The sequence below is a fragment of the Vibrio sp. B1-2 genome (genome assembly GCF_963888445.1).
Lineage (GTDB): Bacteria > Pseudomonadota > Gammaproteobacteria > Enterobacterales > Vibrionaceae > Vibrio > Vibrio anguillarum.
Window position 1 is genome coordinate 1 of the sequence record NZ_CAWPJH010000002.1, and the last position, 57,671, is coordinate 57,671.

A 57,671-nucleotide genomic window follows, 5' to 3' on the forward strand; every position below is an offset into this window, starting at 1 on the left:
GGAAGACAGCTTTATTTTGGTCGTTGCAGTCCTTGGACAATCTCAATTGCCACAAAACCATCTGCGATAATTATCACACCCTAGCGTATTGAGTTAGGGTGCAATCTTGATTGGTAAACTAACGCCCGGCTAAGGGGTTGACAACGCACTGCCAGACTCAAAAAACACACTATAAACACTGAACTTCAATTTTGCACTAAAGTCGCCACGCGTTGGCAATCCCTCTTGAGCCGCTTGTTAGCTGCTGCACTTTAGCTGGAGATTTACTACCCAACGGCCTAATTCAAAACACATTATTGCTTTCAAGCGACAAAGTAAAACGGACAACTGAGAAACTAAAACCTAATCCACGAAAAGCACTTGGCAAAGAAGAAATAACAGGAAAACTGACGAGCCTCTAAGACTTAAATTTACAAAGAATTCTTTCGAAGAAGCCAGCAACCAAGTGCGCAAAATCCATTTAAGCGCGAAAGAGCCTCAAAACCAAAGAAGCCACACCAAAGAAATAAACAAACACACCACTTCCCGTAAGAAGGCTTCGGTTAGTTCAAACACTTCACGAACAGTGCCACTGGCGAGATACATGGAAAAGTGCTGACTTTCAGGTGTAAAGCTAGAGCCTCAGACTAAGAAAAATAAGCGCTTCATTTTATGGCTTTTCTTAACCTCAGCTAACGCCCACATAGTGTGGACTGCGAGGATTACCAGCAAGGTGATCCGGCAAAGCGGGTTTAGCTGTAGTGTCGTTCATATTCATAACCTAAAATATGTAAAAAAGTGCGCTATTGTAGACAATACAAGCCGACCGCTCAACATGGTAAAGATGCTATTTCATATGCGGTATAGAACGCAGAACTAGATGACATATAACGCCCAATTAAGGGGTGAGCAACGCTACCACCCAACCTAACGCATTGTGCCATAAACACTAAATTTGAAGTAGACGCAAAAATGCCAAGCGTTGAGAATCCCTCTTAAATTGATTGTTATGAGGCAACTTGAAGCGACAAAGAAAGGAAATTTTCATCGCATTCAGTCACCTTATAGCCGAGAGATTTGTAAAACCTTACCGCTGACTCATTTCTAGTGAAGCTTGATAAGGTTACGTGACTACGCCCTTGATCTCGCGCTATTTTGTGAATCATATTCATGACGCTTTCACCCAATTTTTGATTTTGAAATTCTGGGAACACAATGAGTAAATGTACATGAATTGCATTATCGTAAGGCTTGAAGCATAGCATTCCAACTCGCGTCTCATGCAGGTAAACCCAGTGAAACCAATGCGGCTCATAGTCACTTTGTAAACGATTGACCTGAAACTCATCACACCAACCAAAGACGGCATCAACATGCGAATAAAGTCCCTGTTTCACAATAGAAAACAGACTTTCAAATTCATCACTTTCTATTTGTATTAGCTGAATATCCATATGCCTCATAACGCCCGCTTAAGGAGCAGCCAACGCTACTACTCACTTTCCGCATACCGCCTTAAACACCAAACACAACGCATAGTAAAAATGCCACGCGTTGCGAATCACTCTTAAACAGTTTGTTATGCGCCACTTGCGATTACCTCAAGTTAATACCATAATTAGGTACTATTTGGTATTAGGAGATTACAATGGCTAAAAATACTAGCATCACTCTCGGCGACCACTTTGATGGTTTCATTAGTAGCCAAATCCAAAGTGGACGCTATGGCTCAGCAAGTGAAGTAATTCGTTCCGCTCTACGTTTACTCGAAACACAAGAAACGAAAATGAACACTTTACGACAACTGCTCGTTGAAGGTGAAGAAAGTGGTATGGCTGATTATGACCTCGATTCGTTTATCAGTGAACTAGATAGCGAAGAAAGAAAATGAAACCATTCCAACTAACCAACAAGGCAAAATCCGATTTAAAAGATATTGCCTTATTTACCTCTCGCAGGTGGGGCCGCGAGCAACGAAATATTTATCTCAAACAATTCGATGAATCATTTTGGCTACTCGCTGAAAATCCTGATATCGGTAAAACTTGTGATGAAATCAGAGATGGCTACCGAAAATTCCCACAAGGAAGCCATGTTATTTTTTATCAACAAATTGGTAGCCAAAACATCCAGATCATAAGAATCTTGCATAAGAGTATGGATGTAAATCCAATCTTTGGCGCATAACGCCCGCTTAAGGGGCAGCCAACGCTACTACCAACTTTCCGCATAACACCGTAACCACAAAAACCAACGCATAGTAAAAATGCCACGCGTTGGCTGTCCCTCTTGAAGCGTTTGTTATGAGCAGCTAGCTAAAGGTTACTCGATTGCTTTTAACACTCGTGCTGGGTTGCCACCAATGACAACATCGCTACCAAAGCTTTTTGTCACAACGGCTCCCGAGGCAACAACAACATTGTCACCTAACGTCACTCCAGGGTTGATCGTTGCATGACCACCAATCCAACAGTTGTTACCTATTCTGATTGGCTTTGCAAACTCTAACCCACTATTTCTCTGAATCGGATCGATTGGATGAGTTGCCGTATAGATTCCGACCTGTGGTGCTATAAAACAGTTTTCACCAATACGAACTTCCGCTACGTCCAAAATGACACAGCCAAAATTGGCATAGAAATTCTCACCAACGTGTATATTCAGCCCGTAATCGCAGTTGAAAGTCGATTCAATGTGAATGCTATTTCCTGTAGAACCCAACAAGGATTTGACTATCTCTGTTCTTTTATCTGGGCAACTTACACTAGTTTGATTTAGCTTCTCTGTGAGTAAACGAGCCTCAAGACGCAACTTGACGAGCTCAGCGTCACTCGGATCGTAATACTCACCAGAGAGCATTTTTTCTCTTTCTGTCATATATAACTCAGTTCTAAATTTTAATGCTGCTCATAACGCCCGCTTAAGGGGCTGACAACGCTGCTACCAAGTTTCCGCATAATACCGTAACCACAAAAACCAACGCACAGTAAAAATGCCACGCGTTGGAAGTCCCTCTTGAAGCGTTTGTTATGCATGTGCCAAAACGCGAGCCATATGGTAAACGTCAACGTAGCTACCATTTCTGAACGCATAAGCTTTCGACTCACCTTCAATTTCAAAACCGAACTTCTTGTACAAATTGATCGCTCGTTCGTTGTCCACATAGACCGTCAATTCGATTCGTTTCAAATTCAGCCAGTTATCCGCTAAATCGATAACCGTTTTCAGTAAAGCACTACCAACACCTAAACCTTGAGCATCGTCTTTAACGCCCATACCGAATGTACCTACGTGACGTCGTCTCGGATTGGTACATAGCTCAAAGCCCAAATTACCTACTACTTCACCGTCCACTAGTGCCACATATGCATAAACATGATCTGGAATAGTCTGGAAACGTTTTTCCCACATATCGGAGGATGGAAGCGGAATTTGTAATGTGCCAGTGTACGCATTTGGGCACTCATAAATTCCTTTTATCGCTTTAGCATCTGATGGCTCTGCTCGCCTGACTTCAACAACCATAGTTCCTCTTCTCCTAAAAAATGCATAACGCCCAATTAAGGGGTGAGCAACGCTACCACCCAACCTAAAGCATTGTACCGTAACCACTAAAATTGAAGTAGATGCAAAAATGCCAGGCGTTGGGAATCCCTCTTAAATTGTTTGTTAGGTGCGTTTTTGACATCACCGCCCAAAATCCCCACCAAAGCCTGATTTTCATTAGTTTTAAAATAATTTATTTTTTTAAGCCAGTAAATGCCAGCAAATTTGCCAAGTAATCCAGCAATTTACCAGCAAACGCCAGGCGAAAATCATAACCCGTTGATTTTAAATAAATTTATGTCAATTTAACAAATAAAGGCTTAGTTCATAATATCGAACCAAAGCCAAAGAAGGAGAAGCCAAATGCGTGAATATACCGAACTATTTTTGTTAGCTTTAGTTACCTTTGAAAAGGTAATACGAGCAATAAAACTACTAAAAACTGGTGGAAAGTAGCAAAACCAGCGCTAAAGCTCTGTTAAAAACAAAATACCGATCAGAAGCCTTTTGAGCGGTATAGTTTATTCGTGAGCACCTAACGCCCGGCTAAAGGGTTGACAACGCACTGCCGAACTAAAAAAACACACCTTAAACACTGAACTTCAATTTTGCACTAAAGCCGCCACGCGTTGGCAATCCCTCTTGAGCCGTTTGTTATGATTCATCTTGCTACCTTCGTAGCGCCACGCTACAATTATTAAAACTTTAAATGAAGGAGCACATTATGTCTACCGCTAGCATACGCCTTGATCAAGATCTCGTAGATAAAGCCGCTATCATGGCCAAAGCATTGAATCGCACTACACCAAAACAAATTGAACACTGGGCTAAAATTGGGGAAATGATGGAAGATAACCCAGATTTACCTTATGAATTTGTTCGACAAGCAATTATAGCTAAAGCTGAAAAAGAAGCCGGAAAACTTGAGGCATACAACTTTGGCTAATATTACACAGGTTCTTCAAACGCCATCATTCAAGAAAACCGTTAAAAAACTCCACCAAAATCAGAAAGTGGATCTGGACAATGCGGTCAAAGCACTTATCGAAGATCCGCTTTTAGGCGAGCAGAAAAAAGGAGATTTGTCCTTTCTCCGTGTTTATAAATTCAAAATGGTTAAGCAACTCACTCTTCTTGGCTATAGCTATCAAGATGGGACGGTAACTCTTGAACTCATCGCCCTAGGCGCGCATGAAAATTTTTACCGAGATATCAAGATGTTTTACTGAATCCGGGTGAATCATAACGCCCGGCTAAGGGGTTGACAACGCACCGCAGAACTCAAAAAACATACTTTAAACACTGAACTTCAATTTTGCACCAAAGTCGCCATGCGTTGGCAATCCCTCTTGAGCCGTTTGTTAGGCCAACCAATTGGCACCAACACTGTTAAAACCAAATAACCGATTCATTTATAAACCAAAACCCTAAATCAGCAAAGAAACAAGAAAACTCAAATTGAGCGATTTGGAAGAAAAGTGACGAGCGTAGCATTCTCGGCGGACGTTTGGATGCTGAAGGTTATTTTGCCGCTGAATTCACAACGCTAAACAACCCAACGCGATCAAGAAACAACAAATATGTGATGACGATTTATTGCTTAAGTCCAGGCGTGAGAACATGGAATTTACCGTTCAATTTCAACTCGATTTAGCCGATAAAAACTCACTTTGCCTAACGCCCGGCTAAGGGGTTGACAACGCACCGCCAGACTCAAAAAACACACAGTAAACACTGAACTGCAATTTTGCACTAAAACCGCCACGCGTTGGCAATCCCTCTTGAGCCGTTTGTTATGCAAATTCAATGAGATAAACTGACTTTACACGACCAAAAGCCACAATTGCAATGGTTGAGTGATTCAAGAACCAACCCAAGTAGGAGCCGAGATAAATAAGCCACCAAAACAAAGTCCACTGTTCAACAACAAACCAAGCTTTTGAATGAGACAAACTCAACAAGCAAGACTTTCAGCAACTGTAAAACGCTCGATAAACTTGCCCTTTCCACACTTTGCGCCCGCAAGATTCACAACACGCCAGCGCTAAAACTGATTGAGGCAAACAAAGAACCTTGCCTGTTTTAGGGTTTGAGTGAACCACGAATCTGAGGGTAAAAGTGCTCATTTGCCGGCAACACAAAACGAATGGCCGGAGAAATCCCAAAAGATTGAGCCCCTAAATTTACCTGAGTTGCATAACGCCCGGTTAAGGGGCTGACAACGCAAACCACTGAACCTAAAATAACCACCGTAATCACACATGCCGATTTGGACAAAAACCGCCACGCGTTGGCAGTCCCTCTTGAACCGTTTGTTATAAGCGTGGTTGAGTATCCCTATGCACCCAAACAACATTTTCATTTGAAGCTGGGATTTCAAACCAAGACCAGAACAACGCTAACATTTCAGGTGTCATTTCGTACGACTTGCCACTTAAATCTGAATTGCGATCAAACGCCCTCTGTTTGCAAGTTTCAAATGAAACATCGAGATAATGAACTTCACTATCAACACCCACTTTCGATGCCCAATCAGTAAAAGCATCTCGGTCTGCTCTTCGCCAAAAGCCAAAGTCGAAAATAACTGGTACACCGAGAGAAAAGAGTTGAAGAGCAGAATCTTTAAACAACTCTTGAAGTGTAGCCAAACGACTATCAAAGACTTCACGCTCCATATGCTCGCCATATATCCATTCATCAATGGAGAAACGAAAAGCGCCATGTTTATCTGCAAGCTCTTTGGAATAGGTCGTTTTACCAGAACCAATAAACCCACACACGAAATAGATCTTGGTCATAATTCCTCTTTAGCTTATAACGCCCAATTAAGGGGTGAGCCACGCTACCACTGCACTCAACTTGGACGCCGTAAACACTAAACTAAACCCAAACCAAAAATGCCAAGCGTGGGGAATCACTCTTAAATTGTTTGTTATATGCCTTTCGTGCACCTATACTTAATGCGCACTAAAAATACGCATAGGTAATTATCATGAGAAACTCATATAGTACGCAAGCACCCAAAAAGGCTGCAAACTTAAGCTTAAACAGCGAACTACTCGCTGAAGCTAAGCGATTAAACATAAACCTCTCTGCAACAATGGAAAAAGCTCTTGAAAAAGAAGTTAAACAACGCCGTAAAACTGAGTGGTTAGAGCAAAATGCAGATGCTATTAGCGCTTGCAATGAACTAACAGAAAATCACGGCCTGTTTTCCGATTCTTACCGAGTATTCTAATGTCACAATTTTCACTATACCAAAATAACGATAAAAGCACTGCTACCGCTTACCCATACTTTGTTGATGTTCAAAGTGAAATGCTTGATACGCTGAATACCCGACTGGTGATTCCATTAACACCGGTTGAAATGTTAGAGAAGAAAGCCCCTACCCACCTGTGCCCAGTGATCCACATTGATGAAGGCGACTTCATAATCCTAACTCATCAAATGGCGAGTGTTCCAACTAAAATCCTGCGTGATCCTGTGAATGAGTTGAGCACTTTTAGAAATGAGATTATTGCTGCTATCGACTTTCTGATTACTGGCATATAACGCCCGGCTAAGGGGTTGACAACGCACCACCGAACTCAAAAAACACACCGTAAACACTGAACTTTAATTTTGTACTAAAGCCGCCACGCGTTGACAATCCCTCTTGAGCCGTTTGTTATGCAAATTCAATAAGATAAACTGACTTTACTCGATCAAAAGCCACGATTGCAATGGTTGAGTGATTCAAGAACCAGCCCAAGCAAGAGCCGTGATAAATAAGCCGCCAAAACAAAGCCCACCTTTCAACAACAACCCAAGCTTTTGAACCAGACAAACTCAACCGGCAAGACTTTCAACAAATGCGAAATGATCGAATAACTTGCCCTTTCCACACTTTGCGCACGCTAAATTGACAACAAGCCAAAGCTAAAACTGATTGAGGCAAATAAAGAACTTTGCCTGTTTTACGGTTTAAGTTAACCACGAATTTGAGGGTAAAAAAGCTCATTTGCCGACAATACCAAACGAATGGCCGGAGAAATCCTAAAAGATTGAAACCCTAAATTTACCTGAGTTGCACAACGCCCAATTAAGGTGTGAGGCACGCAATACCAATGCTCCCGCATACCACCTAAATCACTAAAACCAACGCATAGTAAAAATGCCACGCGTGCCGAATCACTCTTAAATTGTTTGTTAAGCCTTATTTCCCCCGATTTAAGATAGTTTGAAAGTTAATTTCATCTCTTAATTTTTCAATCGAAGGAGCGTCTTTCCGGTGCAACATTGCATGACAATTAGGACATACAGGAACTAAATGCTTCTCTGGATCAACCTCATACTCTTCATTTATTTCATGAAGTGGCACCAAATGATGAACGTGAATAAACCCTTCAGCTTTTTCCCCATAGAATTTTCCAAAGTTAAATCCACATACAATACAACTATCGCCTTTAAGTCTAATACATTCATTTCTTGCAAATGTTGAACGCTCGTATGCATTGACAGTTATAGTTTTTTTGCTTCCTTCGACGACTGATGTAGGTTCAGTAATTTCATCTGCATAAGAAAATTCATTGTCAATATCAATATTTCTTCGATTCAACTCATCAACCCAATTACAATCGCAAGCTATTTGTATTTGTTGCTTATGCCAAGCAAAATCCATGTCTTCACGCCCATGAAAAGTAAAATATGTCTCCGCTGGCATACCAGGTCTTTGTGTACTCTTCAAACTGTAAATAATTAAACCTGTAATTGCTGGTAAGTCCTCCTTTGCTAGCCAATGAGCTAGCCCTCCCATTGCATGTTTATTTAAGCTGTCTCCAACAGTTCTACCGTCATTAGGAAAGCCCATTTTTTCTAGTACTTCCCCGTATGAAACGTAAGTGCGAGGATCACCGGCAATAACTTTACCTCGCTGGCAGATTTCAATGAGATATTTTAAGAGCTTTAGTTCATTATCATTAATTTCTTTCACAAAGTACTCCTATTCTCATTATGAGGCTTAACGCCCGGTTAAGGGGCAGCCAACGCCATTACCAAGCTTCCGCATAACACCGTAACCAAAAAAACCAACGCATAGTAAAAATGCCGCGCGTTGGCTGTCCCTCTTGAAGCGTTTGTTATGTGCTATTTTTCAACATCGTAAGCTGCTGCTGCGCTCTTTAGTTGTTGAATGTCTGATGCACATAGATATCGCTTTAAGGCTTCAAACTTCTCTGTGGGCCAACCATAGATTTGCATTTTCAACAGTTCGGCAATTACCGATTCGTCAAAGCGATATTTGACTAATTTGGCAGGCGTGCCACCAACAACACTATAAGGGGCAACATCTTTAGTTACCACGCTATTTGCAGCAACTATGGCTCCTTCTCCGATTGTCACACCAGGCATAACCATTGACCTCATCCCAAGCCATGCACCATCATGGATAAAGGTATCACCTTTGCCTCTATACGCTTCATCAATGTAGTCCATAAATGGATATAAACAGAACCAATCCACCCTATGGGTATGATTACCACCCATTAAGATAACTGCCTCTGCGCCGATGCAAACGTAATCACCAATATGGAGTTTATCGATTTCCCACCTAGGTTCCCATTCACGACTCACTTCATCACCATGAAGATACCGAACAACAGATTCCTCAAATCCATTGTCCCAGCAGTCACTGTAATAACTATGTGTGCCTTTGATAGAAATATTAGGGTTAGTTACTACCTCATGGAGTAACTGAAATTTTGACCAATGCTTTTTGTGCATACTAAACCTCAAGCTAATGTTAAATAATAAGAATTATTGAAATAACACTATGCCGTCAGTGAATGCGTGGCTGCTTTAAAAGAGGAATAAGTTTCATAAAAAACACCGTTAATTGAAAGGCGCGAATGATAGCACATAACGCCCGCTTAAGGGGCAGACAACGCTACTACTAACTTTCCGCATAGCACCTTAACCACTGAAAACCAACGCATAATAAAAATGCCGCGCGTTGTCTGTCCATCTTGAAGCGTTTGTTAGGGCTTTCTTATCAATATCCCATATTGTTAAATACCATATTGCTCTTTAAGGAAATGCCCCCAAGCAAACCATGCTTGTTCACCTGATTCAAACTCCGAAGGTTTAAAAACATTATTTTTATTGCCCAGTACTTCACTTACCAACTCCTTGAGAAAGTCTAAACTATCATCAAAATACAAGCTATTTCCTTGTAAATCAGAACTTAAAATCATGTTTTCCAGCCAAGAAGAAAAGGAGTATTCGCCCTCAGTCAATGACTCTGGTGAAGAATGGAAGCAAACTTCACTCCCACTCTCGGTAAAACTGTATTTATGTTTTGCATCGGTGACTAGCTTATGTGGAGGTATAGATATATGCTCAGCTAGCACTGGGATAGTTTCACTAATTGGTGCACATGATTTACTGTTAATTTGAACCAAGTTACTCCTAAAAGGATAAGCTGGCCAGTTTCGCAACCAACTCTTAATCCCAGACATATGTGATGCATAAAAATACGTCTGACGATCCAAAAAAAGTGGACATACATATGCCGCATCGCCAATACCTCTAGAGCGTAATCTTTTATGGAGCCTAAATAGAACATTATGCTGATAGTCTCTGTGTTTTGGTTGCTTGTCTTGTAGATCAAAAAATAAAGTTCTAGGCGAAGTTGAAAGCGGTGGTTCTAACGACTCACGATCCTTAATTATCTTTGCTCTACTTGGGGTTGTATGGGCAAAAGGTCTTTTAAATTGCATATAGAAAGGCAAGAACTTTGAACTTGATAACAACCTAGCGTCGGCACCAAGCCAACGTTCTTTCTTTCGAGAAATAGGAACAACAGAAAACCTAGAGAATGGGAAGCTTAAAACGGCCAAATTTGTTGCTATAGCTATAGATACTGCATCTTCTGTATAATTCGGTTTTTCTTCCATATTCAATCCTTGCTTTATTGTTCAACGTGTTCGAGAGCCCTAACGCCCGGTTAAGGGGCTGACAACGCAAAACACTGAACTCAAAATAACAACCGTAATCACAAAGGCCGATTTGAACAAAAACCGCCACACGTTGGCAGTCCCTCTTTAACCGTTTGTTATGCAAATTCAATGAGATAAAACCACTTTACACGACCAAAAACCACAATTGCAATGGTTGAGTGATTCAAGAACCAACCCAAACCAGAGCCATGATAAATAAGTCGCCAAAACAAAGTTCACCCTTCAGCAACAAACCAAGCTTTTGGAACAGACAAGTTCAACGGGCGAAAAATTCAGCAAGTGCAAAACGCTCGATAAACTTGCACTTTCCACACTTTGCGCACGCTGAATTGACAACAAACCAGCGCCAAAAACTCATTGAGGCAAGCAAAGAACCTTGCCTGTTTTACGGTTTGAGTTAACCACGAATCTGAGGGTAAAAAGCTCATTTGCCGACAACACAAAACGAATGGCCGGAGAAATCCCAAAAGATTGAGCCCCTAAATTTACCTGAGTTGCATAACGCCCGCTTAAGGGGCAGACAACGCTACTACTAAGCTTCCGCATAACACCGTAATCACGAAAACCAACGCATAGTAAAAATGCTACGCGTTGGCTGTCCCTCTTGAAGCGTTTGTTAACTGCATATGTGCAACTTTGTTCGGGCTTTGAAAGTCTATTTTCTACCAACAATATAAAATGGTAGTAAAAATAAACCTATAGATACACCATAGAATAGTGGTAAAAGAGCGACACTGATACCTACATGAATGGCTGTAGCATCTCCATTTGAATTAGAAAATGTTTGAACTAAGCCCATGATTAAGCCAAGAACTCCGCTGAATATAGAAGTATAAAAAGAACAAGATAGAGCCGAACTTTTAGATGTTAACCATCCAATTCCGCCAGCCAATAATGTTGGTATAGCTACAATTAATAGGCTGCTTAAATCAATAAATTGTAACGGATCATCAAGTGAAGTTAATTCATTGACAATCAGAAAGGTTGCTGCGAGATATATAATTTTTATTAACTTATTGACCATATTAATCACCACCAATAGCCGTACATAAGACTGTCAGGATTACGAGGTAACCTAAGCATTGAGTCTCTATCTTTCATATAACGATTTATAAAATTACGTTGCCTAGCTCCTGAAGCCGGTAACTCACTTATTGCCGCAACTAATCTTATCACCTGAGGATCGCTTAAAGCTGTACCTCTTTCTAAAGCCTCATGAAGCTCGGGAACCAACACTTTATATAATCGATTAGCATCTCTTTTACCTGAAACTCTGCCATAAATCTGCTCAGCAGCAGTTGAAATTAATGACGATGACATTTAAACCTCATCCTGTGGGCTATCAAATTAGCTCTAATGCTAAAAGAAATTATGCTGAACAAGCAGTTCAACAAACACAAACCTGAACAAAGATCACAAAGAGCAACAAGTTGCATTATAAGTTACCGAAGTAAATGTCAGTGACTTGGAGAAATGTAGAGCAGTTAACGCCCGGTTAAGGGGCAACCAACGCTACTACCAAGCTTCCGCATAACACCGGAATCACAAAAACTAACGCATGATAAAAATGCCGCGCGTTGGCTGTCCCTCTTGAAGCGTTTGTTAGGTGTTTTGTTGCTTACTTTCTTGAAGCTTCCCAATATATCTATGGGCTACGTAAGATAATAATATTGCCAGAGCAAGATACAGGCCTCGGTGCAACGGTTGTTGCAGGCTCGAAAACAACATGTCTATCGAAAATAGAGGCACCAATACACAAGCCACCATCAAGACAACATTGCCTGTCGTTGTGCTAGATTCACCACCGCAATTTAGACAGACATGGTTTTTCCAACGACTAATTTTCCATACTTTAAAGTAGCTAACTCTCACACCGCAATACGGACACTTCATATTCTCTCCTTGAATTGACACTCCATCAATTGACACCTAACGCCCGGCTAAGGGGTTGACAACGCACCGCCGGACTCAAAAAACACACCGTAAACGCTGAGCTTCAATTTTGCACAAAAGCCGCCACGCGTTGGCAATCCCTCTTGAGCCGTTTGTTAGTTGCCCTTGCTCGACTCTAGTGCTAACATTTGTACACACGCAAACTTAGGGAGCTACTCATGGACACTAGAATTCAATTTCGTGTTGATGACGAAATTAAACGTTTAGCCCAACAAATGGCTGAGAGCCAAGGTCGCACACTCAGCGACGCTTGCCGTGAACTTACTGAACAAATGGCTGAGCAACAAAGAAAGACATTATCTCATGACGCTTGGTTAACTGAACAAATAAACCTAGCATTTGAGAAGTTTGACTCAGGAAAATCTTCATTTGTTGAACATAATTCAGCTAAAGCACGAATGGCTGAACGAAAGGCCAAAATTCGTAATCGAGGCCAGCAATGATTTTATGGGAAGAAGAATCGCTAAATGATCGTGAGAAGATCTTCGAGTTTCTTTATGACTTTAACCCTGATGCGGCTGAAAAAACTGATGACATTATTGAGGCTAAAGTAGAAAACTTACTCGAACAACCATTGATGGGTGTTCAACGGGATGGAATTCGAGGACGATTACTCATTATTCCTGAAATCTCAATGATCGTTTCGTACTGGGTAGAAGGTTCAATTATTCGCATAATGCGAGTTCTACACCAGAAGCAGAAATTCCCTACCGATTGATTGTAGTCGGTGGGCAACTAACGCCCTGTTAAGGTGTGAGCAACGCAATACCGAAGCACCCACATACCACCTTAAACACAAAAACCAACGCATAGTAAAAATGCCACGCGTTGCGAATCACTCTTAAACAGTTTGTTAGGGCTATGCTTCCTCATCAACATAGTTACAGTTGAAACTATGATTTCCTATCGAAATATTGGTATTGGATGATATTGAGCTGATAGAGATGTTGCAAACTGTAGTGAACTCTCGCGATTTCAGATGTAGCCCTTCAAACCAGTTCAAAAGCGTTGGTTCGGCTTTGTCTAGTGATTCGAGCTTACTTCGTTCTACTTTAGTAAGCGGAGTAAACATTGAAAGTGAAGGTAAGTGCGAATTATGCCTAGTTTTTACTATCTTTTCTTCACCTGCTTTTACAATACGACTGTCATCAAAATCAACTTTCATACTTTTACAGGCTTTTTCATTTGTCATTACAAAGTCAACCCCCAAACCGCTGAGAACTCCGGTCTTGTTTCCCTCATTACGAACCAAAAGTTGCGCAACCCCATTTTCAACGGTCAACACCTCAATGACTAAATCAGCCTTTTTATCAAAAAGAACATCGTCTATACGCGGCCAAAGGGAAACAAGTAAAGCTAATACGGCAACACAACTTGACACCATAGGGGATAAAAACACTGCAACTCGCATTCTCTTTGACTGATATGAACCACAATGTTTACATTTACTAGAATCGTTTCGGATTTGCTCCCTACAGATCACACACTTTTTTATTTGTTTTCTTAACATATATCGTTAACTAACCTAGTTGAAAGTTGCTGAGCCCTAACGCCCGGCTAAGGGGTTGACAACGCACCACCGAACTCAAAAAACACCCTGTAAACGCTGAACTTCAATTCTGCACTAAAGCCGCCACGCGTTGGCAATCCCTCTTGAGCCGTTTGTTATATTCGATTCACTTAACCATGATAGGCTACATATCTAACCCTGATTGCCATAATGATCCACGGCGAAACTAAACATGACTTTAATCAAAAAGAACGTGCTGGTGATTAAGAACCAAGTGGGTAACGGTAAAAACATAAGTAATAACAAACCACTACACATTAGATTTGCAGAAATGAACAGTTGGATACGATTGTCCTTTAAAGCATTTACCACTAAGGCAGATATTATTGTGTAGGCCCAGATTAGAAACGCATACTCTAAGGGTGCAGAAAGAAGCCACGCTATCGCTAAGATATGAATATGTATAGCAATAAAAAGAAAGCGTCCCTTGCTCCTTTCTGCGTAAAACTTATTTGTGCCTCGGCTAAAATTTGCAATACATCCAGCCAACACATCAGCAATTAGAATGAAACCTAACGCTGTCAACCAACCATTTTCATGGGCTATAGGACGATAAAACTGAAAATAAATTAGAAAACTACCAAATAAGGCAAATATTGCCGTACAAGTAATTTCAATTAAAGATTGCTTTTCACCAAAGACCTCATGAAGATACTTGGGAATTTCAATATATTTCATCCTTTGTCCTTAAAAAGTTCACCGATCAGCTTGTGGAATATAACGCCCGCTTAAGGGGCAGACAACGCTACTACCAACTTACCGCATAACACCGTAATCACCAAAACCAACGCATAGTAAAAATACCACGCGTTGGCTGTCCCTCTTGAAGCGTTTGTTATGCATGTGCCACAACGCGAGCCATATGGTAAACGTCAACGTAGCTACCATTTCTGAACGCATAAGCTTTCGACTCACTTTCAATTTCAAAACCGAACTTCTTGTACAAATTGATCGCTCGTTCATTGTCCACATAGACCGTCAATTCGATTCGTTTCAAATTCAGCCAGTTATCCGCTAAATCGATAACCGTTTTCAGTAAAGCACTACCAACACCTAAACCTTGAGCATCGTCTTTAACGCCCATACCGAATGTACCTACGTGACGTCGTCTCGGATTGGTACATAGCTCAAAGCCCAAATTACCTACTACTTCACCGTCCACTACTGCCACATACGCATAAACGTGCTCTGGAATATTCTGGAAACGTTTTTCCCACATATCTGAGGATGGAAGCGGAAGTTGTAATGTGCCAGTATAGGCATTTGGGCACTCATAAATTCCTTTTATCGCTTTAGCATCTGATGGCTCTGCTCGCCTGACTTCAACAACCATAGTTCCTCTTTTCCTAAAAAAATGCATAACGCCCGGCTAAGGGGTTGACAACGCACCGCCGAACTTTAAAAACACACTGTAAACACTGAATTTCAATTTTGCACTAAAGCCGCCACGCGTTGTCCATCCCTCTTGAGCCGTTTGTTAGGTTTTTGGGACTCGAAGTACTTGAGCAGTTTTTCTACACTGAATTTAAGTAATAGCCTATCAATATCAGTAAATTCCCCTTCATGTATGATTATTTCATTTAGCTGATAGCCAGAATCTAACTGGACAAGGTACTTTTTGAAATCGATTTGCTTCCTAGTGTCGTTGAAAATTTTCGCTAGCTCGGGTTCATTTATAGTAATTGAATCTATCTTCCACTTAAAACCTGTCCGTTTGATCACAAATAGATCTGTTACATAGTCGAGGTCATTTGATAGCTTAAAAAAACTACTTTTCTCAGTTTGCGACAGATTTAAGCTAACCCTTATCCCTTGATTATTGATAAAAGGGAACCAATAATTTTCTTTTTTGAGATTGATGGAAAAATTGCTACTATTAAGTAAATCAAATCTCTTCAGCAAGCTAACAGTGAAAATAAACATATCTTGATCACAGTGTGAATCGAAGTCTTGGTCGTTACCAGCAACAATCTTAATGCATTCACTTGTGAAGTCTTCATTCTTAAGCTTGATGAATAATTCACCTATAATCTCGTCTGCCCGACTGTTTTCACCAGCAACACTTACTAAAAAAAAGAATGATACCACTACTGCTAAAGAAATAACTCCAAATACCTTGCTCATAAACAATCCTTTGAACTTAAACCTAACGCCCGGCTAAGGGGTTGACAACGCATAGCCGAACTCAAAAAACACACTGTAAACACTGAACTTCAATTTTGTACTAAAGCCGCCACGCGTTGGCAATCCCTCTTGAGCCGTTTGTTAGGCCAACCAATTGACACCGAGACTTTCAAAACCAAAGAACGAGCTTTTTTGTAAACTTGAAACAAACTAACCGATTCATTTATAAACCAAAATGCTGAATCAGCAAAGAAACAAAAAACTCAAATTGAGCGATTTGGAAGAAAAGTGACGAGCGTAGCATGCTCGGCGGACGTTTGAATGCCGAAGGTTATTTTGCCGATGAATTCACAGCGAAAAGTAACCCAACGCGATCAAGAAACAACAAATATGTGATGATTATTTATTGCTTAAGTTCAGCCATGAGAACATGGAATTTACCGTTCAATTTCAACTCGATTTAGCTGATAAAAACTCACTTTGCCTAACGCCGCGTTAAGTAGTGAGCAACGCGACCACCTGTCCTAAACCGTTGTGCTTTAAACACAAAATTTCACTTGGACTGAAAATGCCAAGCGTTGCGAATCTGTCTTAAACGCTTTGTTATGTGTATCTTTTTCCACTCGCAGCATAGTATTTTAGGACTTCAATACCTTCTAATACTTCATTCATATAAGGAGAGTCATCATTTGCAAGCACAACCTTTACTTTGCGATTAAGATCTTGAAGGAAAGCTTCGATGCTAGCCTTGCTATTTGATACATAGTTTTCAAAGTCTTCTTTAATCACACAACCAAGTGCATTTAAGCTTTTGCTTTGAGCAAATGCCTCATGCTTTATTTCATTATTCAGTTTTTTGAACTCTATAAATTCCTGAAATCCAGAACAAGACATTACGTCGACGCCTTTTTTGTCGAGAAATTTTACCACATTGCCCCAATGAGAAGCGTTTTTTGGGCTGGTGTCTTGGAAAGCGAGTGTTAGTATTTGCTTGAGGTTATACTCATAAGACTTGTAAATATAGATAACCTCCATTTCTAGGAGAGATTCTATCTCATTTTTTATATGCTCAATTTCAACATCGATGTCGATTACTCGATTTTCGATCTCTTCAGTAGCCGCACCGTTATAATAAATATCAAGTAATTTATCTTTTTCCTCGTGAAGCAACTCTTCTTTTCGATTAATTTTCAGCCTACTTTCTTTACTCAGGGATAAGAAAGTAGAGTCGATAGTTTCATACCAACTCAAACGTTGAGATATTAGAGTTTTCCTAATGGACTTCATACTTTCTCCGATACACATAACGCCCGGCTAAGGGGTTGACAACGCACCACCGAACTCAAAAAACACACTGTAAACACTAAACTTCAATTTTGCACTAAAGTCGCCACGCGTTGGCAATCCCTCTTGAGCCGTTTGTTAGGCTAATTTTTTACGTGCCTCATTAAACTTTTTAAGCACGCCACTATCAGGAAAGCCCGTATCTAGATAACCTTGATTATGTAACTGGAACCAAAGGGATAATGCTGAACTTAAGCCGAACTTATTTTCTTCAGGATCAACATTTCTCAAGTATGTTGCGGGATCTTCGGCTAAATCTTCTGCATACCACGGAATGCCATTAATAGAGTGTATTCCACTTTCACCAAAGCTTAATAGGGCTTTCCCACTGGCATAGTTAACAACCGTGGATTTATCTAAATACTGTCCTCTGACATAAACCTTATTTTTCCAACATATCGCAATGCTTGCAGCTAAGTAACCTCTTGATTTCCAATAAGAGAAAACCCAACCATTGCAGAGATAATAGCGGTAATACGGCTTGTCATTTATCAATCCTAGAGTTTCTTGCAATATAAGCACGCTTTCTGCTCCTCGGTCGATTTTATCGAGTGCTAACAACACACCATCAAGGTTATCATGCCCACATTTTGCTAATAGCTCAGAAAGAAATTCATTAAATTGTTGCGGATGCTTATAAAAATCATATGTCGGATAAACCTTTTCGGACGCGCCGTCCAGCCAATCTCTGTTTACACCAAAAAGCTGGCATGTTGACGCTAAAATATCATCATTGAGTTTCTCAAGAAGTCGTTCATCAGTACTAACGTCATGAAGACTTAAATTGTGCCCAATAACTTGAGAAATTTGGTTTCTATGAACTCCGTGAGCTTCAAAAACACTAACTAAACGAGTAGACAGTAGCTCTTTAGGTAAATTGTTGTACTTTCTAAAAGGCTTAATTACTCTTTCAACCAAAGACAAAAATGACTCTATTTCTCCAAAAATCAATCGGCTTTCTCCTTATTAGCCTAACGCCCGGCTAAGGGGTTGACAACGCACCACCGAACTTAAAAAACACACCGTAAACACTGAACTTCAATTTTGCACTAAAGTCGCCAAGCGTTGGCAATCCCTCTTGAGCCGTTTGTTAGGCAAATTCAATGAGATAAACTGAATTTACACGACCAAAAGCCACAATTGCAATGGTTGAGTGATTAAAGAATCAACCCAAGCAAGAACTGTGATAAATGAGCAGCCAAAACAAAGTCCACCTTTCAGCACCAAACCAAGCTTTTGTGTCAGGGAAAACTCAACGAGCGAAAACTTCAGCAAGTACAAAATGCTCGATAAACTTGCCCTTTCCACACTTTGTGCCCACTGAATTTACAACGCGCCAACGCTAAAACTCATTGAGGCAAACAAAGAACCTTGCCTGTTTTACGGCTTGAGTAAACCACGAATTTTAGGGTAAAAATGCTCATTTGCCGACAACACAAAACGAATGGCCGGAGAAATCCCACAAGATTGAACCCCTAATTTTACCTGAGTTGCATAACGCCCGGTTAAGGGGCTGACAACGCACCGCCGAACTCAAAAAACACACTGTAAACACTGAACTGCAATTTTTCACTAAAACCGCCAAGCGTTGGCAATCCCTCTTGAGCCGTTTGTTATGCAAATTCAATGAGATAAACTGACTTTACACAACCAAAAGCCACAATTGCAATGGTTGAGTGATTCAAGAATCAACCCAAGCAAGAGCCGTGATAGATGAACCGCCAAAACAAAGTCCACCTTTCAGCAACAAACCAAGCTTTTGAATCAGGAAAACTCAACGAGCTAAAACTTCAGCAAGTACAAAATGCTCGATAAACTTGCCCTTTCTACACTTTGCACCCGCTAAATTCACAACACGCCAGCACTAAAACCGATTGAGGCAAACAAAGAATCTTGCCTGTTTTACGGTTTGAGTTAGCCACGAATTTGAGAGTGAAAATCCTCATTTGCCAACAACACAAAACGAATGGCCGGAGAAATCCCAAACGATTGAGCCCCTAAATTTACCTGAGTTGCATAACGCCGGCTAAGGGGTTGACAACGCACCGCCGAACTCAAAAAACCACTGTAAACACTGAACTTCAATTTTGCACTAAAGCCGCCACGCGTTGGCAATCCCTCTTGAGCCGTTTGTTAAGCAGAAAAGTTACGACGCAAATACTCAAAACACCCTTGTTGGCTTTCGGACAAATTAAACAGTTCACTACTAAATACTTCGTAGAGTACAACTGAGATATCTGATAGATCGGAGGAATTGAATGAATTCCAGTCAGTGTCCGTTGGTGTATTAATGACTTGCAAATGAACCTTGTTTCGAAGAGTCCTTAACTCATTCAATTTCTCATAGATTAGAGGCTCTTTTCCGAAGATGTTTTTGGATTTCGCACTCTTAATCATTGCATCAAACGTCATGTGCTTCAGCACTGGCTGATCTAGCTTAGAATAAATAACTGTATCGACTCTTACTTGCTCGCCTTCGTACTTTTTCTGATTGCCTTTAAATACTGCTTTTTCCTTCCACTCCGTAGTAGAGTGGACACCATTAACAATCAAAACGTAATGAAGGATTGATTCGATAACGCTACAACCAACCAGCAAGATGGACTTAACTGTTTGTGTGTAGAGAACCGAGCTGAGTTTAATATCCTCTATAACTTTCAGTTGAAATTCGATGTATTGAAGATTGTACGCAATGTTACGCCTCAGAGCATATGTGTGCTCATATGCATCATTGGTGCAGATCGCATTCGATAGTAATCCATCAAGCCTTTCTATTGAAACGGGGTACCACGGTGTACCACTTTCACTTTTCTTTTTTATTTCCATTACTGCCACCGATTCCGATTTTCTGCTTAACGCCCGGTTAAGGGGCTGACAACGCAAAACACTGAACTCAAAATAACAGCCGTAATCACAAAGGCCGATTTGAACAAAAACCGCCACGTGTTGGCAGTCCCTCTTTAACCGCTTGTTATGCAAATTCAATAAGATAAACTGACTTTACACGACCAAAAACCACAATTGCAATGGTTGAGTGATTCAAGAATCCAACCAAGTAAGAGCCATGATAAATAAGCCGCCAAAACAAAGTCCACCTTTCAGCAACAAACCAAGCGTTTGTGTCAGGAAAACTCAACGAGCGAAAACTTCAGCAAGTACAAAACGCTCGATAACCTTGCCCTTTCCACACTTTGCGCCCGCTGAATTGGCAGCAAGCCAACGCTAAAAATGATTGAGGCAAACAAAGAACCTTGCCTGTTTTACGGCTTGAGTAAACCACGAATTTTAGGGTAAAAATGCTCATTTGCCGACAACGCAAAACGAATGGCCGGAGAAATCTAAAAAGATTGAACCCCTAAATTTACCTGAGTTGCATAACGCCTAGCTAAGGGGTTGACAACGCGCCATCGAACTCAAAAAACACACTGTAAACCCTGAATTTCAATTTTGCACTAAAGTCGCCAAACGTTGGCAATCCCTCTTGAGCCGTTTGTTATACGCGTGCTTCCGACCACACTGCAAATTCGTTACCGCTTGGCTCAATAAAATGGAAACGACAGCCTCCGGGAAAATCAAAAATTGGGCGAATAATTTGACCACCGCTATTCTGGACTTTGGCTAAAGTGGTTTCTATGTTTGAGCTATAAAAGATAAGAAGTGCACCACCCGATGCTGTCTGACTACAACAGTCAGCTTTAAAAAAACCGCCATCTAAACCCTGATTTGAGAATGCTGTATATTCAGGACCATAATCAGTAAATTCCCAGCCAAAAACTGAAGAGAAAAATGATTTTGTTGCTTCTAAATTTTTTGCTGCAAACTCGACATAATTCAGCTTTTCATTCTGATTCATTTCACGACTCCATTGTTAAATTTCCATATAGCGTATAACGCCCGGCTAAGGGGTTGACAACGCACCGCCGAACTTAAAAAACACACTTAAACACTGAACTTCAATTTTGTACTAAAGTCGCCAAGCGTTGGCAATCCCTCTTGAGCCGTTTGTTATGCAAATTCAATAAGATAAACTGACTTTACTCGATCAAAAGCCACAATTGCAATGGGTGAGTGATTCAAGAACCAACCCAAGCCAGAGCCGTGATAAATGAGCCGCCAAAACAAAGTCCACCTTTCAGCAACAAACCAAGCTTTTGGATCAGATAAACTCAACAAGCAAAGCATTCAGCAAGCTAGAAGCCATCGGTTAACTTGCGCTTTCCACACTTTGCGCCCGCAAAATTCAAAACGCGCCAACGCCAAAAACTGATTGAGGCAAACAAAGAAACTTGCCTGTTTTACGGTTTGAGTTAACCACGAATTTGAGGGTGAAAGTGCTCATTTGCCGACAACACAAAACGAATGGCCGGAGAAGTCCCAAAAGATTGAACCCTTAAATTTACCTGAGTTGCATAACGCCCTGTTAAGGTGTGAGCAATGCAATACCGAAGCTCCCGCATACCACCTTAAACACTAAACGCAACGCATAGTAAAAATGCCACGCGTTGCGAATCACTCTTAAACAGATTGTTATGCTGATTATTGTTACTTAAGTCCCAACCTAAGAAGCATAGGTTTCCACACCGTTTCATCATAGGGAATAACGCTAGAGGAGCAACATGCTTTAACCAGATCCTCCCTAGTTGATCCTTTTGAAAAGGTGAAACGCTCTTTTTCTGCACTTAGTTTTTTAAGATGGAAGATTACCTGAGTTACATCAACTAGAAGAAGTCCTGTGTAATAACTTATATTTTTCGAGCAGTCTCGTTCTTCAGAGTTATCCATTGTGTGACTATTCAACATCCAAGAATCTGCATATTTGCCGCGCTTTTCGTTGTTTTTAACAAGGCTTGTGACTACCGGTCGTAGGCGAACTATAAGTTTCCTTTGTGCTGGAGTTACGACCTTATCAGTGCTCGCCAGTTCGATTACAAGTGCATCAATTAATGAAAGATCCAAAAATGGCAAGCCTGAATATTGCTCCCTTAATGGCTCTTGGTATTCAACTACTAAGGTGGGGAACCAATTTTCGAGCGTCTCTGATAGATACTCAAACTCATTGTAGAAAGCTGATTCTAATCTTTTTGTTCTTTGTTTATTGTTCTTATCGGTAAATAGGTAGCTAACGAGAGCACCTACTACAGCACCAATTAGTACGCTAACTACAGCAATAAACCATTCCATTTATCAAATTCCCATAAGCTTATAAGCAGCATAACGCCCGGCTAAGGGGTTGACAACGCACCGCAGAACTCAAAAAACATACTTTAAACACTGAACTTCAATTTTGCACCAAAGTCGCCATGCGTTGGCAATCCCTCTTGAGCCGTTTGTTAGGCCAACCAATTGACACCTGCACTTTCAAAACTAAAGAACAAGGCTTCTTTGCAAACCAAAACAAACTAACCCATTCATTTATAAACCAAAACGCTAAATCAACAAAGAAACCAAAAAACTCAAATTGAGAGATTTAGAAGAAAAGTGACGAGCGTAGCATTCTCGGCGGACGTTTGGATGCTGAAGGTTATTTTGCCGCTGAATTAACAACGCTAAACAACCCAACGCGATCAAGAAATAACAAATATGTGATGACTATTTATTGCTTAACTTAAGCCAGAAAACATTGAATCTACCGTTCAATTCCAACTCGATTTAGCTAATAAAAACTCACCTTGCCTAACGCCAAATTAACGTGTGAACAACATACCAGTTAACTTACTGCATTGCACCGTAAACACCGCAACAAATGCAAACCAATGCAAACCAATGCAAACCAATGCAAACCAATATTGCCAAGTGTTGTGAATCACGTTGAATTATTTGTTAGGTAAATTAATCCATTTTTAAATTTAAGACTTAGTGATATAATATATATTGATTCCGCTATCTTTCCTAAGAATATCACCACACTCAATATTCACCAAGCCACTTCCCATCGTGGTTCGAGCTATTTCGCCTACAAAAAACAATAAAGGTAAATAATAATACATACCTTTAATACAATATACCCTTAATACAGGAGATACATTATTGAATAAGAACTATCATGTAGTAAGTCACTATCTGAAATATCAGTTACACCCAGACAACCAATACATCGAAGAATATCTCGAAAAGTTAAACTCAGTAATAGAATCAATAACTAACCAATACAAACGAGTGCTCTACATTCGATTTGATTTAAAATTCCCTAAGGAATTCAATTATAGTGACAAGGTAATATCTGAACTTTTCACCAAACTCAAGAAGCGACTACTTAACAAACAATACAGCCAGAAGCACGCTCACTACTTTTGGGTCAGAGAAAAGAACAATAGCATCAATCCCCACTATCACTGCGCACTCTTCCTTGATTATAACAAGACACATAAAACAGGATTTCCTGCCGGAAAAAAAGCAGGAGGTATAATGGGACTAGTTAATCAGCTTTGGTGTGAAATACTCAACACGGACAACACCAACCTAGTTTATTTGTGTGACAGCAACCTTAAATATAAGTTTATAGATAGAAGCAATCCCGAATCAAAGAAGCTAATCTTTGAACATTGTGCTTACCTTTGCAAGGTGCGCACTAAAAACTTCAATTTATCCGGTAAAAACATTGGCTCATCTCAAGTAAGAATACAGAATGCCATTTAAAGCCCCGTAGAGTGCCCACAGCAAGGTTTAAACAACACGCCAATGCACACCCACAGGGGTAATCGCAAACCTCGCCAAATAGGCAAATGAGAATCATTATCAAAGGAGCGAGGGTAACACATGATAGGTGTTGTTCCTTTAAATTCTCAAGCAACCTAACGCCCTGTTAAGGTGTGAGCAACGCAATACCGAAGCTTCCGCATACCACCTTACACACAAAACGCACCGCATAGCAAAAATGCCAAGCGTTGCGAATCACTCTTAAACAGTTTGTTAGTTTTCTAAGCTATTTATCTAACATATTTCAGCATTATTAAACATTACGTTAAGCATTCCGACCCTTCCTTTATACCTAAATGGAGGAATCATCATTAACTTTTCAATAATAGTATTTTTTATTCTCTTTTCGTAATCCTCATCGCTTATAGACTTATTCATAAACGAGAACCGATTACAAACCAACCACAAATTCAAATCAGTTATCTTAACGTCATCTCGATCAAATTCAGATTTGAATCGTTCGAGCATAAAATCGTCAATAGTGGTATTAAACTTAGATCTTATATTAATATTACACAACCTACTAAGTTTTTTTACATCTTTAAGCTCTATTAGATAAATTGCGAACTTTCTATCTCCTCTATTAATAACTAACAAATTATCAATCGAAGGGGGAGTATTCCCCAAACCAAGACCATTGTAATATTCATCAACAGCCAAGTTTATTATTTTTTCATCATTTAGACCACCATTATCCAAATAAAAACTTGAGTCTAAATTGACACATGCGTTATTTTCTTTAACTTCATTTTTACAGATTGCTCTTAAATCATCATTACTATAGATCGCTTCAATCACAAGCATACTCCTTGCCATTGAGCTTAGAAATGATTTCCATCTTTTCATCGAACAGAGCAGAAGTTGCATCATTAAAGTTATTATCTTCAACGCCCAATTCATTGACTTCTAACTGATGCAATACTGAACCTGTTTTTGTAGACTTGAAAACTCCAGAGCTTACCCGATTGACTGATAAAGTGTCAGACATTATAAGATTATTAACTTTATTGAAAATATAGTTACTATGGGATGTAATAACCAACTTAACATTTTGGTTTACTAACTTAGAAAATATTTCTGTTAATAACAATTGTATTTCTGGATGTAAGTGCGCCTCTGGCTCTTCAATCATTATAAGATTACAAGCAGGTCTAACTTTTGAGTTTACTTTCCTCCTTGTACGTTTCGCATTTTCTGTAAGCACATACCTCAGGTATGAAACTATAGGTGCCAACTCTGAGACCATCGATGATGTTGATGAAAGTTCGAGCTTAAGGTTTGTTTCTATTGGATAGAACATCAACTGTTTTGTTTGGGAATTAAATTCTACACGCCCTTTCAGAATTTTTTCTTCGATTTCTTTTGCAATTTTGTTTATTTCTTTATCTTCAAAAGATTTCTTTTGCACTCGAATATCTGAAAGTCGAATAAAATAATCACTTACTGGCTCAGAAATCCCTGGCAACTCAATCTTTTTAGATAGAAACGAACGGTTTTTGGAAAGCTCTGCAATTATTTGACCAAAAGCGCTTAAGGCTTGATATAACCCTGACCTACTCGCAGGAAGATAGTGAACACTATTTATAATTGAGCTAAAACCATTAATAAAACCTATAACAAACCTAAAGAAAATAAAATGTATATATGCGTTTCTAAATTCGTTTTCTTTTCCTTCACAATAATATAGAGTGTATTTATTTCCATTAAAGTTCGGATCTCTATTTTGCTTTATATTTTTTAAGCAAAATCCTTTATCTATATTAAATTTCTTTATTTCAAATCTTTCTTCGTTTATGACAATTTCAAAACTCATACCATCATACTCAATATTTATCGATGGAATTTCATTTGAATATCGATTTCTCAAATTATCCAAAGAAGTAAAGGTATTTGCAAAAGAGTTTTTTAACCGTTGTAAGAAGATCGCCTCAAAAGTCTTTTTTACATCTTTTAAAACGTAGTTCTTAATATCAACTTCTTCTCTTGGTTTTAGTTTTTTAGCCAACGCTGACAGTTCTTCTGTAGTTTCTTCGATTTCGTCTGGACTTAACGTATCGTCAAACAAAAACTGATGCCTAAAGCCAAAAGGGTTTGAATGTGAAGACATTTCGAGAAAGGATTTTACGATCAAGTAAACAGCTGTGATCGCATAAGATTTACCGATATTGTTTTTACCAACTAACAAATGGAAATCTTTATTCAAATCAATGCTAAAGTCTCTAACGGGACCAAAATTTTTAATTGTAATGTTCACTTATTAACCAACTCAAACTAACGCAGATATTAAACTTGAAGTATACAATGTAGCTGATATGCATTCTAGCGCAATAATCACAATATGTGATAGAAAACTAACGCCGTGTTAAGTGGTGAGCAGCGCTATTACCAAAACTAAAGGCATTGTGCCATAAGCACATAAGCACATAAGCAAAACTTTGAACTGGAGCCGCCAAGCGTTGCGAATCCGTCTTAAACACCTTGTTATACCGCTTGTTTGCAACTAAAATGACCAAGTTAAAGACTGCTTTAAGGAGCTTTTAAATGACCACTAGAATATTAGCTGATGTTGCTGCAAGTATTACTGAGTTTAAAGCGAACCCGATGAAGGTTGCTTCAAGTGCTTATGGTGAACCAGTAGCCGTGCTAAACCGAAATGAGCCAGCATTTTACTGTGTGCCAGCTGCCGCATACGAAATGATGATGGACAAACTTGAAGATATTGAGCTACTTGCTATAGCAAAAGAACGCGAGTCTGAATCAAGCATTTCGGTGAGCATCGATGACTTATAATCTTGAATTTAAAAGTAGCGCACTTAAAGAGTGGAAAAAACTCGGCGCTACTTTGCAACAGCAATTTAAGAAAAAACTGATTGAACGTTTAGCTAACCCACATGTTCCTGCATCAAAATTATCCGGGGCAGAGAACATGTATAAGATCAAATTACGCCAATCTGGCTATCGCTTAGTATACAAAGTGCAAGACGACGTAGTTATTGTTACCGTTTTAGCCGTAGGTAAACGTGAACGTAGCGATGTATACAGAAAAGCGATGACAAGGCTCAACGACTGATTGTGGTATAACGCCCGGCTAAGGGGTTGACAACGCACTGCCGAACTCAAAAAACACACTGTAAACGCTGAACTTCAATTTTGCACTAAAGCCGCCACGCGTTGACAATCCCTCTTGAGCCGTTTGTTAGGCCCACTGATTGGCAACAAGGCATTCAAAACCCAAGAACAAGGCTTTTTGTAAATTTTAGCAAACTAAACCATTAATTTATAAACCAAAATTCCAACTCAGCAAAGAAACAAAAAACTAAAATTGAGCGATTTGGAAGAAAAGTGACGAGCGTAGCATGCTCGGCGGACGTTTGGATGCTGAAGGTTATTTCACCGCTAAACTCACAACGACAAACAACCCAACGCGATCAAGAAATAACAAATATGTGATGATTATTCATTTGCTTAAGTTCAGCCATGAGAACATGGAATTTACCGTTCAATTTCAACTCGATTTAGCTGATAAAAACTCACTTTGCCTAACGCCCAATTAAGGTGTGAGCCACGCTACCACTACACTCAAATTGGACACCATAAACACTGAACTAAACCCAAACCAAAAATGCCAAGCGTGGGGAATCACTCTTAAATTGTTTGTTAGCCGATTATATTCGTAGTTTTGACAGATTTGTGCAAAAAAACACACCAAAACACCTTGCGATGGTGACTTTACATTTTACAGTGCTAGAATGACGTCATGAAATACATTTCAAGGCAAGTTAAAAATGTTAATTGAGTTTACTGTTAAGAACTATCGTTCAATCAAAGATGAACAAGTGCTTAGTATGGTCAAAGATAAAGGCGACGAACTCGAGGATACAAATTCATTCTCTCCCGACGCGCCTTCTGTAGCGCCACTGTTACATTCTGCTGTAGTGTACGGTGCTAATGCTGCTGGGAAATCAAATTTAATCAAAGCATTAGTCGACATGGATGTTATCGTGAGAAACTCTGCGTCTAAAATTCAAGAGGGTGACAATCTACCAATTGATCCATTTTTATTTGATGATGACTCAGCTAAAGCACCTAGTGAATTTGAAGCAGTATTTGTAAATGAAGGTATTAAGTACCAATACGGCTTTACTGCTACAAAACTTCAAGTTTTTGAAGAATGGTTGATTGCTTATCCCAAAGGACGTCCACAACGATGGTTTTCTAGGGTTTTCGATGAAGAAAACAATGTTTATGATTATAAATTTAGCGATAACCTATTTGGTTCTAAAAGCGTTTGGCAGAATGCGACAAGAGCCAACGCTCTTTTTCTATCTACAGCAGTACAGCTGAATAGTGATCAACTAAAACCAGCGTTTAACTGGTTTAAAGAAAAATTGAAACCAACTAATGTTAGTGGATGGGGGCCTACTTTTACAGCTTCGCAATGTGAAAGCCAAGATTCAAAAGAAGAAATTTTAGATTTTCTTCAAGCAGCTGATTTTAACATTCACGATATTAACATTGAAAAAGAAAAGTTTGATCCTAATTCGCTACCTGAGGGTTTTCCCGATGAGTTAAAAGAAACCCTAATTCGAGAAATGAAAGATAAAGAAATTATCGAAATTAAAACCATTCATAAAACAAAATCTGGAAAACTAGTTCCACTTGATTTTACAGATGAATCGGACGGTACACAGAAATTTTTCTCTTTCGTCGGACCTTGGTTGGACATTTTAAAAAATGGATACATTTTGGTTGTCGATGAATTACATGATAATCTTCATCCAAAGATGGTTAAACACTTAGTTTCATTATTCCATAATAAAAAAACCAACCCCAAAAATGCGCAACTGATCTTTACTACTCATGAAACATCTATTCTAAATCAGGATGTATTCCGCAGAGATCAAATCTGGTTCTGTGAAAAAGATGAGAATCAAGAAACTACTCTTTATCCTTTAACGGACTTTAGCCCTAGAAAAGAAAAAGAGAACCTTGAACTTGGTTACCTGTCCGGTCGCTACGGCGCATTGCCATTTGTTAGATCAATAAATAAAGGGCTAAAGTAAACATGGGTTCAGATGACTTGCACCATAAGCGAAAAGCAAAAGCAGAAAGAGAACTTTCTCGCAGAAAGTCTAAACGTTCTTCCTATGAGAAAGTTTTAATTGTTTGTGAAGGTGAAAAAACCGAACCAAATTATTTTAATGAACAGGTAAATCATTATAAGCTCAATTCAGCAAATGTTGCCGTTGATGGTAGTTGCGGCTCAAGCCCTAAAAGTGTCTTTGAGAGAGCCAAAGAGTTGGCACAAATAGAAGAAAGATGCGGTGATGCATATGACCGTGTGTATTGTGTCTTCGACAAGGATTCTCACTCTAGTTATGCACAAACACTTGTTGATATAGATAACCATAAATCTTGTTCAAAGTTTCTTGCTGTAACTTCAGTACCATGCTTTGAGTATTGGTTGCTATTGCACTTTCAATATTCCACTAAACCATACCATTCAAGCGGAAAATCAAGTATTGCGGATCAAGTAATAAAGGACTTGAAGGTGTTTATTACCAATTACTCCAAGGGTGATAATGCTATTTTCACTCAACTACTTGGACAACTTGAGTTCGCAAAACAAAACGCCATTAGAGCAAATAAGACTGCAAATAGTAACCATACTGATAATCCCACGACTCTTGTGCATGAGTTAGTTGAATACTTACAGGACTTAAAAAGCGGCTAACGCCCGGCTAAGGGGTTGACAACGCACCGCCGAACTCAAAAAACACACCGTAAACACTGAACTTTAATTTTGTACTAAAGCCGCCACGCGTTGGCAATCCCTCTTGAGCCGTTTGTTAAATTGCAATTGCTCGCCGCTTTGCTTGGGCAAATACTGTAATTGAATTTTTAGTTGTTCTCTCTATTTCAAAATAACCACCTGACATTGAAAGTTGACGTACATTCAATGAGTCGGAGCCAAGTTTTTTAAACCAATACGGTGCAAGAGAGCACTGTGCTGAACCTGTTGCTAAATCCTCAGATATGCCAATTTTTGGTGCAAAGTATCTTAGAACATAACCACTATTACCAGTTGCAGCCGTTACAATCAGAGCATGGTATTCATTGATTTTTCTCAAGCGCTCATCATCTGGCTGGAAATTCATTACAGTCTCAACCGAAGACAAAACCAAGACTAAGTCCCGGGTAGAGAAAACATCAATCGCATCTGTCGCTAAATCAGAGATTTCTACTGGAACAGCACAAGGCTTACCTTCCCAACTGGGTAATAACAATGAATATTGGTCATTTCTCTTAGCAATCACCACTTCACCATGTTTACTGTTGAAAACTACATTTTCTAGCTGGTACTTAGAAAGGATCGCGGCACCAGCGCCTAAACTCCCGTGACCACAAAGATTAATTTCACCATCCAATGCAAACCAGCGAATGTGAAACTGTCCGTCGATGTGAGTAATGAACGAAGTCACAGGCTGTCCAACTTCACGGGTGATTTGATGTAACTCGGTATCAGAAAGCCAGCTCTTTAGCTCTAGTACCCCGCAAGGGTTGCCAAAGGCCGATTCGCCAATAAACACATCATAAATATCAATTTTGATAATCCACCATCCTTGACTGCAATTTAACGCCGCGTTAAGTGGCGAGCAACGCTAACCACCTTACCTAAACCATTGTGACATAAACACTTAAACCAAAGTAAGCCGAAAACGCCATGCGTTGGGAGTCCGTCTTAAACGCTTTGTTATACGTGTTTACCACTTGGGGACCATACTCAAAGCAGAAGTAATTTGATCTCTTGCCACTTCCCCAAATAGATGAGTATTTGCCATCAGCATATTAACCGCGGCGCCATTAGAAGCAATTTGCTTGCGAATACGTTCTTTTGCCGCAAAAGCTGGTTTCTGACGTTTATAAACGTCTTCCCACCAATCTCGACCATATCTATTTATGAGACTATTTTTAATTGATTTAAAACGTTCTCTACTTCGAACACCCTCAGCAGATACCAAAACGCTAGCCCAAATCATGCGCTTTTGTAAATCATTTGGAATCCAACTTTGACGTTGAAGATCGGAAATAACATCAGGATGAAGATAAAGCGCATTCTCAGAAACCTTTCGTGCTATCCACAGAGCCTGAGCACGCTCAAAAGCTAATTTCTTATCCTGAGGACTAAAACCTTGGCTATATTCTTTCCAAGTTTCTAGCTCATCAATTAATGCTAATTTCTGAACTAATTCTTCCAAGACTAAAATCCTCCGAGAACGTATAACGCCCGGCTAAGGGGTTGACAACGCACCGCCGAACTCAAAAAACACACTTAAACACTGAACTGCAATTTTGCACTAAAGTAGCCACGCGTTGGCAATCCCTCTTGAGCCGTTTGTTATGTGCATTTTTGCCAGTTGTACTCCATTTGATGGGCAACTAACTCAGCATGGCTTTGACTATGAAACTTTGATACCAAGAACAAACTCATATCAATGCCCGCAGATATACCACCCGACGTGGTGTATTTGCTTGTTGTTACCCAACGTTTGTCTTCCACAGCGACTAAGTCAGGAAACCGTTGTTTCAGCTCAGATATATCCTCCCAATGAGTCGTAACAGCAAGTCCTTTCAGCAAACCCGCATTAGCTAATATGAATGCTCCGGTACAAACTGATGCAATATGTTTAGCGTGCTTATCCACTGATGCAACCCAATGAAGCACATTGGTCTTATTCATTTCGTTCGTATGGATACCACCAACAACGATTAATAGGTCAATTTGAGGGTGATGCAGGAACGAATAGTCGGGTAAAACAGTAAAACCACCTCTGGCTTTCACTGGTTCCAAGTTTTCTGAAACTAAAAATACATTCCAGCTTTCTGCACCTAATCGTTTAGCTGTACTGAAAACTTCGAAAGGTCCTGAAAAATCGAGAACTTCGGCCCCATCGTAAATATAAATACCAATGTCCATTAGTGCCTCCATGCACATAACGCCGCGTTAAGTAGTGAGCAACGCTACCACCTAACCTAAACCATTACACCTTAAACACAAAACTCAATTTGAACTGAGAATGCCACGCGTTGCGAATCTGCCTTAAACGCTTTGTTATATGCTGAACTCATAACTAAAAGTAACTTGGTATCGAACCATCAAAACCAAAAGAGTCACTTGGGGCATACATGCAATTAGAGCCCTCAATAGCGATGAAACCAAGCCTGCTATAAAACTGGTGGTCAATATCGCTATGTAAGAATATGGCTTTACAGTTCAGTTTTGCGAACAAGTCTGCTTTCACAAGATTAACCAAGTTGGAAGCATAACCTTTACCACGAAGCATTTTAGGTGTAGCGAGAGAACCTATACCAAAGCAACCGTCTTTAAGGTCAAATAAATTATGATAGACAATGAGAGACGATAGAATTTGCTCATTTTCTATTAGCACATACCAAATTCCAGCTTGATACTTTTTGCTGCTACGACAAGCGGATAAATATTTTTCATAGGAAAGCCCGTCACTCCACGCATCAAAGCCGATTGAGTATACTGCGTCGAGCTCATGAACCTCTGCTTCTCTTAAATGCATCCTTGCGACTTCCTAAATTGACTAAGGCATATAACGCCCGGTTAAGGGGCTGACAACGCAAAACACTGGACTCAAAATAACAACCGTAATCACAAATATTGATTTGAACTGAGAACGCCACGCGTTGGCAGTCCCTCTTTAACCGTTTGTTAAGTGTTTGTTCCTTCATAGGCGGAATTTGCATACAAGTCACTATGCTCCCTTTTGATAAGCATAGTCATAGGCAAATTATCGAAAAGTGCATACCTTTCAACTAAAGGCTTAAACTTTTCACGTCCATGTACAGATAAACAATTGTAGAACAACAGCGCCAACTCTTGATCTGACAATTGAGAGCGAACAATTCGAATATAAGTCACCTTATCTACCTTAGACTCATCGACAAATCGTATTATGTTGTACAAAAACCGAAAGTAATGCCCAAGTTCGCTCTTATGAGACACCCAAAACTTGTCCCATATTCTATCTAAATGACGCAATTCTTTTTCCAAAGACTTATTATCAAAATTAGCTCCCATCCCTAATCCTGAAGCTTCCTTTGTATATCGTTCGAAAAAAACCTTTATACAGTCACGACCTAAAGTCGTTTGTTTGGTGCTGGTGTTATAAATGTCGATCGCACCTAGAATTTGCTGATGTAAGGACAACATATTAAATAGAGTTTGTTCAAATAATTGCTTATCTGAAACTTCATTTTGACTAACTAATGCATCGGCACTTCTCTTTGCTTCTACACGAGTTTCTCTCAATTCACGGTTTTGCAGTACTATCGTTAACAGCAACCCCATGAAGGTTAAAAATGTCAGAATGGGATTTAACACACCACCGAAGAAATCACCCCACTCGCCAAAGGAACTTTTCCCGATAGAAAGTAAGTTCACACATAACACTGTAATTACAGCGTAACATGCAAACACAAAGAGCTTGTACAAGCTCTTTGTTATAGCACCACCAGAATTACCAACAAAGCCAATAAAGCTCCTATAAGTAATACGTGTAAACTTAGAATGATATTGTTTAATCTTCTTCGTCATTATTTTCTTCCTAGACACTTAACGCCCGGCTAAGGGGTTGACAACGCACCGCCGAACTCAAAAAAACACACCGTAACCCCTGAACTTCAATTTTGCACTAAAGTCGCCAAGCGTTGGCAATCCCTCTTGAGCCGTTTGTTATGTGCGTTTTCCCAGCTTAACTCTTGATGCTGTCCTATTAGCTAAACGTAAACTTTTCAACTGCTCTTTCCGCATTGCTTCTTCATCTGGATAAACTTCAAATATCCAGTGCCTGAACCCAATACCGCAAAGTAGCCCACCCAAGCCTGCAATTACACCGCAAAGATAAGGAAAATATTTCCTATCTTTACTCACAATCTCAATTTTCCTATTTTCAATAGAAATACGGTCTTCTTTAACACTATCGGGCAAGTCATCTTGAGCTTCAATAATTGAAATTTTCTCAGCGGCTTGGAAGACAATATCGTTGTATGTGTAAGTTTGGCTAAGTAAGAAATAAAGACTGAATACGAAAACAACGGCGCCAACAATTGCCATTAACTTATAAGGGTTGTCAGTTGGTACACTTAAAGATGAGTTCATATTCAATATCTCCTTTTATCGACAGCACATAACGCCCGCTTAAGGGGCAGACAACGCAACTACCAACTTACCGCATAACACCGTAATCACCGAAACCAACGCATAGTAAAAATGCCGCGCGTTGGCTGTCCCTTTTGAAGCGTTTGTTATGCTACCTTTTTGCCATTGGATGGCTTGGATTCAATTGAAGAAGATCCCACAAGTTTCCATACAAGTCTTCAAACACTGCTACAGTTCCATAGTCTTCTTCTGTTGGCTCGCGGACGAAGTTAATACCAATCGATTTCATACGCTTAAAGTCACGCCAGAAATCATCAGTATTTAGGAACAGGAATACTCGACCGCCTGCTTGATTTCCAATGAAATCATGCTGCTCTGGCTTCGAGGCTCTGGCAAGTAACAACGTAACACCATGAGAATTTGGTGGAGCCACAACCACCCAACGTTTGTCTTGTTCAGGTTGATGAGTATCTTCAATAAGTTCAAATTTGAGTTTGTTTACATAAAAATCAATGGCTTCATCATAATCTTTTATAACTAAAGCAATATGGACAATGTTCTGTTTCATAGTATCCCTTATTGAAGATTTCGACTGGTAGCATAACGCCCGCTTAAGGGGCAGCCAACGCTACTATTAAGCTTACGCATAACACCGTAATCACAGAAACCAACGCATAGTAAAAATGCCGTGCGTTGGCTGTCCCTCTTGAAGCGTTTGTTAGGCATGCGCTGCGAGTATTTTCTTTAATTTTTCTAATGACATTGCTGGTTTTTCTCTATGAATCATTGCATGGCAGTTAGGGCATAAAGGGATTAAATCTTCAATCGGGTCTACTGCATGAGCGCCCCCCTTCAACGCCAGATCTGTTCGGTGATGTACATGTATGTACTCTTTCCCAATGATTCCATATTTGCTTTCCATATTAATTCTACAGGCTGCACAATTATATCCATAACGCGCAATGCATTGACTCCTCGCAATTGGACTACGCTCAAACGCTGTTGACATGACTGAAAATTTTGTGCCTTCAAAAAGTATAGTTTTCTCGGCACTTCCCGAAAACATACAACTGGCTAGTGTCCAACGAATATTTTGTCCATCTTGAACATTTGCACCACATTCTAGCCACAATCTTTCAGCATCGATATCAGTAAGAATTGCAGAGCGTTGATGCATATATCCAAGAATTGGATTATCTGTATTGAAAAGATATTGCCCTGAAATCTCAAATACACAATTACGTCGTCCATCAGCATTAACTATAACAAAGTCACCTATCTCCATGTTTTTATAAAGATTCCATAAAGTTGGCCCACCTAAATGGGCATTACCTAAATCTGGGTAACTCGCATGGATTAAATTGGTAATTTCTGCTTGTTCGTTAGGATTGATGGCAGACAAATCCCCAATATCTGACCAACCAATTGCAATACAACCTAACGCTTTCATTAGCTCAATTGATTCTAGTGCATGCTCGTGATGAGCAATCAGACGCCATATATTCATAACTATACCTCTTAATGCCTAACGCCCGGCTAAGGGGTTGACAACGCACTACCGAACTAAAAAACCACTGTAAACATCGAACTTCAATTTTGTACTAAAGCCGCCACGCGTTGACAATCCCTCTTAAGCCGTTTGTTATGTACGTGGTTGGTTCTATCCCCAGAAACACCCATAAGTATCGTCTTCTAGTATTTCCAAGAAAGCTTCTAGAAGTTGAATCTCTGGGATTGGCTCATACGAATGCCATTTTTGGTCGGATTTCATCCAGTAAATTTTCCACGCGTCACGCGACTTATAATATTTGACTTTGGCTACTGGGCACTCCATTTTTTCGGATGGATCATTCCACTTAGGACGTATCTCGAAGATTTCGATGACCTGCCCCTCTAACCGATACCCAATATCAAGTTGATTGCGGATCTCTTCTGGCGGTCGACAAGAATCAAGGTACTTCTCCACTGCCTTTCTGTAACGCTGTTGCTCAATTTCTGAAAATGCCATATCTATCACCTAACCCTTTAATTAAGCTAAGTTTACGACCTAATTTCATACGTTGGCTAGGTTAATTTTCGAGAAAGTACATAACGCCCAATTAAGTGGTGAACAACGCACTGACCAAGCCGCCGCATTGCACCGTAAAACACTTTACCTGACGCATAGTAAAACTGCCACGCGTTGAGAATCCACTTGAATTGCTTGTTATGTGAATTTAGCTAAACATTCAAAGTAAACCACCATAGAAATGAAGAAATTTGAATAAGTTACGTAAAAAACGATGCTTACCAAAACCTAAATTTCACAGCGATCTTAGCCGAAGAAAGCCACTTACAGAATCAACAACAAAGAAAGCGCCCTTTCAGCCATAATAAAACCTTTTGCGTCACCAGACTTTCAGAGCTGAATGTCAGCAAATGAATCAGTCAAAAAGACATTTCAATTAAAGCGATTTGAAACTGACGAAACTCAACACAAACCAGATCCAAAACTTAATTGAGGCAATCCAAGATACCTTGGACGTGACCAATTGAAGATCTTTCACGAATTCATTTCTACCAAGCCAACTTGCCGAAAACACGGAACGAATTCTCAATGAAATCGTAGATTTAACCCTAAAAACTCATCAAACACATAACGCCCGGTTAAGGGGCAACCAACGCTACTACCAAGCTTCCGCATAACACCGTAACCACAAAAAACAACGCATAATAAAAATGCCACGCGTTGGTTGTCCCTCTTGAACCGTTTGTTATGTTTTATTTTTAAGATTATGTTGAACCTTCAAATACACATCTACACATTCTTCAACCAAATTCTGTTTACTATGCTGAATAACCAAAAGATAAATTATGTGGATCACTATAGTTGCACCAATGTGCCTTTGAAGCTCGGCGATAACATTTTCAACTCTAGGCAACGAACTAGCCGATGCATATAGCAACAAATTTCTTTTGTTAGCTGTATCTTTAATATATTGCGAGATTGACGTAATCCCTCGTTCTGTCGCAACAGAACGTACTTCGAGCAAGAAGTCTTTACGATTACCCGAAGCGTCCACAGAAATCTGATTAAGTGGAGGGTCTGGCTGTATAAAGAAGTCTCCAAACGGCAGTTGAGTCTTAAGTACATCTCGCCCATTATGGTTCTCTATAACGAACTGATATGGTACTTCACTTAACCTTAATGCAACGCCTAAAAGAGTTAAAAATGGATATAATCCTCCCTTATGCTTATGATCATACATTTTTAGCTCTTGAGAACGCAGGTACTTTTTGTTTTTTAGAGCAATAAATAAAGCTGTTGCAGCCTCTTCTTCAGCAGTAATAGCTAAAAATGCCGCAACTTCAGGCATTACTCCAGAAAGCTCAAAAGCTCGTTCAACATAACGAATACTCGACTTAGCCGCAAAACCAGCATGACCTTTAGTAGCAGATGACATTTCAAATACTTTCTTCTGAAAATCGCTTAAGCCCATGAAATCCTCATAAAAACATAACGCCCGGTTAAGGGGTTGACAACGCACCACCGAACTCAAAAAACGCGCCGTAAACGCTGAATTTCAATTTTTAACTAAAGTCGACGAGCGTTGGCAATCCCTCTTTAACCGTTTGTTATGCTTATTTTTTGAGCTTCACAACTTCACCACTCAATGCAACTCCAGCCATTACGGCTCCAGCACCACATTGAAAAGTATCGTTGCTTGAAGTGAGGTTATTTTTGTAATTTGATTTGATATTAACTACTGCATTTCCACCCTCTTTTATCGCTCTGTCTTTAAGAGCAATCATGGCGGAAAGAAAAACCCAATTGCACGCTTCTTCATCTGTTTTATTGAAAGCGTTCGTTTTTTTACTGGTTTTAAATTCACCTAATTCTTTGAGAACTTTGCCGTAACTCTGCTCGCCAAAGTAAAATGAAACTTCAGAGCCTAATTTAGATTTAGCCACTTCAGAGCTCATTGCCTTTGTAATCGAATAATTACCCACATCATCTCTAGCAAAAATGTTAGATGAGAAGAAAGCCAGTGATAAAAGAGCTAGAATTGTTAATTTTTTCATTGTGATAAATTCCAAAATAGTTTGATTGTGACTAGAGCATAACGCCCGGCTAAGGGGTTGACAACGCATAGCCGAACTCAAAAAACACACCGTAAACATTGAACTTCAATTTTGCACTAAAGCCACCACGCGTTGGCAATCCCTCTTGAGCCGTTTGTTAACTGGCTTTGCCAAGAACCCTAGCTGCACCAACATAAACCAAGCCAGCTAATTCACAATCCTTCAAAGCACGATGAGCACCTGATGAGTTAATGTGAAATCTATTTGCGACATCTGCCAACTTATAACTTGAAAGATCCCATGCTTTTTTAGCCATTTCGAAGGCACAAATGATTTTATTTTTAGGTTTGTGATCGATTAACGCAAAGCCTTTTCTAATAAACCTCATATCAAATTTCGCATTGTAGGCAACGATAGGTAGATCGCCGATGAAGTCTTTCAAAAAGACCATTTCCTCTCTTAGATCTGCACCTTCTGCATCCACCATATTTTGAGTTATCCCTGTGAGATTAGTAATCCTTGTAGGGATCGGTATGGATGCCTTTATTAAAGTGTTATAGGTAGTGTGATTTTGACCTGATAAGTCAAAAAGTATGGCCCCTATTTCAATAATTTCATCAAAATCGGCATTGAGACCTGTTGTTTCAACATCAATCACAATAAATCTCCTTGGAATAAATGGATATTCCAACAAGAAGTTTTCATACTCTTTCATAAAACTTCCCACTTAGCATATTGCCAGTTAACGCCCGGCTAAGGGGTTGGCAACGCACCACCGAACTCAAAAAACACACTGTAAACACTGAATTTCAATTTTGTACTAAAGCCACCACGCGTTGGCAATCCCTCTTGAGCCGTTTGTTAGGCCAACCAATTGACAATGATACTTTCAAAACCAAGGAACAGGGCTTTTTACAAACTTAAAACAAACTAACCGATTCATTTATAAACCAAAATTTCAAATCAGCAAAGAAACCAAAAAACTCAAATTTAACGGTTTGGAAGAAAAGTGACGAGCGTAGCATTCTCGGCGGACGTTTGGATGCTGAAGGTTATTTTGCCAATGAATTTACAGCGATAAACAACCCAACGCGATCAAGAAACAACAAATATGTGATGGCGATTTATTGCTTAAGTTAAGCCACAAAACATGGGATTTACCGTTCAATTTCAACTCGTTTTAGCTGATAAAAACTCACTTTGCCTAACGCCCGGCTAAGGGGTTGACAACGCACCACCGAACTCAAAAAACACACTGTAAACACTAAACTCCAATTTTGTACTAAAGTCGCCACGCGTTGGCAATCCCTCTTGAGCCGTTTGTTAGGCTATTAATCCACCAATTCAATACCTAAGCTTTCTAATAAGCTCAACGCTTCATATCGTGAAAACTTAGCCTTTTTAACGTTATTTTCTAGTACGTCAATGGAGTATGCTGTTGATTCACTGAAATCAACCCCTTGCAAATTTGTTCTCATAAATAAACTGTGGCTAAAATCACTATAAATCATTATTGAACCTGCAAAGTCACCTTCACGGAAATCAACATCATGCAACTTACATTCATCCAAAACCAATTCATTTAAGGTCAGGCCAAAAAAAGACGAGTCATTTAAAATACAACGCTTAAAACTTAGCTCAAAGTCTGAATGATAAACTGGCCATGTCGCTTTCGTCCAATCAACGCCAACTAACTTACTGTCTTGAAATTTAAGCTCAAAGAGCTTTGAGTTTGTAAAATCCACCAAACTCAAATTACAGCGTTCAAATGTGCAGTTTGTGAACTTACATTTCTGGAACTTAACCGCTGAAAAATCGCAGTCGGAGAATTGGCAATCTTCAAACTCGACGTCGCTATATTTCTCATCAGGTGAGGAAAGCTTCTCAAAAGAAACGTCGAAATATTGCTCATTATTTTTTAAATCTGTCATCGTATCCTCTGAATAGCCTAACGCCCGGCTAAGGGGTTGACGACGCCTCACCGAACTCAAAAAAACACACTGTAAACACTAAACTTCAATTTTGCACTAAAGTCGCCAAGCGTTGGCAATCCCTCTTGAGCCGTTTGTTAGGCCAACCGATTGACAATGATACTTTCAAAACCAAAGAACGAACTTTTTTGTAAACTTGAAACAAACTAACCGATTCATTTATAAACCAAAAACCTAAGTCAGCAAAGAAACCAAAAAACTAAAATTGAGCGATTTGGAAGAAAAGTGACGAGCGTAGCATGCTCGGCGGACGTTTGGATGCTGAAGGTTATTTTGCCGCTAAATTCACAACGAAAAGCAATGCAACACGATCAAGAAACAACAAATATGTGATGACGATTTATTGCTTAAGTCCAGCCACAAAACATGGAATTTACCGTTCAACTCTAACTCGATTTAGCTGATAAAAGCTCACCTTGCCTAACGCCCGGCTAAGGGGTTGACAACGCACCGCCGAACTCAAAAAACACACTGTAAACACTGAACTTGAATTTTGAACTAAAGCCGCCACGCGTTGGCAATCCCTCTTGAGCCGTTTGTTAGTTTTTGTGCTGCAATAAGAACTGCTCTAACATTTTACCCACCAATTCCGGTGATTCTTGATGCGACGAATGTGCTGTCAATGGAATATTGGCAAAACTACAACCTACAATTTTCGACTTTAAAGCCGCTGCCTCATCCAACGAAAACAAGAAGTCATTATCACCTCGCATTACTAATGTCGGGCAACGGATTTTTTCAACTAACTCATGTGGGTAGCCAGATTCTGTTGTGTCAAGCCAGACTGCTTTTACAGCGTCTACGAGTTTAGGGAAATCTGGTTTAGGATTTGACGCCTCATATAAAGCAACATCATCGGCAAACCTTGATGACCAAAATTCAGCAGTCAAACCACTTAGTAATTCAACCGATGGATCATCCGCCTCTAATCGCCACTGCGAGCCCAGTGTCACCAAACAAGATACCCTTTCCGGCTCTTGTATTGCTAACCGATAACTTACGATACCACCGTCACTAAAACCAAAAATCGAATATTTCTCAATACCCAAATAGCTAAGAACATGCTGAACGTCTTGTTGATATTGCATGTAATTAAGTGGACGATTGCCTAAAAGGGACTTTCCGTGACCACGGAAATCTATACTTATCAATTGATAGTCAGCAGCAACATATTTATGAATTGAACTTAACTCATTCAACGAACCAAGACCGCCATGAAGCATCAATAATGGCTTGCCGTCATGATTACCTGAAAGCTCGTAATAAATCTCGGAGCCACTAACACTTACATAACCATTTTTATTTTTCATTTTATCGACCAACTACGTTTGTATTGATTTGACCAGAAAAAACTAACGCCCAATTAAGGGGTGAGCAACGCTACCACCCAACCTAACGCATTGTACCGTAACCACTAAAGTTGAAGTAGAAGCAAAAATGCCAAGCGTTGGGAATCCCTCTTAAATTGTTTGTTATGAGCGAGGTTAAGAGTGCGCTTTAACGTACTTTTTAACCTTTTTCATAGCCATTTGACGCTTAAGTGGAGAAAGGTAATCAATAAACAAGTTACCCGATAAATGATCGATTTCGTGCTGCATTACGATTGCTAAAAATTCATCACTTTCAATGGTAATTGGCTTACCTTCGCGATCTAAAGCAGACACGACAACTGAAGTAAAACGCTCTACGTCTGCATAGTAGTCAGGAACTGATAAACAACCTTCTTGACCCAATGCTTTATCTGAACCACTAATCACTTCCGGATTGACCAGAATTAACGGTTCATCTCGACTTTCTGATAGATCGATAATAACAACCGCCTCTTTACGACCTACTTGAGTTGACGCCAAACCGATACCATTGTCGGTCGCATATAATGTATCCAACATATCGTCAATCAATGTTTGTACTGTCGATATGTCCTGCACCTTTACAGCTTTAATCTTAAGCCTTGGATCTGGTGCAGTTAGAATGTCTAAAACTGCCATATTTACCTTTCAATTCTTGGAAGCTCATAACGCCCGGCTAAGGGGTTGACAACGCACCACCGAACTTAAAAAACACACTGTAAACTCTGAATTTCAATTTTGCACTAAAACCGCCAAGCGTTGGCAATCCCTCTTGAGCCGTTTGTTAGGCCAACTGATTGACACCGACACTTTCACAACCAAAGAACGAGCTTTTTTGTAAACTTGAAACAAACTAACCGATTCATTTATAAACCAAAATGCTGAATCAGCAAAGAAACAAAAAACTCAAATTGAGCGATTTGGAAGAAAAGTGATGAGCGTAGCATGCTCGGCGGGCGTTTGGATACTGAAGGTTATTTTGCCGCTGAATTCACAACGCTAAACAACCCAACGCGATCAAGAAACAACAAATATGTGATGATTGTTTATTGCTTAAGTTCAACCAGCAGAACATGGAATTTATCGTTCAATTTCAACTTGATTTAGCTGATAAAAACTCACTTTGCCTAACGCCCGGCTAAGGGGTTGACAACGCACCACCGAACTTAAAAAGCACACCGTAAACACTGAACTTCAATTTTGCACTAAAGTCGCCACGCGTTGGCAATCCCTCTTGAGCCGTTTGTTATATGTTTGGATGAGAAACCTAGCTAGATCTTGAATGCAATGCATTGAATTACACAGTTATCAACACATTGCATGCGGACGGTATAAAATGCAGCTTATTTATAAAAAGCTTCAACTTCACCTTTTAACTTAATCAGCATCGGCTGGCCAAAACGATCTTTAGCTTTCGGTGACGGAATTTTCACCCACCCTTCACTAATGCAGTATTCTTCAACATCAGTACGCTCTTTACCATTTAGACGAATGCCAATGTGATGTTCAAAGCACTCCGCTACATAGTGTGGGCTGCGAGGATTACCAGCAAGGTGATCCGGCAAAGCGGGTTTAGCTGTAGTGTCGTTCATATTCATAACCTAAAATATGTAAAAAAGTGCGCTATTGTAGACAATACAAGCCAACCGCTCAACATAGTAAAGATGCTATTTCATATGCGGTATAGAACGCAGAACTAGATGGGCATATAACGCCCGGCTAAGGGGTTGACAACGCACCGCCGAACTTAAAAAACACACTTAAACACTGAACTTCAATTTTGTACTAAAGTCGCCAAGCGTTGGCAATCCCTCTTGAGCCGTTTGTTATGCAAATTCAATAAGATAAACTGACTTTACTCGATCAAAAGCCACAATTGCAATGGGTGAGTGATTCAAGAACCAACCCAAGCCAGAGCCGTGATAAATGAGCCGCCAAAACAAAGTCCACCTTTCAGCAACAAACCAAGCTTTTGGATCAGATAAACTCAACAAGCAAAGCATTCAGCAAGCTAGAAGCCATCGGTTAACTTGCGCTTTCCACACTTTGCGCCCGCAAAATTCAAAACGCGCCAACGCCAAAAACTGATTGAGGCAAACAAAGAAACTTGCCTGTTTTACGGTTTGAGTTAACCACGAATTTGAGGGTGAAAGTGCTCATTTGCCGACAACACAAAACGAATGGCCGGAGAAGTCCCAAAAGATTGAACCCTTAAATTTACCTGAGTTGCATAACGCCCGGTTAAGGGGCTGACAACGCAAAAACACTAAACCTAAAATAACAACCGTAATCACAAAAGCCGATTTGAACAAAAACCGCCACGCGTTGGCAGTCCCTCTTGAACCGTTTGTTATGTTTATTTAGCCTAAGATTTCAGGCACTTAATTGCGTCACTTACCGTCTCAAATTGAATTTTTGTCAAACAAACTTCAGCTCGACAAAACTCGTGACATTGAATCAATCTTGATGCATCTTCTGCTGAAATCTGGACTGAGTTTCCAACCAAGTTAACCGCTGTTGAAGCATCTGAAACCAATGAATATACAAAACCCTCAGAATCGATTACTCGATCATCTGAGCTAAAAATCAGCCCCACACATTCGCAGTTCAAGTCAGTTTCTGAGCCCAAATAAATGAGCTCATCGTCACCATCCAATTTAAGGACACAAGGCCAATTGACCATGAATTTCTCCAATAAACATAACGCCCTGTTAAGGTGTGAGCAACGCAACGCCGAAGTCTCCGCATACCACCTTAATCACTTAAACCGACGCATAGCAAAAGTGCCACGCGTTGCGAATCACTCTTAAACAGTTTGTTATGTGGCTGGTATATAGACTTTATTAAAGTAGGCGTTCAGCTCTCCTTCGATATAGGCAACTGAATCATCAACTCTTCTTAGCAAGTTATCCATATCGTTATACCCTTTAGCTCTTCGGTACTTCATTATATCTTCAGTTTTCTGGTCTACGAACTTCCAGTATGGATAACCATACAGCTCATCCTCCCTAGTGACCGCCAATAATTTCATGTTTGAGCCTTGGCTGAAAACCCAATGAATATCTTTGCAAATGTTGAAAAGTTTATGGTCATTCGTACCGACCCAGTTATCTATCATAAACTCACGACCATCGATGCTAAGTGTCACTCCAAGATCTTCCGCATAGTTCGAGCCACAGAGCCAATGAATATCCATTGCCGCATCGAAAGCTAACCATTTACACTTATCAAGTTCTGAGCCTACCTTTGCAAAGTTCTTCTTAATATCCCTTCTTCGTTGTTGCACTGATTCAGGGAGTTGATTAATCTCATTAGAAGTAGGAGACCAAAAGCAGTACTTGGCAATTTCCATATCAAATGCACTCAATACATCTAGCATGGTAATCATGCTATAGATATATAGCTCAAATTGCTCCTCTGGGGATTTGTCTGCATGATTTAGTTTGATATTTTGAACTTGCAGCATGGTAATATATGAAGTCCCATAAACGCATCTTGCGCCATCCGGGAGTTTTCTAAACTCTACTTTTCTATCAATGGAAGACTCATCAAAACTTCTAAATGTTGCCTCTTTATCGTCCTTATGGCTAGGCCAAAACTTTTTGCAGAACAATTGATAGGCGCGCATTGATTTTGCTACATGTTTGTCAGGCATCTCATTAACGCCCATAGCGGTAAGACTAATAAAAGGAGCGACTTCAAGAATCTTAGCTAATGGCAATAACCCAACTCGCTCTACATCCTTTATTGTAGAATCTTCTTGCAGCATCTCCATTCGTTGTAATGAGCAGTTATCTAGATTTATTTGGACAACCTTACCCTGCATGAAACACTCTAAGGCATATTCCGGAGTAAGCTCCCTATGGCCTTCATCTGTTCTTCTGCAAGGTTTAATAAACTGTATATCTTTATTCTTCGCCATTTTGTCCTCACTTGCCGAATGCCACATAACGCCCGGTTAAGGGGCTGACAACGCAAACCACTGAACTCCAAATAACCACCGTAATCACAAAGGCCGATTTGAACACAAACCGCCACGCGTTGGCAGTCCCTCTTTAACCGTTTGTTATGGCTAACAACTCTCTGATTTATCGAACAAAACTTTCAAGGTAAATCTGACCTTTCATCTCGACATTCATAAGAGCCCATTTCAAACTCTCGACAAATCCAAGGTCGATTCTCATAAATCGTGCACATGAATGTTTCTCGGTCTAAAGCTGAGCACCAACCATCCGCCAAACGTAGCATGGTTTCCCCACCCCATTGGTCGAAAGCAATGTGTTGCTCTGGCACACCGGTATCTGTAATGATCATGACCTCTAAACGACAGCAACAAGCCTGACAGTTTGAGCAAGAAATTTCCGTACTAGATACATTTTTAATTGGAATTGTCATCGTGTTCTTCAAATCAGTGTAATCACAGAATGGTACTCCAATTTGAACCAATTTATCGACATTCGTGACCAACTCAATTTGGGAGCCATAACGCCGCATTAAGGTGTGAGCAACGCTACCACGAAACCTAACCATACCACCGTAAACACGGAACCCAACGATGGAATGAAAAATGCCAAGCGTTGAGAATCACTCTTAAATGCCTTGTTATACAGATAATTAGTCGTATACAGCCTCGGCTTTTTCTGCGCTACTAAAAATAATTGCCTCCCAAGCAGCACGAGTGCAAGACCAAAATGAATACCCTAATAAAAACAAACATACAACTAGCATTGAATAAATATCTAGGGATTCGAAATGGTTAAAATACACGACATCGCCGAAAAACTGTTGAACATACACACCTTTTAAAATCGACGCAGATGTTGTCATCGCCAAACCATAAGTAATTGCAGCAAAAGCTGAATCAGCAAAAATACCAAATTGCTTATATATAAGCCCTGCATACTCGGCATTCGAGCTCTTAGCTGATAGATAATGCAATACGAAACAGATGAAACAACCAAACCAAATACTTATATTTAAATGCTTCCATTCTAAGACTGAGCGTATAGTGTCATTATAATATTTCTGATCAGTAATGTAGGTAACAGCTATTATGACTAAGATGATAAGGACACCGACTAGTCGAAGGTTGAATTTAGGAAACATGATGACTCCCATTAAATTCGTTTACCTTTTTAGTATCTTCATCATCGTTACTTTTCCCGAGCAAACCGCCAATTAACCCGCCAAGTAATACTCCAGGAACTCCACCCAAAACTCCAATAACTCCACCAATAGCCATGGCTGGAGCTGTCTTATTGTCAGATTCCGCCGTAACCGAATTAACAGAATAGACCTTGTCATTAACCTTTAAGCGATTAGAGCCTAACTTTTGAGCTAGTTCTATGCGCGACTTAGCCGTATTTTGAATGTATGTTTTCTTCCCTGTCTGACGATCTTTTACATAAAGACGCATCGAATTACCTCCTTTTATTTGTATAACGCCGCATTAAGTGGTGAGCGACGCTAAACACCAACGCCTCGACAAACCACTTAAAACACAAAAACTGAATTTACACTAAAACCGCCAAGCGTTGCGAATCCGTCTTAAATGCTTTGTTATGCAAATTCAATAAGATAAACCAGAAGTTACACTACATTTGATTAAGAAAACAATCTAAATATTGGTTAAGTGAACCAAGAATCAGCCAAAGCCTGAACCGTGATAAATAAACCGCCAAAACAAAGTCCACCTTTCAACGACAAACCAAACTTTTGAATGAGACAAACTCACCGAGCAAGACTTTCAGCAAATGCGAAATGATCGATTAACTTGCCCTTTCCACACTTTGCACCCGTTAAACTGACAACGCGCCAACGCTAAAACCAATTGAGGCAAACAAAGAAATTTGCCTGTTTTACGGTTTAAGTTAACCAAGAATTTGAGGGTAAAAATGCTCATTTGCCGACAACACAAAACAAATGGCCAGAGAATTCCCAAAGATTAAATCCCTAAATTTACCTGAGTTGCATAACGCCCGGCTAAGGGGTTGACAACGCACCGCCGAACTCAAAAAACCACTGTAAACACTGAACTTCAATTTTGCACTAAAGTCGCCACGCGTTGGCAATCCCTCTTGAGCCGTTTGTTATGCAAATTCAATAAGATAAACTAACTTTACTCGTTCAAAAGCCACCATTGCAATGGTTGAGTGATTCAAGAATCAACCCAAGCAAGAACTGTGATAAATCAGCCGCCAAAACAAAGTCCACCTTTCAACAACAAACCAAGCTTTTGAATGAGACAAACTCAACAAGCAAGACTTTCAGCAACTGTAAAACGCTCGATAAACTTGCCCTTTCCACACTTTGCGCCCGCTGAATTGGCAACGAACCAGCGCTAAAATTGATTGAGGCAAACAAAGAACCTTAGCTGTTTTACGGCTTGAGTGAACCACGGATTTGAGGGTAAAAGTGCTCATTTGCCGACAACACAAAACGAATGGCCGGAGAAATCCAAAAGATTGAACCCCTAAAATTACCTGAGTTGCATAACGCCCGGCTAAGGGGTTGACGACGCACCGCCGAACTCAAAAAACACACCGTAACCCCTGAACTTCAATTTTGCACTAAAGTCGCCAAGCGTTGGCAATCCCTCTTGAGCCGCTTGTTAAACGTAATTACATCAGTATATTAGAACCAATCCTTACGTCCCGTCACATATGTTTTTTCAAAATCTTCATCTGATTTAGTGAGATAAATAATAAACTCAACAAAAGCAATAACACCTATGACTATTGAAGGCAATCCAAGCAATACAAAACCAAATAAGAATGCCAGCAGCATTATTAAACCTTGTTTGGTATACCCTAAATAAAATTTATGAGCGCCTAGCGCTCCAAAGAAAAAAGCAAGCAGAGCAGCAGCAATTTTCTTTGAGGAACCTACGCTTGTAGATATCAGATAAATAGCTTTCGCTTCATCATTTTCAACAGAAAAGTCTACAGCCATTCCTGATTTAGGAAGCTGCCCTGCCTTCCATTCATTAATATTGAGTGGATAGCGAATGCCGTCTTCGCCCGAGATTAATCCAGTTCGATCCAACTCATTAAAATCGATGATGGTACCTTTCATTTACTTATGCCTCAGATAGTTAAGAATGAAGTATTCTTACCAAAGAGGATGTATATGTCTATAAATTCATACTGGTAATTAAATAAAAAATTATAACCACCGAACTATAACGACGTTTAACGCCGCATTAAGTGGTGAACAACGCGACCACCCAACCTTAAACCTTGCCACATTTAGCACTGAAGCTGACCTAAGCTGAAATTGCCAAGCGTTGAGAATCCGTCTTAAATGCTTTGTTATAAAAATTTTAACGCGATCGCAGCACTAATTCTAACCCTGCCAAATCACTTTTGGTAACTGAACTAACAAATTCTTCTCGCCTATCGCCATGGATACATCCGATAACATATGTAGTTATATATTCATCAATAGGCATATTTTTAATGTCGCCATCTAGCAAAAAACAAACTGTAGGAATACCTCCTGATTTCTCAGGCATCTCAAACACAACCCAATCACTTGAATGCCTATCCATCTTTTCACATTGTTCATTCAGACGTTGTGCTTCTCGCTTAGACAAATTCGTTACGGGAGCATTTTTAGCCTGACTCAATATAGCTTTCTCTACTAACCCATCAGTGAATACTAATGAAAAATCTGCGCCGAATCGTTTCTCTGCCGACTTGGGTCCACGGTCATTCACAACAGTGCCAATAAATCGAAACTCGAGTTCTTTATCTTTGTTTAATTCCAGAGTTCCTTCTATTGCTCCCAAGAATGCATTTACATAAGCTGCTTCATGTTGGAAACGTTCTAATGGAAGCTTCCTAGACACCGCACTAATATATTCACTAATCTTTTGCTCTGGATTTTCTTCCCGTATAACCGAAAATGGCATATTTACTCCTTTTTTATAACGCCCGGCTAAGGGGTTGATAACGCATAGCCGAACTCAAAAAACACACCGTAAACACTGAACTTCAATTTTGCACTAAAGTCGCCACGCGTTGGCAATCCCTCTTGAGCCGTTTGTTAGCTGCTGCACTTTAGCCGGAGATTTGCTACCCAACGGCCTAATTTAAAACACATTATTGTTTTCAAGCAGCAAAGTAAAACGGACAACTGAGAAACTAAAACCTAATCCACGAAACGCACTTGGCAAAGAAGAAATAACAGCAAAACTTGACGAGTTTCTAGGGCTTAAATTTACAAAGAATCCTTTCGAAGAAGCCAACAACCAAGTGCGCGAAATCAACTTAAGCGTGAAAGAGCTTCAAAACCAAAGAAGCCACGCCAAAGAAATAAACAAACACACCACTTCCCGTAAACAGGCTTCGGTTAGCTCAAGCACTTCACGAACAGTGCCACTGGCGAGATACGCGGAAAAGTGCTGACTTTCAGGTGTAAAGCTAGAGCATCTGACTAAGAAAAATAAGCGCTTAATTTTATGATTTTTCTTAACCCCAGCTAACGCCGCGTTAAGTAGTGAGCAACATTGCCACCTAACTTAAACCATTGTGCCGTAAACACTAAATTCAAAGCAAACCAAAAATGCCGAGCGTTGCGAATCTGCCTTAAACGCTTTGTTAGTTGCCATTCTAAACCTTTGATTTCCAGTTTATTTCCACTTTGCCAACGCCGTTTTTCAGCACTTTGAAAAACTCAATTCAGGCGCAGTTTCAAAGCGACTGCCACTGAAACCACTTGGAACTTACAACGCCGCAGAAAACTGGCTAAAAGCACCAAAAAAATCTTTTGGAAAGACAATGCCACAAAGCTGACTTTCAACAAGTACATTTGCGTCTGAAACGGCAAAACAAAACAAAACCACAACACTAAAAATCGAACACAATTTCAGCAAACCACACTCAGCTACAAAAAGGAGTAAAATTGCACGATACATTAGCCCTAAACATTCTGATTTAGCTGCATTTTTACCGCTGGCAACTAACGCCCGGCTAAGGGGTTGACAACGCATAGCTGAACTCAAAAAATACACTGTAAACGCTGAACTTCAATTTTGCACTAAAGTCGCCACGCGTTGGCAATCCCTCTTGAGCCGTTTGTTATATTTCGTTTTCTTCTACAGGTGAGATACCTAAGTTCACTACAATTTCTTTTGTCGCAGGAACAGCTCGATTTTCACTGGGGAAATGCCAAATGTTGAAATCTTTATTGGGAAAGGTATCGTAATGCAATTTGTCCCAACCCAACATTGCTGCCATTTTTACAAATGCAGCTTCTTTTGCACGTGAAAAGGTTAAACTCGGATTTAGAAATTTCATGTAACCCGAATTAACTGCACCAGTCAGAATATCAACCACCTGCAGTCCACAATGTACCTTTGAATCATGCATTGCCACACTTTTAATAGTCTTATTTGCCCCTATTTGAGAAAGCATATTATTAGCAACAATACCTATAACCTCATCATGCTTTTTGTACTTATCACACTTTTGGTCAATCAAAACTGTTAGTTCTGAGCCAACATGTTTTGCGGTATTTTTGAGCAAATAAGTATATGTTTGGTAAAAAGCTCTTTCGCGGTCTGTTCGCCAGTTTTTGTAAATTGATTTGTCGACGATTATTGAATGAAAACAGCATGAACTACGCAAAACCATTGAAAGTAGATCAACACAAATATTTGCTTGCCCAGAGCTATTCTTGATTTTTGACCACTTAAGTTCACCGACAATGCCTCGCTTGGTTTTGAGTTTTAGTACATAGTCATTGAACTCGCTAATTTTATCTTTAGGAACACACAACAGACTGATGGAATAACAGCGATCACTACCTGTAGTGCCACTTTCATCTCCAAACACTAAAAAGTCCATCGATCCTCCTTAGAAATATAACGCCCGGCTAAGGGGTTGACAACGCATCGCCGAACTTAAAAAACACACTGTAAACACTGAGCTTCAATTTTGCACTAAAACCGCCAAGCGTTGGCAATCCCTCTTGAGCCGTTTGTTAGGCCAACAGATTGACAACGACACTTTCAAAACTAAAGAACGAGCTTGTTTGTAGACTTGAAACAAAGTAACCATTAATTTATAAAACAAAACTCTAACTCAGAAAAGAAACAAAAAACTCAAATTTAGCAGTTTGGAAGAAAAGTGACGAGCGTAGCATGCTCGGCGGACGTTTGGATGCTGAAGGTTATTTTGCCGATGAATTTACAGCGCTAAGCAACCCAACGCGATCAAGAAACAACAAATATGTGATGATTATTTATTGCTTAACTTAAGCTAGAAAACATGGCATTTACCGTTCAACTCAAACTCGACTTAGCTGATAAAAACTCACTTTGCCTAACGCCCAATTAAGGTGTGAAGCACGCGACCACGACACTAAATTTGAACACCTTACTCACTAAACTAAGCTCAAACCGAAAATACCAAGCGTGCTGAATCACTCTTAAATTGTTTGTTAGCTGATTTTAGCATCTCTATTTAGGCTCACTTTTCTCCCTTTCCCACTCAACACCTAAGCCTTTAAATTTTTGTACATATGGCATTAGCAATAATGCGATTGAACCACCAACAAGCGCTAACCTCTCCGTGCTTAAAAGCTTTATACCATACAACTCCAAGACAAAATCTGCGATTACAATAAAAAATGATACAGAAGCCAATATGTTGGTAGTAGTCTTAAACGAGTTAGCTACCTTATTTGTTTTATTTTCTAAACTCCCTTTCCTCTCTATAGATGATTGATTGCAAAAAGCATCATACGTAGGAAAAAGAGAAGGGTCTATTTTACTGAGCTCGTGATTCTCATCAAAACCATATATTTCTATATCACTGCTATCTGGCGGTAGAGCAACAACATAAATAGGAATATGCTCTCTGTTTATAGCTTTTCGATATAGATCAAGGTTTTTATATAAAAGGCTACCGGCACCAGACACATGGCAGTCTTTAACCTCGATGGCTCCTATCACCTCTTTTTGTTTTGGTTCAATGATCAGAAAGTCAGGTCTATAATGCCTCCTTGGTGCTTCAACAACTATCCATTCAGGATCGTATATAACTGATTCCGAGGGAAACTTGGCTTGCTTAAGAAACTCTGAAAAAAGTTTCTCTCCTACTGATTTGTTTTTATCCATTTCGTCCACAATACTTGATTAATCAGCTAACGCCCGGTTAAGGGGCTGACAACGCAAAAACACTGGGCTCAAAATAACAACCGTAATCACAAAGGCCGATTTGAATAAAATCCGCCACGCGTTGGCAGTCCCTCTTTAACCGTTTGTTATGTGAATTGTTCACTGTAACTCGTTGTTTTTATTAAATCGTCTAACTTTAGTGCGCATATTTTTCATTGGTGATGATGTATTGAACTGAATCATTCGACCCAACGTCCACTTTTCATACCATACCGTTTCATACAATTCTTCATTGTCTAAGCTTGAAACTAGATAGATAAGCTCGTTAATGGTTAAGTCCAACTCCTTGAGTAAGTCTTCGTATTTCCAGTCACTGTACTGATCGTGAAAACTGACTGCCAATAAACCAAGTTGATTCCATTTATAACCAGTATCAGGGAAATCTACTGGTAAACCTTGAGACTTCAAACTATGCCATTTCAAGACCAACTTTCCCCAACCCACAAGATAAGCTACAGTGTCACAAATGCTAATTTGTGTTCCTTTTACATTACCTTCAATTTCACACTTACGTGATAATGATTCTGGAACAATCCGATAATCGTCCACAAGTTTGGGAAATATCGAGTTGATGGCGACGAGTAACTCATCTTTTGATTGTGGAACTGATGACATAGTTTCCTCCATTCACATAACGCCCGGCTAAGGGGTTGACAACGCACCGCCGGACTTAAAAAACACACTGTAAACTCTGAATTTCAATTTTGCACTAAAACCGCCAAGCGTTGGCAATCCCTCTTGAGCCGTTTGTTATGCAAATTCAATGAGATAAACTGAATGTACACGACCAAAAGCCACCATTGCAATGGTTGAGTGATTCAAGAACCAACTCAAGCCAGAACTGTAATAAATAAGCCGCCAAAACAAAGCCCACCTTTCAACAACAAACCAAGCTTTTGGAACAGACAAGTTCAACGGGCGAAAAATTCAGCAAGTGCAAAACGATCGATAAACTTGCACTTTCCACACTTTGCGCACGCTAAATTCACAACAAACCAGCACCAAAACTGATTGAGGCAAACAAAGAACTTTGCCTGTTTTACGGCTTGAGTTAACCACGAATTTTAGGGTAAAAATGCTCATTTGCCGACAACACCAAACGAATGGCCGGAGAAATCCAAAAGATTGAACCCCTAAATTTACCTGAGTTGCATAACGCCGCGTTAAGGGGCGCAGGCACGCAATACAAAAGTTGCTGCATAGCACCTTAACCACTAAACCCAACGCAAATTGAAAATACCACGCGTGCCAAGTCCCGCTTTAACGCTTTGTTATGCTTAAGCTTCAATAACTTACGTTTTACCTGAACCAAGATTAACTCGACTTTGATTCATAAACAAAAAACAAAACGTAGAAAACCGAAATGACTCATAATTTTGAAAAACAGACTTTGAACTTTGGCTGTCAAAACTCAAAAATCTAAGATCAAATTGCTGATTGAACCAACCGCCCTAACTTCCGCTTGCCCGAGAATTGATTGAGGCAACGCTCTGAATTTTCAGCGCCAAAGAATAAGTGTCCGGAAAACAGCGCCCACTGAAGCCAACTTGCCGATAAACACAAAAACAATCAGCCGAGGGAACAAAGAAAAACCATAAACCACTGATTTTGAGTGATTAAGCATAACGCCCGGCTAAGGGGTTGACAACGCACCGCCGAACTCAAAAAACACACTTAAACACTGAACTGCAATTTTGCACTAAAGTCGCCACGCGTTGGCAATCCCTCTTGAGCCGTTTGTTATAAGCAAATAAAACCTTGATTTAATTGATGTTCAACTATTCAGAACTAGACAAAACCCATGCACTATTATGAGCTTCAAAACCAATTTTCGGATAATAACCTTGCGCTTTCGGCGCTGACAGTAAAACCAATTTACAGCTTTGGCTCAACTCTTCTTTAGTCACTAAGATCAGATATTTACCTATACCATTGGATTGAACGCTTTCATCAACGGCTAAATCAGACAGATAGCAACAATAATGAAAATCTGTCACTGAGCGAGCCACACCGACAAGTTGACCGTTCAGCCATGCGGACACAATTAAATTAGAGTTGTCGAGCATACCCTGAATAGTTGACTCATTATCCAAAGGACGACGCTCACCCAATGAAGTTTTCTTCAGTAAACTCACGAATTGTTCAACTGAGATTGGATGGTTTACTTTGTACTCGATTTCCATTTTTCATCCTCTGGGGCTGAATTTGCTTATAACGCCCGCTTAAGGGGCAGACAACGCCACTACCAACTTTCCGCATAACACCATAATCACAAAAACCAACGCATAATAAAAATGCCACGCGTTGGCTGTCCCTCTTGAAGCGTTTGTTATGTGAATTTGAGCCTAGTGAGCTAACCATTTACAAGGCTCCAGGCTCATTTCGGTAAATTTTGCTGTAAACGATGATTCTGAAGGACTGCACGCATAAACTCCAAAACTGACCACTTTTTGTGTCGGCAAGGGGGGATTACATTTACCCATTTCTATCGTAGTCTCTCCCAACTGATGTAAGTGAAAGATACGCATCTGGTTAAAAACCAAGCCATCAAACGAGGATTCGATAAGAAAATCTGGCCCTCTACGACTTAAACGATACCAAATCTCTTTAGGAAGCGGGATATCGGTGGTTGCCCAATCTGAATACCCTAAATTTGTAACTACACTACCCAGCCTAGAAAATGATTGATTTTCGTACTCTATCGAAGCTTTAAACCAATTTTCATTATCGAGATAAATGATCAATCCACATTGATCAAACAGCTCTTGATAAGTAAAACTTACCTTAGCTGTAAAGGTGAAATTATCTTTTGAATCAATCAATAGTGCAGGGGCATTTTCATTACGAAATCCATAATAAGAACGTTGCCAAAAATCAGTTTTCGGCTCGGTTGTTATCGAAACAAACTCGGAAGTGACTTCACTGACTTTCGGTTCAGAAACCCACTTCCCAAAAGTAAAATTTACCATTATCAATCTCTTTGTTGTTCACAAAACCCACATATTCACATAACGCCCGCTTAAGGGGCAGCCAACGCTACTACTAACTTTCCGCATAACACCGTAATCACAAAAACCAACGCATAGTAAAAATGCCGCGCGTTGGCTGTCCCTCTTGAAGCGTTTGTTAGCCGCCTTGGATTTTGAGTGATAATTCAGAAATAGCGTTATCTCTTTTTTCCTGATTCTCAATTTGCTTTGCAAAAGACAAGCCCACTCTAGCTGTTTCTATAACTGACATATCTTTTCTCAAGTCATCTAAACGATTGTTTGTTTCTCTGTTAAAACCGAACACAATGACACTAAGAATCTCCGAAACTGCACCCACCACAACAGTAATTAACCCCTGTTCGATACCTTCTTTAAAATACAATAGTGCGACACCAGCAAAGATAATCAAAACTCCAACAATCATAAGTGTTAGCGCAATGTTAAATGCAGCTTTTGCTTGCCTCATCCTTTCAGCGGCAATTCCAGCAGTGAACATATAGGTTTCGTCTAAAGCTTCAATAGCTGCTTCATTGACTATTTTTGATTCCTGATCCCCTGCCAAGTACAGCCTTTTTGGTTCGGCTGCGGTTATTTCATCTGAACCTGAGTCATCAATGGTTTTTTTATCAAGTTTTTCCTTAAAGAGCTTAACCAATGATTCAGCTAATCCACTTGAACCAAGCGCATTAGCTAATACAGTTGTCAACAATGTTACTTCTATCGACACAGTAGATCCTCCTTTCGGCTAACGCCGCATTAAGTGGTGAGCAACGCTAAGCACCAATGCTTCGACAAACCACTTAAATCGAAAAAACTGAATTTACACTAAAACCGCCAAGCGTTGCGAATCCGTCTTAAATGCTTTGTTATGCAAATTCAATAAGATAAACCAGAAGTTACACTACATTTGATTAAGAAAACAACCAAAACATTGGTTAAGTGAACCAAGAATCAGCCAAAGCCTGAACCTTGATAAATAAGCCGCCAAAACAAAGTCCACCTTTCAACAACAAACCAAGCTTTTGAATCAGGAAGACTCAACGAGCGAAAACTTCAGCAAGTACAAAATGCTCGATAAACTTGCCTTTTCCACACTTTGTGCACGCTGATTTGACAACAAGCCAGCGCCAAAACTGATTGAGGCAAACAAAGAATCTTGCCTGTTTTACGGCTTGAGTAAACAACGAATTTGAGGGTAAAAATGCTCATTTGCCGACAATACAAAACGAATGGCCGGAAAAATCTAAAAAGATTGATCCCCTAAATTTCCCTGAGTTGCATAACGCCCGGCTAAGGGGTTGACAACGCACCGCCGAACTCAAAAAACATACTGTAAACGCTGAACTTCAATTTTGCACTAAAGCCGCCACGCGTTGACAATCCCTCTTGAGCCGTTTGTTAGGCCAACCGATTGACAACGATACTTTCAAAACCAAAGAACGAGCTTTTTTGTAAACTTGAAACCAACTAACCGATTAATTTATAAACCAAAATTCTGAATCAGCAAAGAAACAAAAAACTCAAATTGAGCGGTTTGGAAGAAAAGTGACGAGCGTAGCATGCTCGGCGGACGTTTGGATACTGAAGGTTATTTTGCCGCTGAATTCACAACGCTAAACAACCCAACGCGATCAAGAAACAACAAATATATGATGATTGTTTATTGCTTAAGTTCAACCATCAGAACATGGGATTTAC

General features: G+C 39.9%; 63 protein-coding genes and 2 pseudogenes. 14 read left to right on the forward strand and 51 right to left on the reverse strand.

Annotated elements, in window-relative coordinates:
- Nucleotides 1-70: pseudogene (locus AACQ75_RS00635) on the forward strand (type II toxin-antitoxin system RelE/ParE family toxin); the annotation flags it as partial.
- Between the two features lie 609 nt (nucleotides 71-679).
- On the opposite strand, the pseudogene AACQ75_RS00640 reads toward AACQ75_RS00635, so the two are convergent.
- Both AACQ75_RS00640 and AACQ75_RS00645 read right to left on the reverse strand, forming a co-directional pair.
- Nucleotides 680-757 (reverse strand): annotated as a pseudogene (locus AACQ75_RS00640) (DUF3297 family protein); the annotation flags it as partial.
- Nucleotides 758-986: 229 nt separating this feature from the next.
- A complete protein-coding gene (locus AACQ75_RS00645) occupies nucleotides 987-1,442 on the reverse strand; it encodes a GNAT family N-acetyltransferase (protein WP_026028949.1) in 456 nt (151 codons plus the stop codon).
- A 185-nt stretch (nucleotides 1,443-1,627) separates the two neighbouring features.
- On the opposite strand from AACQ75_RS00645, the gene AACQ75_RS00650 reads away from it, so the two are divergent.
- Together AACQ75_RS00650 and AACQ75_RS00655 are read left to right on the forward strand one after the other, a co-directional pair.
- Complete coding sequence (locus tag AACQ75_RS00650; protein WP_017045414.1) at nucleotides 1,628-1,870, forward strand: type II toxin-antitoxin system ParD family antitoxin; 243 nt, start codon at nucleotides 1,628-1,630, stop codon at nucleotides 1,868-1,870.
- Nucleotides 1,867-2,166, forward strand: coding sequence for a type II toxin-antitoxin system RelE/ParE family toxin (locus tag AACQ75_RS00655; protein ID WP_019282621.1), 300 nt, complete (start codon nucleotides 1,867-1,869; stop codon nucleotides 2,164-2,166). Before AACQ75_RS00650 ends, AACQ75_RS00655 begins: the two co-directional genes overlap by 4 nt.
- 135 nt (nucleotides 2,167-2,301) lie before the next feature.
- On the opposite strand, the gene AACQ75_RS00660 is transcribed toward AACQ75_RS00655, so the two are convergent.
- A complete protein-coding gene (locus AACQ75_RS00660; RefSeq protein WP_170889239.1) occupies nucleotides 2,302-2,856 on the reverse strand; it encodes a sugar O-acetyltransferase in 555 nt (184 codons plus the stop codon).
- 150 nt (nucleotides 2,857-3,006) lie between these two features.
- Nucleotides 3,007-3,504 (reverse strand): GNAT family N-acetyltransferase, encoded by a 498-nt coding sequence (locus AACQ75_RS00665; RefSeq protein WP_170889240.1) that lies wholly within the window; start codon nucleotides 3,502-3,504, stop codon nucleotides 3,007-3,009.
- 745 nt (nucleotides 3,505-4,249) lie between these two features.
- Between AACQ75_RS00665 and AACQ75_RS00670 the strand changes: the two genes are divergently transcribed.
- Nucleotides 4,250-4,471, forward strand: a complete 222-nt coding sequence (locus AACQ75_RS00670) for a TA system antitoxin ParD family protein (protein ID WP_017044326.1) — start codon at nucleotides 4,250-4,252, stop codon at nucleotides 4,469-4,471.
- On the forward strand, nucleotides 4,464-4,754 hold the full coding sequence (locus AACQ75_RS00675) for a type II toxin-antitoxin system RelE/ParE family toxin (protein WP_017044325.1): 291 nt from the start codon (nucleotides 4,464-4,466) through the stop codon (nucleotides 4,752-4,754). The genes AACQ75_RS00670 and AACQ75_RS00675 overlap by 8 nt, the downstream gene beginning before the upstream one ends.
- Nucleotides 4,755-5,840: 1,086 nt before the next feature.
- Here the strand turns inward: AACQ75_RS00675 and AACQ75_RS00680 are convergent.
- Nucleotides 5,841-6,323 carry an AAA family ATPase gene (locus AACQ75_RS00680; protein WP_170889241.1) on the reverse strand — a complete coding sequence of 161 codons (483 nt, stop codon included), beginning with the start codon at nucleotides 6,321-6,323 and terminating at the stop codon, nucleotides 5,841-5,843.
- Between the two features lie 194 nt (nucleotides 6,324-6,517).
- Here AACQ75_RS00680 and AACQ75_RS00685 point away from each other — a divergent pair, with 194 nt between their 5' ends.
- Together AACQ75_RS00685 and AACQ75_RS00690 are read left to right on the forward strand one after the other, a co-directional pair.
- Nucleotides 6,518-6,763 (forward strand): type II toxin-antitoxin system CcdA family antitoxin, encoded by a 246-nt coding sequence (locus AACQ75_RS00685; protein ID WP_061051371.1) that lies wholly within the window; start codon nucleotides 6,518-6,520, stop codon nucleotides 6,761-6,763.
- The gene (locus tag AACQ75_RS00690) at nucleotides 6,763-7,080 is read left to right on the forward strand and encodes a CcdB family protein (protein WP_170889242.1); all 318 of its coding nucleotides are present in this window, start codon (nucleotides 6,763-6,765) and stop codon (nucleotides 7,078-7,080) included. The genes AACQ75_RS00685 and AACQ75_RS00690 overlap by 1 nt, the downstream gene beginning before the upstream one ends.
- A gap of 643 nt (nucleotides 7,081-7,723) precedes the next feature.
- On the opposite strand, the gene AACQ75_RS00695 is transcribed toward AACQ75_RS00690, so the two are convergent.
- The 5 genes from AACQ75_RS00695 to AACQ75_RS00715 all read right to left on the reverse strand — a co-directional run bounded on the left by AACQ75_RS00695 (nucleotide 7,724) and on the right by AACQ75_RS00715 (nucleotide 11,843).
- Nucleotides 7,724-8,500 (reverse strand): HNH endonuclease, encoded by a 777-nt coding sequence (locus AACQ75_RS00695; protein ID WP_170889243.1) that lies wholly within the window; start codon nucleotides 8,498-8,500, stop codon nucleotides 7,724-7,726.
- Nucleotides 8,501-8,652: 152 nt separating this feature from the next.
- Nucleotides 8,653-9,288, reverse strand: a complete 636-nt coding sequence (locus AACQ75_RS00700) for a CatB-related O-acetyltransferase (RefSeq protein ID WP_170889244.1) — start codon at nucleotides 9,286-9,288, stop codon at nucleotides 8,653-8,655.
- Between the two features lie 284 nt (nucleotides 9,289-9,572).
- Complete coding sequence (locus tag AACQ75_RS00705; protein WP_170889245.1) at nucleotides 9,573-10,460, reverse strand: hypothetical protein; 888 nt, start codon at nucleotides 10,458-10,460, stop codon at nucleotides 9,573-9,575.
- A gap of 718 nt (nucleotides 10,461-11,178) precedes the next feature.
- On the reverse strand, nucleotides 11,179-11,547 hold the full coding sequence (locus AACQ75_RS00710; protein WP_170889246.1) for a MotA/TolQ/ExbB proton channel family protein: 369 nt from the start codon (nucleotides 11,545-11,547) through the stop codon (nucleotides 11,179-11,181).
- A 5-nt stretch (nucleotides 11,548-11,552) separates the two neighbouring features.
- Entirely contained in the window at nucleotides 11,553-11,843 is a 291-nt protein-coding gene (locus tag AACQ75_RS00715) for a hypothetical protein (protein WP_094132845.1), read from the reverse strand.
- A gap of 791 nt (nucleotides 11,844-12,634) precedes the next feature.
- Here AACQ75_RS00715 and AACQ75_RS00720 point away from each other — a divergent pair.
- Both AACQ75_RS00720 and AACQ75_RS00725 read left to right on the forward strand, forming a co-directional pair.
- A complete protein-coding gene (locus AACQ75_RS00720) occupies nucleotides 12,635-12,919 on the forward strand; it encodes a type II toxin-antitoxin system RelB/DinJ family antitoxin (protein WP_017040620.1) in 285 nt (94 codons plus the stop codon).
- Entirely contained in the window at nucleotides 12,916-13,194 is a 279-nt protein-coding gene (locus AACQ75_RS00725; RefSeq protein WP_010320663.1) for a type II toxin-antitoxin system RelE/ParE family toxin, read from the forward strand. Before AACQ75_RS00720 ends, AACQ75_RS00725 begins: the two co-directional genes overlap by 4 nt.
- Before the next feature lie 141 nt (nucleotides 13,195-13,335).
- Here AACQ75_RS00725 and AACQ75_RS00730 read toward each other — a convergent pair whose 3' ends face one another.
- The 9 genes from AACQ75_RS00730 to AACQ75_RS00770 all read right to left on the reverse strand — a co-directional run bounded on the left by AACQ75_RS00730 (nucleotide 13,336) and on the right by AACQ75_RS00770 (nucleotide 22,695).
- Entirely contained in the window at nucleotides 13,336-13,875 is a 540-nt protein-coding gene (locus AACQ75_RS00730; protein ID WP_141192818.1) for a hypothetical protein, read from the reverse strand.
- A 303-nt stretch (nucleotides 13,876-14,178) separates the two neighbouring features.
- Entirely contained in the window at nucleotides 14,179-14,724 is a 546-nt protein-coding gene (locus tag AACQ75_RS00735; protein ID WP_088733287.1) for a hypothetical protein, read from the reverse strand.
- Nucleotides 14,725-14,881: 157 nt separating this feature from the next.
- Complete coding sequence (locus AACQ75_RS00740; RefSeq protein ID WP_170889247.1) at nucleotides 14,882-15,379, reverse strand: GNAT family N-acetyltransferase; 498 nt, start codon at nucleotides 15,377-15,379, stop codon at nucleotides 14,882-14,884.
- 92 nt (nucleotides 15,380-15,471) lie between these two features.
- Nucleotides 15,472-16,170, reverse strand: coding sequence for a hypothetical protein (locus AACQ75_RS00745; protein ID WP_170889248.1), 699 nt, complete (start codon nucleotides 16,168-16,170; stop codon nucleotides 15,472-15,474).
- A gap of 603 nt (nucleotides 16,171-16,773) precedes the next feature.
- The gene (locus AACQ75_RS00750) at nucleotides 16,774-17,457 is read right to left on the reverse strand and encodes a hypothetical protein (protein ID WP_170889249.1); all 684 of its coding nucleotides are present in this window, start codon (nucleotides 17,455-17,457) and stop codon (nucleotides 16,774-16,776) included.
- Between the two features lie 135 nt (nucleotides 17,458-17,592).
- Nucleotides 17,593-18,465 (reverse strand): hypothetical protein, encoded by an 873-nt coding sequence (locus AACQ75_RS00755; protein ID WP_094168088.1) that lies wholly within the window; start codon nucleotides 18,463-18,465, stop codon nucleotides 17,593-17,595.
- Nucleotides 18,466-19,647: 1,182 nt separating this feature from the next.
- Entirely contained in the window at nucleotides 19,648-20,457 is an 810-nt protein-coding gene (locus AACQ75_RS00760) for a hypothetical protein (protein WP_157724334.1), read from the reverse strand.
- Between the two features lie 550 nt (nucleotides 20,458-21,007).
- A complete protein-coding gene (locus AACQ75_RS00765) occupies nucleotides 21,008-21,367 on the reverse strand; it encodes a VOC family protein (RefSeq protein ID WP_013868602.1) in 360 nt (119 codons plus the stop codon).
- A 689-nt stretch (nucleotides 21,368-22,056) separates the two neighbouring features.
- Complete coding sequence (locus tag AACQ75_RS00770) at nucleotides 22,057-22,695, reverse strand: hypothetical protein (protein ID WP_170889250.1); 639 nt, start codon at nucleotides 22,693-22,695, stop codon at nucleotides 22,057-22,059.
- A gap of 846 nt (nucleotides 22,696-23,541) precedes the next feature.
- Between AACQ75_RS00770 and AACQ75_RS00775 the strand changes: the two genes are divergently transcribed.
- Nucleotides 23,542-24,150 carry a YagK/YfjJ domain-containing protein gene (locus tag AACQ75_RS00775; protein WP_170889251.1) on the forward strand — a complete coding sequence of 203 codons (609 nt, stop codon included), beginning with the start codon at nucleotides 23,542-23,544 and terminating at the stop codon, nucleotides 24,148-24,150.
- Nucleotides 24,151-24,444: 294 nt separating this feature from the next.
- Here the strand turns inward: AACQ75_RS00775 and AACQ75_RS00780 are convergent, their stop codons facing one another.
- Both AACQ75_RS00780 and AACQ75_RS00785 read right to left on the reverse strand, forming a co-directional pair.
- Nucleotides 24,445-25,008 carry a hypothetical protein gene (locus tag AACQ75_RS00780; protein WP_170889253.1) on the reverse strand — a complete coding sequence of 188 codons (564 nt, stop codon included), beginning with the start codon at nucleotides 25,006-25,008 and terminating at the stop codon, nucleotides 24,445-24,447.
- A complete protein-coding gene (locus AACQ75_RS00785) occupies nucleotides 25,001-26,464 on the reverse strand; it encodes an AAA family ATPase (protein WP_170889254.1) in 1,464 nt (487 codons plus the stop codon). The genes AACQ75_RS00780 and AACQ75_RS00785 overlap by 8 nt, the downstream gene beginning before the upstream one ends.
- A gap of 287 nt (nucleotides 26,465-26,751) precedes the next feature.
- Here AACQ75_RS00785 and AACQ75_RS00790 point away from each other — a divergent pair, with 287 nt between their 5' ends.
- From AACQ75_RS00790 to AACQ75_RS00805, 4 genes are all read left to right on the forward strand, one after another.
- Nucleotides 26,752-27,000 carry a type II toxin-antitoxin system Phd/YefM family antitoxin gene (locus AACQ75_RS00790; RefSeq protein WP_081245532.1) on the forward strand — a complete coding sequence of 83 codons (249 nt, stop codon included), beginning with the start codon at nucleotides 26,752-26,754 and terminating at the stop codon, nucleotides 26,998-27,000.
- Nucleotides 26,990-27,280 carry a type II toxin-antitoxin system RelE family toxin gene (locus AACQ75_RS00795; RefSeq protein ID WP_170889255.1) on the forward strand — a complete coding sequence of 97 codons (291 nt, stop codon included), beginning with the start codon at nucleotides 26,990-26,992 and terminating at the stop codon, nucleotides 27,278-27,280. Before AACQ75_RS00790 ends, AACQ75_RS00795 begins: the two co-directional genes overlap by 11 nt.
- A gap of 715 nt (nucleotides 27,281-27,995) precedes the next feature.
- Nucleotides 27,996-29,273: an AAA family ATPase gene (locus AACQ75_RS00800; RefSeq protein WP_170889256.1), complete on the forward strand. Its 1,278-nt coding sequence runs from the start codon at nucleotides 27,996-27,998 to the stop codon at nucleotides 29,271-29,273.
- Between the two features lie 2 nt (nucleotides 29,274-29,275).
- Nucleotides 29,276-29,944: an RloB family protein gene (locus AACQ75_RS00805; protein ID WP_170889257.1), complete on the forward strand. Its 669-nt coding sequence runs from the start codon at nucleotides 29,276-29,278 to the stop codon at nucleotides 29,942-29,944.
- A 115-nt stretch (nucleotides 29,945-30,059) separates the two neighbouring features.
- Here AACQ75_RS00805 and AACQ75_RS00810 read toward each other — a convergent pair whose 3' ends face one another.
- The 30 genes from AACQ75_RS00810 to AACQ75_RS00955 all read right to left on the reverse strand — a co-directional run bounded on the left by AACQ75_RS00810 (nucleotide 30,060) and on the right by AACQ75_RS00955 (nucleotide 56,700).
- The gene (locus AACQ75_RS00810; RefSeq protein ID WP_170889258.1) at nucleotides 30,060-30,800 is read right to left on the reverse strand and encodes a PhzF family phenazine biosynthesis protein; all 741 of its coding nucleotides are present in this window, start codon (nucleotides 30,798-30,800) and stop codon (nucleotides 30,060-30,062) included.
- Between the two features lie 174 nt (nucleotides 30,801-30,974).
- Entirely contained in the window at nucleotides 30,975-31,469 is a 495-nt protein-coding gene (locus AACQ75_RS00815) for a hypothetical protein (protein WP_094501685.1), read from the reverse strand.
- A gap of 140 nt (nucleotides 31,470-31,609) precedes the next feature.
- The gene (locus AACQ75_RS00820) at nucleotides 31,610-32,188 is read right to left on the reverse strand and encodes a DJ-1/PfpI family protein (protein WP_170889259.1); all 579 of its coding nucleotides are present in this window, start codon (nucleotides 32,186-32,188) and stop codon (nucleotides 31,610-31,612) included.
- Nucleotides 32,189-32,342: 154 nt separating this feature from the next.
- On the reverse strand, nucleotides 32,343-32,801 hold the full coding sequence (locus tag AACQ75_RS00825; RefSeq protein WP_170889260.1) for a GNAT family N-acetyltransferase: 459 nt from the start codon (nucleotides 32,799-32,801) through the stop codon (nucleotides 32,343-32,345).
- 149 nt (nucleotides 32,802-32,950) lie between these two features.
- Nucleotides 32,951-33,835 (reverse strand): putative phage abortive infection protein, encoded by an 885-nt coding sequence (locus AACQ75_RS00830; RefSeq protein ID WP_170889261.1) that lies wholly within the window; start codon nucleotides 33,833-33,835, stop codon nucleotides 32,951-32,953.
- 138 nt (nucleotides 33,836-33,973) lie between these two features.
- On the reverse strand, nucleotides 33,974-34,399 hold the full coding sequence (locus tag AACQ75_RS00835; RefSeq protein WP_170889262.1) for a hypothetical protein: 426 nt from the start codon (nucleotides 34,397-34,399) through the stop codon (nucleotides 33,974-33,976).
- Nucleotides 34,400-34,550: 151 nt separating this feature from the next.
- Nucleotides 34,551-34,967 carry a VOC family protein gene (locus tag AACQ75_RS00840; protein WP_170889263.1) on the reverse strand — a complete coding sequence of 139 codons (417 nt, stop codon included), beginning with the start codon at nucleotides 34,965-34,967 and terminating at the stop codon, nucleotides 34,551-34,553.
- A gap of 150 nt (nucleotides 34,968-35,117) precedes the next feature.
- A complete protein-coding gene (locus tag AACQ75_RS00845) occupies nucleotides 35,118-35,906 on the reverse strand; it encodes an HNH endonuclease (protein WP_170889264.1) in 789 nt (262 codons plus the stop codon).
- Nucleotides 35,907-36,059: 153 nt separating this feature from the next.
- Nucleotides 36,060-36,407 (reverse strand): DUF3024 domain-containing protein, encoded by a 348-nt coding sequence (locus AACQ75_RS00850; RefSeq protein ID WP_017042813.1) that lies wholly within the window; start codon nucleotides 36,405-36,407, stop codon nucleotides 36,060-36,062.
- A 745-nt stretch (nucleotides 36,408-37,152) separates the two neighbouring features.
- Nucleotides 37,153-37,878 carry a hypothetical protein gene (locus AACQ75_RS00855; protein ID WP_170889265.1) on the reverse strand — a complete coding sequence of 242 codons (726 nt, stop codon included), beginning with the start codon at nucleotides 37,876-37,878 and terminating at the stop codon, nucleotides 37,153-37,155.
- A 142-nt stretch (nucleotides 37,879-38,020) separates the two neighbouring features.
- Nucleotides 38,021-38,461, reverse strand: coding sequence for an excinuclease (locus AACQ75_RS00860; RefSeq protein ID WP_170889266.1), 441 nt, complete (start codon nucleotides 38,459-38,461; stop codon nucleotides 38,021-38,023).
- A gap of 157 nt (nucleotides 38,462-38,618) precedes the next feature.
- Nucleotides 38,619-39,176, reverse strand: a complete 558-nt coding sequence (locus AACQ75_RS00865) for a 3'-5' exonuclease (RefSeq protein ID WP_170889267.1) — start codon at nucleotides 39,174-39,176, stop codon at nucleotides 38,619-38,621.
- Nucleotides 39,177-39,792: 616 nt separating this feature from the next.
- Complete coding sequence (locus AACQ75_RS00870; RefSeq protein ID WP_170889268.1) at nucleotides 39,793-40,392, reverse strand: pentapeptide repeat-containing protein; 600 nt, start codon at nucleotides 40,390-40,392, stop codon at nucleotides 39,793-39,795.
- Between the two features lie 599 nt (nucleotides 40,393-40,991).
- Nucleotides 40,992-41,762: an alpha/beta fold hydrolase gene (locus AACQ75_RS00875; protein WP_170889269.1), complete on the reverse strand. Its 771-nt coding sequence runs from the start codon at nucleotides 41,760-41,762 to the stop codon at nucleotides 40,992-40,994.
- A 174-nt stretch (nucleotides 41,763-41,936) separates the two neighbouring features.
- Entirely contained in the window at nucleotides 41,937-42,440 is a 504-nt protein-coding gene (gene def, locus AACQ75_RS00880) for a peptide deformylase (protein WP_170889270.1), read from the reverse strand.
- A 704-nt stretch (nucleotides 42,441-43,144) separates the two neighbouring features.
- Nucleotides 43,145-43,393, reverse strand: coding sequence for a DUF3297 family protein (locus AACQ75_RS00885; protein WP_026028286.1), 249 nt, complete (start codon nucleotides 43,391-43,393; stop codon nucleotides 43,145-43,147).
- Between the two features lie 773 nt (nucleotides 43,394-44,166).
- Entirely contained in the window at nucleotides 44,167-44,484 is a 318-nt protein-coding gene (locus AACQ75_RS00890) for a DUF4144 domain-containing protein (RefSeq protein ID WP_249339380.1), read from the reverse strand.
- 135 nt (nucleotides 44,485-44,619) lie between these two features.
- Nucleotides 44,620-45,723: a hypothetical protein gene (locus AACQ75_RS00895; protein ID WP_170889272.1), complete on the reverse strand. Its 1,104-nt coding sequence runs from the start codon at nucleotides 45,721-45,723 to the stop codon at nucleotides 44,620-44,622.
- Between the two features lie 182 nt (nucleotides 45,724-45,905).
- Complete coding sequence (locus tag AACQ75_RS00900) at nucleotides 45,906-46,196, reverse strand: YkgJ family cysteine cluster protein (protein WP_026028227.1); 291 nt, start codon at nucleotides 46,194-46,196, stop codon at nucleotides 45,906-45,908.
- 219 nt (nucleotides 46,197-46,415) lie between these two features.
- Nucleotides 46,416-46,907, reverse strand: coding sequence for a hypothetical protein (locus AACQ75_RS00905; RefSeq protein ID WP_170889273.1), 492 nt, complete (start codon nucleotides 46,905-46,907; stop codon nucleotides 46,416-46,418).
- Entirely contained in the window at nucleotides 46,897-47,217 is a 321-nt protein-coding gene (locus AACQ75_RS00910) for a hypothetical protein (protein ID WP_170889274.1), read from the reverse strand. Before AACQ75_RS00910 ends, AACQ75_RS00905 begins: the two co-directional genes overlap by 11 nt.
- Before the next feature lie 1,217 nt (nucleotides 47,218-48,434).
- Nucleotides 48,435-48,875, reverse strand: coding sequence for a TM2 domain-containing protein (locus AACQ75_RS00915; RefSeq protein WP_017046221.1), 441 nt, complete (start codon nucleotides 48,873-48,875; stop codon nucleotides 48,435-48,437).
- 247 nt (nucleotides 48,876-49,122) lie between these two features.
- On the reverse strand, nucleotides 49,123-49,713 hold the full coding sequence (locus tag AACQ75_RS00920) for a hypothetical protein (RefSeq protein WP_170889275.1): 591 nt from the start codon (nucleotides 49,711-49,713) through the stop codon (nucleotides 49,123-49,125).
- An 813-nt stretch (nucleotides 49,714-50,526) separates the two neighbouring features.
- Nucleotides 50,527-50,805: a hypothetical protein gene (locus AACQ75_RS00925; RefSeq protein ID WP_170889237.1), complete on the reverse strand. Its 279-nt coding sequence runs from the start codon at nucleotides 50,803-50,805 to the stop codon at nucleotides 50,527-50,529.
- Nucleotides 50,806-50,881: 76 nt separating this feature from the next.
- Nucleotides 50,882-51,649, reverse strand: a complete 768-nt coding sequence (locus AACQ75_RS00930) for a DUF3800 domain-containing protein (RefSeq protein WP_170889276.1) — start codon at nucleotides 51,647-51,649, stop codon at nucleotides 50,882-50,884.
- Nucleotides 51,650-52,263: 614 nt separating this feature from the next.
- Nucleotides 52,264-52,923: a hypothetical protein gene (locus AACQ75_RS00935; protein WP_170889277.1), complete on the reverse strand. Its 660-nt coding sequence runs from the start codon at nucleotides 52,921-52,923 to the stop codon at nucleotides 52,264-52,266.
- Nucleotides 52,924-53,082: 159 nt separating this feature from the next.
- Entirely contained in the window at nucleotides 53,083-53,598 is a 516-nt protein-coding gene (locus AACQ75_RS00940; protein ID WP_170889278.1) for a ClbS/DfsB family four-helix bundle protein, read from the reverse strand.
- Nucleotides 53,599-54,761: 1,163 nt separating this feature from the next.
- Nucleotides 54,762-55,166, reverse strand: coding sequence for a GNAT family N-acetyltransferase (locus AACQ75_RS00945; RefSeq protein WP_170889279.1), 405 nt, complete (start codon nucleotides 55,164-55,166; stop codon nucleotides 54,762-54,764).
- A 162-nt stretch (nucleotides 55,167-55,328) separates the two neighbouring features.
- Nucleotides 55,329-55,952 (reverse strand): DUF1349 domain-containing protein, encoded by a 624-nt coding sequence (locus AACQ75_RS00950; protein WP_064626866.1) that lies wholly within the window; start codon nucleotides 55,950-55,952, stop codon nucleotides 55,329-55,331.
- Between the two features lie 157 nt (nucleotides 55,953-56,109).
- Nucleotides 56,110-56,700: a TRADD-N-associated membrane domain-containing protein gene (locus AACQ75_RS00955; protein WP_170889280.1), complete on the reverse strand. Its 591-nt coding sequence runs from the start codon at nucleotides 56,698-56,700 to the stop codon at nucleotides 56,110-56,112.
- Nucleotides 56,701-57,671 lie beyond the last annotated feature (971 nt).

Bases quoted from the DNA above. Each gene is read 5' to 3' on its own strand.
- AACQ75_RS00650 (WP_017045414.1), top strand. From the start codon at position 1,628: ATGGCTAAAAATACTAGCATCACTCTCGGCGACCACTTTGATGGTTTC.
- AACQ75_RS00890 (WP_249339380.1), bottom strand. From the start codon at position 44,484: ATGGTCAATTGGCCTTGTGTCCTTAAATTGGATGGTGACGATGAGCTC.
- AACQ75_RS00685 (WP_061051371.1), top strand. From the start codon at position 6,518: ATGAGAAACTCATATAGTACGCAAGCACCCAAAAAGGCTGCAAACTTA.
- AACQ75_RS00850 (WP_017042813.1), bottom strand. From the start codon at position 36,407: ATGGCATTTTCAGAAATTGAGCAACAGCGTTACAGAAAGGCAGTGGAG.
- AACQ75_RS00940 (WP_170889278.1), bottom strand. From the start codon at position 53,598: ATGTCATCAGTTCCACAATCAAAAGATGAGTTACTCGTCGCCATCAAC.
- AACQ75_RS00935 (WP_170889277.1), bottom strand. From the start codon at position 52,923: ATGGATAAAAACAAATCAGTAGGAGAGAAACTTTTTTCAGAGTTTCTT.
- AACQ75_RS00665 (WP_170889240.1), bottom strand. From the start codon at position 3,504: ATGGTTGTTGAAGTCAGGCGAGCAGAGCCATCAGATGCTAAAGCGATA.
- AACQ75_RS00805 (WP_170889257.1), top strand. From the start codon at position 29,276: ATGGGTTCAGATGACTTGCACCATAAGCGAAAAGCAAAAGCAGAAAGA.
- AACQ75_RS00700 (WP_170889244.1), bottom strand. From the start codon at position 9,288: ATGCACAAAAAGCATTGGTCAAAATTTCAGTTACTCCATGAGGTAGTA.
- AACQ75_RS00905 (WP_170889273.1), bottom strand. From the start codon at position 46,907: ATGTTTCCTAAATTCAACCTTCGACTAGTCGGTGTCCTTATCATCTTA.
- AACQ75_RS00920 (WP_170889275.1), bottom strand. From the start codon at position 49,713: ATGCCATTTTCGGTTATACGGGAAGAAAATCCAGAGCAAAAGATTAGT.
- AACQ75_RS00725 (WP_010320663.1), top strand. From the start codon at position 12,916: ATGATTTTATGGGAAGAAGAATCGCTAAATGATCGTGAGAAGATCTTC.
- AACQ75_RS00800 (WP_170889256.1), top strand. From the start codon at position 27,996: ATGTTAATTGAGTTTACTGTTAAGAACTATCGTTCAATCAAAGATGAA.
- def (WP_170889270.1), bottom strand. From the start codon at position 42,440: ATGGCAGTTTTAGACATTCTAACTGCACCAGATCCAAGGCTTAAGATT.
- AACQ75_RS00825 (WP_170889260.1), bottom strand. From the start codon at position 32,801: ATGCATTTAAGAGAAGCAGAGGTTCATGAGCTCGACGCAGTATACTCA.
- AACQ75_RS00885 (WP_026028286.1), bottom strand. From the start codon at position 43,393: ATGAACGACACTACAGCTAAACCCGCTTTGCCGGATCACCTTGCTGGT.
- AACQ75_RS00870 (WP_170889268.1), bottom strand. From the start codon at position 40,392: ATGACAGATTTAAAAAATAATGAGCAATATTTCGACGTTTCTTTTGAG.
- AACQ75_RS00930 (WP_170889276.1), bottom strand. From the start codon at position 51,649: ATGGACTTTTTAGTGTTTGGAGATGAAAGTGGCACTACAGGTAGTGAT.
- AACQ75_RS00735 (WP_088733287.1), bottom strand. From the start codon at position 14,724: ATGAAATATATTGAAATTCCCAAGTATCTTCATGAGGTCTTTGGTGAA.
- AACQ75_RS00900 (WP_026028227.1), bottom strand. From the start codon at position 46,196: ATGACAATTCCAATTAAAAATGTATCTAGTACGGAAATTTCTTGCTCA.
- AACQ75_RS00950 (WP_064626866.1), bottom strand. From the start codon at position 55,952: ATGGTAAATTTTACTTTTGGGAAGTGGGTTTCTGAACCGAAAGTCAGT.
- AACQ75_RS00855 (WP_170889265.1), bottom strand. From the start codon at position 37,878: ATGGGCTTAAGCGATTTTCAGAAGAAAGTATTTGAAATGTCATCTGCT.
- AACQ75_RS00690 (WP_170889242.1), top strand. From the start codon at position 6,763: ATGTCACAATTTTCACTATACCAAAATAACGATAAAAGCACTGCTACC.
- AACQ75_RS00740 (WP_170889247.1), bottom strand. From the start codon at position 15,379: ATGGTTGTTGAAGTCAGGCGAGCAGAGCCATCAGATGCTAAAGCGATA.
- AACQ75_RS00795 (WP_170889255.1), top strand. From the start codon at position 26,990: ATGACTTATAATCTTGAATTTAAAAGTAGCGCACTTAAAGAGTGGAAA.
- AACQ75_RS00655 (WP_019282621.1), top strand. From the start codon at position 1,867: ATGAAACCATTCCAACTAACCAACAAGGCAAAATCCGATTTAAAAGAT.
- AACQ75_RS00745 (WP_170889248.1), bottom strand. From the start codon at position 16,170: ATGAGCAAGGTATTTGGAGTTATTTCTTTAGCAGTAGTGGTATCATTC.
- AACQ75_RS00750 (WP_170889249.1), bottom strand. From the start codon at position 17,457: ATGAAGTCCATTAGGAAAACTCTAATATCTCAACGTTTGAGTTGGTAT.
- AACQ75_RS00865 (WP_170889267.1), bottom strand. From the start codon at position 39,176: ATGAAAGAGTATGAAAACTTCTTGTTGGAATATCCATTTATTCCAAGG.
- AACQ75_RS00705 (WP_170889245.1), bottom strand. From the start codon at position 10,460: ATGGAAGAAAAACCGAATTATACAGAAGATGCAGTATCTATAGCTATA.
- AACQ75_RS00710 (WP_170889246.1), bottom strand. From the start codon at position 11,547: ATGGTCAATAAGTTAATAAAAATTATATATCTCGCAGCAACCTTTCTG.
- AACQ75_RS00715 (WP_094132845.1), bottom strand. From the start codon at position 11,843: ATGTCATCGTCATTAATTTCAACTGCTGCTGAGCAGATTTATGGCAGA.
- AACQ75_RS00895 (WP_170889272.1), bottom strand. From the start codon at position 45,723: ATGGCGAAGAATAAAGATATACAGTTTATTAAACCTTGCAGAAGAACA.
- AACQ75_RS00945 (WP_170889279.1), bottom strand. From the start codon at position 55,166: ATGGAAATCGAGTACAAAGTAAACCATCCAATCTCAGTTGAACAATTC.
- AACQ75_RS00840 (WP_170889263.1), bottom strand. From the start codon at position 34,967: ATGAAACAGAACATTGTCCATATTGCTTTAGTTATAAAAGATTATGAT.
- AACQ75_RS00645 (WP_026028949.1), bottom strand. From the start codon at position 1,442: ATGAGGCATATGGATATTCAGCTAATACAAATAGAAAGTGATGAATTT.
- AACQ75_RS00875 (WP_170889269.1), bottom strand. From the start codon at position 41,762: ATGAAAAATAAAAATGGTTATGTAAGTGTTAGTGGCTCCGAGATTTAT.
- AACQ75_RS00830 (WP_170889261.1), bottom strand. From the start codon at position 33,835: ATGACGAAGAAGATTAAACAATATCATTCTAAGTTTACACGTATTACT.
- AACQ75_RS00845 (WP_170889264.1), bottom strand. From the start codon at position 35,906: ATGAATATATGGCGTCTGATTGCTCATCACGAGCATGCACTAGAATCA.
- AACQ75_RS00790 (WP_081245532.1), top strand. From the start codon at position 26,752: ATGACCACTAGAATATTAGCTGATGTTGCTGCAAGTATTACTGAGTTT.
- AACQ75_RS00680 (WP_170889241.1), bottom strand. From the start codon at position 6,323: ATGACCAAGATCTATTTCGTGTGTGGGTTTATTGGTTCTGGTAAAACG.
- AACQ75_RS00765 (WP_013868602.1), bottom strand. From the start codon at position 21,367: ATGAATCAGAATGAAAAGCTGAATTATGTCGAGTTTGCAGCAAAAAAT.
- AACQ75_RS00910 (WP_170889274.1), bottom strand. From the start codon at position 47,217: ATGCGTCTTTATGTAAAAGATCGTCAGACAGGGAAGAAAACATACATT.
- AACQ75_RS00860 (WP_170889266.1), bottom strand. From the start codon at position 38,461: ATGAAAAAATTAACAATTCTAGCTCTTTTATCACTGGCTTTCTTCTCA.
- AACQ75_RS00720 (WP_017040620.1), top strand. From the start codon at position 12,635: ATGGACACTAGAATTCAATTTCGTGTTGATGACGAAATTAAACGTTTA.
- AACQ75_RS00660 (WP_170889239.1), bottom strand. From the start codon at position 2,856: ATGACAGAAAGAGAAAAAATGCTCTCTGGTGAGTATTACGATCCGAGT.
- AACQ75_RS00770 (WP_170889250.1), bottom strand. From the start codon at position 22,695: ATGGAATGGTTTATTGCTGTAGTTAGCGTACTAATTGGTGCTGTAGTA.
- AACQ75_RS00835 (WP_170889262.1), bottom strand. From the start codon at position 34,399: ATGAACTCATCTTTAAGTGTACCAACTGACAACCCTTATAAGTTAATG.
- AACQ75_RS00820 (WP_170889259.1), bottom strand. From the start codon at position 32,188: ATGGACATTGGTATTTATATTTACGATGGGGCCGAAGTTCTCGATTTT.
- AACQ75_RS00670 (WP_017044326.1), top strand. From the start codon at position 4,250: ATGTCTACCGCTAGCATACGCCTTGATCAAGATCTCGTAGATAAAGCC.
- AACQ75_RS00915 (WP_017046221.1), bottom strand. From the start codon at position 48,875: ATGAAAGGTACCATCATCGATTTTAATGAGTTGGATCGAACTGGATTA.